The organism is Lentzea sp. NPDC042327 (assembly GCF_040647275.1).
Lineage (GTDB): Bacteria > Actinomycetota > Actinomycetes > Mycobacteriales > Pseudonocardiaceae > Lentzea.
Window position 1 is genome coordinate 187263 of the sequence record NZ_JBEZBX010000012.1, and the last position, 50614, is coordinate 237876.

Annotated in this window: 52 protein-coding genes and 3 tRNA genes (1 of these 55 running past the window's edge); 29 read left to right on the forward strand and 26 right to left on the reverse strand. The window is 71.3% G+C overall.

Annotation, left to right across the window (positions count from 1 at the left end; all coding sequences use genetic code 11):
- Positions 1–157 carry the 3' portion of a serine hydrolase domain-containing protein gene (locus tag AB0A63_RS28505; RefSeq protein WP_360396831.1) on the forward strand. The gene continues 869 nt to the left of window position 1, outside the view, so 157 of the gene's 1026 nt are visible here — the last part of the coding sequence; its start codon lies off the left edge, out of view; its stop codon occupies positions 155–157.
- On the opposite strand, the gene AB0A63_RS28510 is transcribed toward AB0A63_RS28505, so the two are convergent.
- The gene (locus AB0A63_RS28510) at positions 158–1066 is read right to left on the reverse strand and encodes a GTP-binding protein (RefSeq protein WP_360396833.1); all 909 of its coding nucleotides are present in this window, start codon (positions 1064–1066) and stop codon (positions 158–160) included.
- A gap of 15 nt (positions 1067–1081) precedes the next feature.
- Entirely contained in the window at positions 1082–1897 is an 816-nt protein-coding gene (locus AB0A63_RS28515; RefSeq protein WP_360396835.1) for an LLM class F420-dependent oxidoreductase, read from the reverse strand.
- 93 nt (positions 1898–1990) lie between these two features.
- Here AB0A63_RS28515 and AB0A63_RS28520 point away from each other — a divergent pair, with 93 nt between their 5' ends.
- From AB0A63_RS28520 to AB0A63_RS28530, 3 genes are read left to right on the forward strand one after another with little or no spacing between them, the layout of a single operon-like run.
- The gene (locus AB0A63_RS28520) at positions 1991–2521 is read left to right on the forward strand and encodes a hypothetical protein (protein ID WP_360396837.1); all 531 of its coding nucleotides are present in this window, start codon (positions 1991–1993) and stop codon (positions 2519–2521) included.
- A gap of 1 nt (position 2522) precedes the next feature.
- Positions 2523–4448, forward strand: coding sequence for a flotillin family protein (locus tag AB0A63_RS28525; RefSeq protein ID WP_360396839.1), 1926 nt, complete (start codon positions 2523–2525; stop codon positions 4446–4448).
- Positions 4445–8863, forward strand: a complete 4419-nt coding sequence (locus tag AB0A63_RS28530) for a DNA repair ATPase (protein WP_360396840.1) — start codon at positions 4445–4447, stop codon at positions 8861–8863. The genes AB0A63_RS28525 and AB0A63_RS28530 overlap by 4 nt, the downstream gene beginning before the upstream one ends.
- Here the strand turns inward: AB0A63_RS28530 and AB0A63_RS28535 are convergent.
- A complete protein-coding gene (locus AB0A63_RS28535; protein ID WP_360396841.1) occupies positions 8860–9372 on the reverse strand; it encodes a hypothetical protein in 513 nt (170 codons plus the stop codon). The genes AB0A63_RS28530 and AB0A63_RS28535 overlap by 4 nt on opposite strands.
- A 72-nt stretch (positions 9373–9444) precedes the next feature.
- The gene (locus tag AB0A63_RS28540) at positions 9445–9855 is read right to left on the reverse strand and encodes a PPOX class F420-dependent oxidoreductase (RefSeq protein ID WP_360396842.1); all 411 of its coding nucleotides are present in this window, start codon (positions 9853–9855) and stop codon (positions 9445–9447) included.
- A gap of 34 nt (positions 9856–9889) precedes the next feature.
- On the opposite strand from AB0A63_RS28540, the gene AB0A63_RS28545 reads away from it, so the two are divergent.
- Both AB0A63_RS28545 and AB0A63_RS28550 read left to right on the forward strand, forming a co-directional pair.
- Positions 9890–10705, forward strand: a complete 816-nt coding sequence (locus tag AB0A63_RS28545; protein WP_360396843.1) for an oxygenase MpaB family protein — start codon at positions 9890–9892, stop codon at positions 10703–10705.
- Positions 10706–10787: 82 nt separating this feature from the next.
- Entirely contained in the window at positions 10788–11603 is an 816-nt protein-coding gene (locus AB0A63_RS28550) for a glutamate ABC transporter substrate-binding protein (RefSeq protein ID WP_360396890.1), read from the forward strand.
- Here the strand turns inward: AB0A63_RS28550 and AB0A63_RS28555 are convergent.
- On the reverse strand, positions 11600–12748 hold the full coding sequence (locus AB0A63_RS28555; protein WP_360396844.1) for an Ig-like domain-containing protein: 1149 nt from the start codon (positions 12746–12748) through the stop codon (positions 11600–11602). The two genes, AB0A63_RS28550 and AB0A63_RS28555, sit on opposite strands and share 4 nt — an antisense overlap.
- Positions 12749–13073: 325 nt before the next feature.
- Here AB0A63_RS28555 and AB0A63_RS28560 point away from each other — a divergent pair, with 325 nt between their 5' ends.
- Positions 13074–13277, forward strand: a complete 204-nt coding sequence (locus tag AB0A63_RS28560; protein WP_030473173.1) for a cold-shock protein — start codon at positions 13074–13076, stop codon at positions 13275–13277.
- A 92-nt stretch (positions 13278–13369) separates the two neighbouring features.
- On the opposite strand, the gene AB0A63_RS28565 is transcribed toward AB0A63_RS28560, so the two are convergent.
- The 4 genes from AB0A63_RS28565 to AB0A63_RS28580 all read right to left on the reverse strand — a co-directional run bounded on the left by AB0A63_RS28565 (position 13370) and on the right by AB0A63_RS28580 (position 16908).
- Positions 13370–13669, reverse strand: coding sequence for a hypothetical protein (locus AB0A63_RS28565; RefSeq protein ID WP_360396845.1), 300 nt, complete (start codon positions 13667–13669; stop codon positions 13370–13372).
- 439 nt (positions 13670–14108) lie between these two features.
- Positions 14109–16349 carry a heavy metal translocating P-type ATPase gene (locus AB0A63_RS28570; RefSeq protein WP_360396846.1) on the reverse strand — a complete coding sequence of 747 codons (2241 nt, stop codon included), beginning with the start codon at positions 16347–16349 and terminating at the stop codon, positions 14109–14111.
- Positions 16349–16555 (reverse strand): heavy metal-associated domain-containing protein, encoded by a 207-nt coding sequence (locus AB0A63_RS28575; protein ID WP_360396847.1) that lies wholly within the window; start codon positions 16553–16555, stop codon positions 16349–16351. Before AB0A63_RS28575 ends, AB0A63_RS28570 begins: the two co-directional genes overlap by 1 nt.
- Before the next feature lie 56 nt (positions 16556–16611).
- Positions 16612–16908 (reverse strand): hypothetical protein, encoded by a 297-nt coding sequence (locus AB0A63_RS28580; protein ID WP_360396848.1) that lies wholly within the window; start codon positions 16906–16908, stop codon positions 16612–16614.
- A 154-nt stretch (positions 16909–17062) separates the two neighbouring features.
- Here AB0A63_RS28580 and AB0A63_RS28585 point away from each other — a divergent pair, with 154 nt between their 5' ends.
- The 5 genes from AB0A63_RS28585 (at position 17063) to AB0A63_RS28605 (ending at position 18583) form a co-directional block, all read left to right on the forward strand.
- Positions 17063–17308 carry a hypothetical protein gene (locus AB0A63_RS28585; protein WP_360396849.1) on the forward strand — a complete coding sequence of 82 codons (246 nt, stop codon included), beginning with the start codon at positions 17063–17065 and terminating at the stop codon, positions 17306–17308.
- Between the two features lie 123 nt (positions 17309–17431).
- Positions 17432–18049, forward strand: a complete 618-nt coding sequence (locus tag AB0A63_RS28590; protein WP_360396850.1) for a ScbR family autoregulator-binding transcription factor — start codon at positions 17432–17434, stop codon at positions 18047–18049.
- Between the two features lie 246 nt (positions 18050–18295).
- A tRNA-Glu gene (locus AB0A63_RS28595) sits at positions 18296–18368 on the forward strand.
- Between the two features lie 54 nt (positions 18369–18422).
- Positions 18423–18496, forward strand: a tRNA-Asp gene (locus AB0A63_RS28600).
- 13 nt (positions 18497–18509) lie between these two features.
- Positions 18510–18583 (forward strand) — tRNA-Phe (locus tag AB0A63_RS28605).
- A 46-nt stretch (positions 18584–18629) separates the two neighbouring features.
- On the opposite strand, the gene AB0A63_RS28610 is transcribed toward AB0A63_RS28605, so the two are convergent.
- Positions 18630–19331 carry a protein phosphatase 2C domain-containing protein gene (locus tag AB0A63_RS28610; protein WP_360396891.1) on the reverse strand — a complete coding sequence of 234 codons (702 nt, stop codon included), beginning with the start codon at positions 19329–19331 and terminating at the stop codon, positions 18630–18632.
- 64 nt (positions 19332–19395) lie between these two features.
- On the opposite strand from AB0A63_RS28610, the gene AB0A63_RS28615 reads away from it, so the two are divergent.
- Positions 19396–19605, forward strand: coding sequence for a helix-turn-helix domain-containing protein (locus tag AB0A63_RS28615; RefSeq protein WP_065915808.1), 210 nt, complete (start codon positions 19396–19398; stop codon positions 19603–19605).
- A complete protein-coding gene (locus AB0A63_RS28620; protein WP_360396851.1) occupies positions 19602–20129 on the forward strand; it encodes a Clp protease N-terminal domain-containing protein in 528 nt (175 codons plus the stop codon). Before AB0A63_RS28615 ends, AB0A63_RS28620 begins: the two co-directional genes overlap by 4 nt.
- On the opposite strand, the gene AB0A63_RS28625 is transcribed toward AB0A63_RS28620, so the two are convergent.
- Positions 20095–20733: a hypothetical protein gene (locus tag AB0A63_RS28625; protein WP_360396852.1), complete on the reverse strand. Its 639-nt coding sequence runs from the start codon at positions 20731–20733 to the stop codon at positions 20095–20097. The genes AB0A63_RS28620 and AB0A63_RS28625 overlap by 35 nt on opposite strands.
- 61 nt (positions 20734–20794) lie before the next feature.
- On the opposite strand from AB0A63_RS28625, the gene AB0A63_RS28630 reads away from it, so the two are divergent.
- Entirely contained in the window at positions 20795–22231 is a 1437-nt protein-coding gene (locus AB0A63_RS28630; RefSeq protein WP_360396853.1) for a PLP-dependent aminotransferase family protein, read from the forward strand.
- Between the two features lie 299 nt (positions 22232–22530).
- Here the strand turns inward: AB0A63_RS28630 and AB0A63_RS28635 are convergent, their stop codons facing one another.
- The 5 genes from AB0A63_RS28635 to AB0A63_RS28655 form a co-directional block, all read right to left on the reverse strand.
- Complete coding sequence (locus AB0A63_RS28635) at positions 22531–23559, reverse strand: hypothetical protein (RefSeq protein ID WP_360396854.1); 1029 nt, start codon at positions 23557–23559, stop codon at positions 22531–22533.
- Positions 23560–24519: 960 nt separating this feature from the next.
- Positions 24520–26637, reverse strand: a complete 2118-nt coding sequence (locus AB0A63_RS28640) for a CHAT domain-containing protein (RefSeq protein ID WP_360396855.1) — start codon at positions 26635–26637, stop codon at positions 24520–24522.
- Positions 26634–26993, reverse strand: a complete 360-nt coding sequence (locus AB0A63_RS28645) for a hypothetical protein (protein WP_360396856.1) — start codon at positions 26991–26993, stop codon at positions 26634–26636. Before AB0A63_RS28645 ends, AB0A63_RS28640 begins: the two co-directional genes overlap by 4 nt.
- Complete coding sequence (locus AB0A63_RS28650; protein WP_360396857.1) at positions 26990–27520, reverse strand: sigma-70 family RNA polymerase sigma factor; 531 nt, start codon at positions 27518–27520, stop codon at positions 26990–26992. Before AB0A63_RS28650 ends, AB0A63_RS28645 begins: the two co-directional genes overlap by 4 nt.
- A 96-nt stretch (positions 27521–27616) precedes the next feature.
- The gene (locus AB0A63_RS28655) at positions 27617–28780 is read right to left on the reverse strand and encodes a pyridoxal phosphate-dependent aminotransferase (RefSeq protein WP_360396858.1); all 1164 of its coding nucleotides are present in this window, start codon (positions 28778–28780) and stop codon (positions 27617–27619) included.
- 80 nt (positions 28781–28860) lie between these two features.
- On the opposite strand from AB0A63_RS28655, the gene AB0A63_RS28660 reads away from it, so the two are divergent.
- Positions 28861–30057 carry a DUF445 family protein gene (locus tag AB0A63_RS28660; RefSeq protein ID WP_360396892.1) on the forward strand — a complete coding sequence of 399 codons (1197 nt, stop codon included), beginning with the start codon at positions 28861–28863 and terminating at the stop codon, positions 30055–30057.
- Here the strand turns inward: AB0A63_RS28660 and AB0A63_RS28665 are convergent.
- A complete protein-coding gene (locus tag AB0A63_RS28665; protein WP_360396859.1) occupies positions 30030–30518 on the reverse strand; it encodes a CGNR zinc finger domain-containing protein in 489 nt (162 codons plus the stop codon). The genes AB0A63_RS28660 and AB0A63_RS28665 overlap by 28 nt on opposite strands.
- An 86-nt stretch (positions 30519–30604) precedes the next feature.
- On the opposite strand from AB0A63_RS28665, the gene AB0A63_RS28670 reads away from it, so the two are divergent.
- From AB0A63_RS28670 to AB0A63_RS28685, 4 genes are read left to right on the forward strand one after another with little or no spacing between them, the layout of a single operon-like run.
- On the forward strand, positions 30605–31129 hold the full coding sequence (locus AB0A63_RS28670; protein WP_360396860.1) for a PadR family transcriptional regulator: 525 nt from the start codon (positions 30605–30607) through the stop codon (positions 31127–31129).
- Complete coding sequence (locus tag AB0A63_RS28675; RefSeq protein ID WP_360396861.1) at positions 31126–31800, forward strand: ABC transporter ATP-binding protein; 675 nt, start codon at positions 31126–31128, stop codon at positions 31798–31800. Before AB0A63_RS28670 ends, AB0A63_RS28675 begins: the two co-directional genes overlap by 4 nt.
- Positions 31797–34043: an ABC transporter permease gene (locus tag AB0A63_RS28680; protein ID WP_360396862.1), complete on the forward strand. Its 2247-nt coding sequence runs from the start codon at positions 31797–31799 to the stop codon at positions 34041–34043. Before AB0A63_RS28675 ends, AB0A63_RS28680 begins: the two co-directional genes overlap by 4 nt.
- 33 nt (positions 34044–34076) lie before the next feature.
- Positions 34077–34793, forward strand: a complete 717-nt coding sequence (locus AB0A63_RS28685; protein ID WP_360396863.1) for a Long-chain-fatty-acid--CoA ligase — start codon at positions 34077–34079, stop codon at positions 34791–34793.
- Between the two features lie 169 nt (positions 34794–34962).
- Here AB0A63_RS28685 and AB0A63_RS28690 read toward each other — a convergent pair whose 3' ends face one another.
- Positions 34963–36969 carry an NACHT domain-containing protein gene (locus AB0A63_RS28690; protein ID WP_360396864.1) on the reverse strand — a complete coding sequence of 669 codons (2007 nt, stop codon included), beginning with the start codon at positions 36967–36969 and terminating at the stop codon, positions 34963–34965.
- Between the two features lie 70 nt (positions 36970–37039).
- On the reverse strand, positions 37040–38107 hold the full coding sequence (gene tgmC, locus AB0A63_RS28695; protein WP_360396865.1) for an ATP-grasp peptide maturase system methyltransferase: 1068 nt from the start codon (positions 38105–38107) through the stop codon (positions 37040–37042).
- Positions 38108–38224: 117 nt separating this feature from the next.
- Between tgmC and AB0A63_RS28700 the strand changes: the two genes are divergently transcribed.
- The 5 genes from AB0A63_RS28700 (at position 38225) to AB0A63_RS28720 (ending at position 40966) form a co-directional block, all read left to right on the forward strand.
- On the forward strand, positions 38225–38602 hold the full coding sequence (locus AB0A63_RS28700; protein WP_360396866.1) for a helix-turn-helix transcriptional regulator: 378 nt from the start codon (positions 38225–38227) through the stop codon (positions 38600–38602).
- 5 nt (positions 38603–38607) lie between these two features.
- Entirely contained in the window at positions 38608–39282 is a 675-nt protein-coding gene (locus tag AB0A63_RS28705; RefSeq protein ID WP_360396867.1) for a hypothetical protein, read from the forward strand.
- A 179-nt stretch (positions 39283–39461) separates the two neighbouring features.
- Positions 39462–39755 carry a DUF2516 family protein gene (locus AB0A63_RS28710; RefSeq protein ID WP_360396893.1) on the forward strand — a complete coding sequence of 98 codons (294 nt, stop codon included), beginning with the start codon at positions 39462–39464 and terminating at the stop codon, positions 39753–39755.
- The gene (locus AB0A63_RS28715; RefSeq protein WP_360396868.1) at positions 39752–40408 is read left to right on the forward strand and encodes an alpha/beta hydrolase; all 657 of its coding nucleotides are present in this window, start codon (positions 39752–39754) and stop codon (positions 40406–40408) included. The genes AB0A63_RS28710 and AB0A63_RS28715 overlap by 4 nt, the downstream gene beginning before the upstream one ends.
- 9 nt (positions 40409–40417) lie before the next feature.
- Positions 40418–40966, forward strand: coding sequence for a type 1 glutamine amidotransferase domain-containing protein (locus AB0A63_RS28720; protein ID WP_360396869.1), 549 nt, complete (start codon positions 40418–40420; stop codon positions 40964–40966).
- A gap of 27 nt (positions 40967–40993) precedes the next feature.
- On the opposite strand, the gene AB0A63_RS28725 is transcribed toward AB0A63_RS28720, so the two are convergent.
- Entirely contained in the window at positions 40994–41755 is a 762-nt protein-coding gene (locus AB0A63_RS28725; protein WP_360396870.1) for a MerR family transcriptional regulator, read from the reverse strand.
- Between the two features lie 241 nt (positions 41756–41996).
- On the opposite strand from AB0A63_RS28725, the gene AB0A63_RS28730 reads away from it, so the two are divergent.
- Entirely contained in the window at positions 41997–42557 is a 561-nt protein-coding gene (locus tag AB0A63_RS28730; protein WP_360396871.1) for a YbaK/EbsC family protein, read from the forward strand.
- On the opposite strand, the gene AB0A63_RS28735 is transcribed toward AB0A63_RS28730, so the two are convergent.
- The 5 genes from AB0A63_RS28735 to AB0A63_RS28755 are packed head-to-tail and all read right to left on the reverse strand — an operon-like array spanning position 42525 to position 46527.
- Positions 42525–43601, reverse strand: a complete 1077-nt coding sequence (locus AB0A63_RS28735; protein WP_360396872.1) for a hypothetical protein — start codon at positions 43599–43601, stop codon at positions 42525–42527. The genes AB0A63_RS28730 and AB0A63_RS28735 overlap by 33 nt on opposite strands.
- Before the next feature lie 28 nt (positions 43602–43629).
- Positions 43630–44505 (reverse strand): formyltetrahydrofolate deformylase, encoded by an 876-nt coding sequence (gene purU / locus AB0A63_RS28740; RefSeq protein WP_360396873.1) that lies wholly within the window; start codon positions 44503–44505, stop codon positions 43630–43632.
- Between the two features lie 13 nt (positions 44506–44518).
- The gene (locus AB0A63_RS28745) at positions 44519–45244 is read right to left on the reverse strand and encodes a maleylpyruvate isomerase N-terminal domain-containing protein (RefSeq protein ID WP_360396874.1); all 726 of its coding nucleotides are present in this window, start codon (positions 45242–45244) and stop codon (positions 44519–44521) included.
- A 9-nt stretch (positions 45245–45253) separates the two neighbouring features.
- Positions 45254–46060: a class I SAM-dependent methyltransferase gene (locus AB0A63_RS28750; protein ID WP_360396875.1), complete on the reverse strand. Its 807-nt coding sequence runs from the start codon at positions 46058–46060 to the stop codon at positions 45254–45256.
- Positions 46039–46527 (reverse strand): DUF2505 domain-containing protein, encoded by a 489-nt coding sequence (locus AB0A63_RS28755; RefSeq protein ID WP_360396876.1) that lies wholly within the window; start codon positions 46525–46527, stop codon positions 46039–46041. Before AB0A63_RS28755 ends, AB0A63_RS28750 begins: the two co-directional genes overlap by 22 nt.
- Between AB0A63_RS28755 and AB0A63_RS28760 the strand changes: the two genes are divergently transcribed.
- On the forward strand, positions 46526–47626 hold the full coding sequence (locus AB0A63_RS28760; protein ID WP_360396877.1) for a UDP-N-acetylmuramate dehydrogenase: 1101 nt from the start codon (positions 46526–46528) through the stop codon (positions 47624–47626). The genes AB0A63_RS28755 and AB0A63_RS28760 overlap by 2 nt on opposite strands.
- Before the next feature lie 91 nt (positions 47627–47717).
- Positions 47718–48734: a hypothetical protein gene (locus tag AB0A63_RS28765; protein ID WP_360396878.1), complete on the forward strand. Its 1017-nt coding sequence runs from the start codon at positions 47718–47720 to the stop codon at positions 48732–48734.
- Here AB0A63_RS28765 and AB0A63_RS28770 read toward each other — a convergent pair.
- The gene (locus tag AB0A63_RS28770) at positions 48688–49419 is read right to left on the reverse strand and encodes an SDR family NAD(P)-dependent oxidoreductase (protein ID WP_360396879.1); all 732 of its coding nucleotides are present in this window, start codon (positions 49417–49419) and stop codon (positions 48688–48690) included. The two genes, AB0A63_RS28765 and AB0A63_RS28770, sit on opposite strands and share 47 nt — an antisense overlap.
- Positions 49420–49510: 91 nt before the next feature.
- Here AB0A63_RS28770 and AB0A63_RS28775 point away from each other — a divergent pair.
- Positions 49511–50614 (forward strand): Ig-like domain-containing protein (locus AB0A63_RS28775; protein WP_360396880.1); only part of this gene is annotated, 1104 nt, incomplete at its 3' end.

Genomic DNA, 50614 nt, shown 5'->3' on the forward strand with positions numbered 1-50614 from the left:
CGGCGGCACGATTCACGGGTTCTCGTCGTTCGGTGCCGCGACGGACGGCGGGCGCCACACCGCGATCACCGCGACCGCGCTGTTCGGCACCTACGGCGACGCGGAGAAGTCGCTCCAGCAGATGCTCGACGTCGTCGACACCGCGCTCTGCACGTGATCAGCGGGCGTACCGCAGCACCCACAGCATCTCCTCGGAGCTGACCGGCTCCAGCGCGACGCACGCGAGCAGCCAGTCGGTCACCGAGTCCGCGTCGATGCCCGTCCCGATCAGCACCAGCTGGGTCGGGGCGGGCTCGACCGGTGTGAACGACACGTACGCGCCGACGGTGTGCAGCATGAAGGTGCCGTGCTCGAACTGCACGAAACCCTTGGCGCGGAACAACCCCGGTGGCCGCGCGGACAGGAAGTCCATGAACAGCCTGGGGTGCAGGGGGTCCTCGGACGTGAACGTCACGGTGTCGTACGCGGCGTGCGCGTGCGTCGAGTGGTCTTCCAGGTCGTCGAACGCCAGCTGGCGCGGGCCCGGGTCCGGTGGCCGCACCTCGAAGAGCAGCGCCGGGTCGATCCGGCCGTACGACACCGCGAGCACCGGCGCCTCGCACGGCAACGACGGCAGCGCGTCCACCCGGTCGACCTTGTTCAGCACCACCAGGTCCGCCAGCGCGAGGTCGCGGTCGAGGTGGTCGACGGCGTCGAGCTCCACGGCGTCGACCACGTAGATCAGCCCGCCGTACGCCACGTCCGGTGCCTGGACCACCATCCTGACCAGCGCGGACGGTTCGGCGAGCCCGGACGCCTCGATGACGATGACGTCCAGGTCCGCCGTGGCGAGCGTGCCCAGCATGTCGGCCAGCTCGGAGCCGTCGACGGCGCAGCACAGGCAGCCGTTCGACAGCGCCACCATCGAGTCGACCTGCGCGGACACCGCGAACGCGTCGATGTTGATCGAGCCGAAGTCGTTGACGACCACGCCGATCCGCGTGCCGCCGGACGTGCGCAGCAGGTGGTTGAGCAGGGTGGTCTTGCCGGCGCCGAGGAAACCGGCCAGGACGACTACGGGGATCACGGCCGTTCAGGCTACCTACCGCAGTGCGATCAGGCTCGCCAGCGCCTCGTCCACCGGCAGGTCGACCGACGAGGGGACCACGATCAGCTGGTCGACGCCGAGGTCCTCGTACTGCCGCACCACCGACGCGTCCAGCGGGGCCGTCGCGAGGACGTCGATCTCCAGCGCGCCGAGCGAGTCGGGTCGTTCGGTCATCGCGGACAGCCTGCGGATCCGCTTGAGGTTGGCCGCCGTCTCCTCCGGCGTGCCGATGCCGATCCACGCGTTGCCGCGGGTCAGCGCCCGCCGCAGGGCACCGTCGCTGGCACCGCCGACCGCGATCCGGGCGTTGGCCGGGCGCGGGTGGGCGTCGATGCCGCTGAACGAGACGTGCCTGCCCGAGAACGACGGCGCCGGCGAGTGCCACAGCTCCCGCATCGCGTCGATGTACTCGTCCGTGCGCCGGCCACGGCCCGCGAACGGCACGCCGACCGCGGCGAACTCCTGGTGCAGGTAGCCGGCACCGACACCGAGCGTGAACCGGCCGCCGCTCAGCACGTCCAGCGACGCCACCTGCTTCGCGAGCACCACCGGGTTGCGCTGCGGCAGGATCACGATGCCGGTGCCCAGCTCCAGCCTGGTCGTGGCCGCGGCCACGAAGCTCAGGCTGACCAGCGGGTCGAGCAGCGGCGTGTCCGGTTCCGCCGGCGACGGGTCGGCCTTCGGCGAGGGCAGCACCACGTGCTCCGCCACCCACCACGACCGGTACCCCAGCGCCTCCACCAGCTCGGCCAGCCGACGAGTCTCGGCGGGGGCGATCGCGTCGCCCGTGTTCAGCCCCTGAACCCCCATGTCCATGTTCCCGGCAACGACCGGGTGACAACGATCATTCCCCGAAGTGCAACGAAAACGCCGTTTCGCGCATCAGAGTGGCGAGAGGGGGCGATGATGACCGAGTTCCTGTCCGCCGCGGTGGCCTTCCCGACAGTGCTGTTCAGCGTCCTGGTGCTCCTGGTGCTGGCGTACTGGTTGACGGTCGCGTTGGTGGGCGTGGACTTCGACGCCCCGGTGCTGCCGGTCTCCATCTCGCTGTTCGTCGTGATCACGTGGTTCGCCGCGCTGGTCGGCACGGTGCTGACGCCGGAGAACAAGCTCCGCTACGCCGTCCTGGCCGCAGCGCTGCTCGTCGGCGCGCTCGTCACGAAGGTCGTGCTGATCCCGGTGAAGCGGTGGACGCGACCGGAGAAACCCGCCTCCCGCAACGACTTCGTGGGCCGCACGGCGATCGTGCGGACCGCTCGGGTCACCGGGCACTACGGCCAGGCCGAGGTCACCGCCGACGACGGCGGCACCGCTGTCGTCCAGGTGCGGGCGGCCGAGAGCACGCAGCTGGTCTTCGGGCAGACCGCGCTGATCTTCGACTACGACGCCGAAGGCGAGTTCTTCTGGGTCGTCGACATCTCCACAGGGGGCTGACATGGGTGCAATTTCGACGGGGTTGCTGGTGCTGATCGGGGTGATCGCGGTCGTCCTGCTGATGGCGGTGGTCGTCATCAGCAGGTTGTTCAAGAAGTGCGAGCAGGGCAAGGCGCTCATCGTCTCCAAGATGCGCAAGGTCGACGTGACCTTCACCGGCACCGTGGTCCTCCCGGTGCTGCACAAGTGCGAGACGATGGACATCTCGGTGAAGACCATCGAGATCAAGCGGGCCGGCAACGAGGGCCTGATCTGCAAGGACAACATCCGCGCCGACATCCGCATCACGTTCTTCGTGCGGGTCAACAAGACCGTCGAGGACGTCATCAAGGTCGCGCAGGCGATCGGCACCGAGCGCGCGAGCCACGAGGCCACGCTGCAGGAGCTGTTCAACGCCAAGTTCTCCGAGGCGCTCAAGACCGTCGGCAAGCAGCTCGACTTCGTCGACCTCTACACCCACCGCGACGAGTTCCGCGACCGGATCATCCAGGTCATCGGCACCGACCTGAACGGCTACAGCCTCGAAGACGCCGCGATCGACTACCTGGAGCAGACGCCGCTCAAGCAGCTCGACCCGGCGAACATCCTGGACGCGCAGGGCATCCGCAAGATCACCGAGCTGACCGCGATCGAGCACGTCAAGACCAACGAGTTCACCCGCAACGAGGAGAAGGAGATCACGCGCCAGAACGTCAGCGCGCGTGAGGCGATCCTGGAGCTCGAACGCCGGCAGGCCGACGCGGAGATCAAGCAGAAGCGCGAGATCGAGACCGCCCGCGCCCAGCAGGAGGCGGAGACCCAGAAGGTGCAGGCAGAGGAACGCCTCAAGGCCAACACCGCGTTCATCCGCACCGAGGAGCAGCTCGGCATCCAGACCGAGAACAAGGCCCGCGAGATCGCCGTGGCGGAGAAGAACCGCGAGCGCGTGATCGCCGTCGAGACCGAGCGGATCGAGAAGGACCGCCTGCTGGAGGTCATCGCGCGCGAACGGGAGACCTCGCTGCGCATGATCGAGAAGGACAAGGAGCTCGAGCACGAGCGGCGCGCCATCGCCGACCTGGTGCGCGAGCGGGTCGCGGTCGAGAAGACCGTGGCCGAGCAGGAGGAGAACATCAAGCGGCTGCGCGCGGTCGAGGAGGCCGAGCGCGAGCGGCAGCAGATCATCATCCGGGCCGAGGCCGAGGCGCAGGAGTCGCTGGTCAAGGACATCAAGGCCGCGGAGGCCGCCGAGCAGGCCGCGCAGCACCAGGCCCGCCAGGAGGTGCTGCTCGCAGAGGCCCGCAAGCAGTCCGCCGAGCTCGACGCCACCGCCAAGATCCGGCTCGCCGAGGGCGTGCAGGCGGAGGCCGCCGCGAAGGGCCTGGCCGATGTGCAGGTCAAGGAACGCGACGCCGTCGCGGTGGAGGCGCTGGGCCGCGCGGAGGCCGTCGTCGACCGCGAGAAGGCGCTCGCCGACGCCGAGGGCATCAAGGAACGCCTCAAGGGCGAGGCCGAAGGCCTGTCGCACAAGGCGGAGGCCATGGCCGCCCTCGACACCGCGACCCGCGAGCACGAGGAGTACCGCCTGCGGCTGGAGGCCGAGAAGGAGATCCGGCTCAAGGGCATCGACGTGCAGCGCCAGATCGCCGAGGCGCAGGCCATGGTCCTCGCGGCCGGGCTGGAGAAGGCCGACATCGACATCATCGGCGGCGACACCGTGTTCTTCGACAAGATCGCGAACGCCATCACCGCGGGCAAGCAGGTCGACGGGTTCGTCGGCAACTCCGACGTGGTGCAGGCGCTGGGCGCCAAGTGGATGGACGGGACGAACAACTTCCCGGAGGACCTGACCAAGGTGCTCAGCTCGTTCACCACCGGTGACGCGCAGAACATCGCCGCCGCGATCGCGCTGACCCAGATGGCCAAGAACAACGGCCAGCCCGCATGACAGCTCTCGACGCGGGCACCTACGAGGTGCTCAGAGCCCGGCTGGCCGAACAGGCCGCCGGGCTCGCCCGGAGCACCGAGGCGCTGAACGACCGGCGCGTCGAGACGTTCGGCAGCCAGGCGCTGGAGCTCGTCGCCACCGAACGCATCCGCACCGAGAACAACTGCGTGCCCCGCGACATCGTGCCGCTGGGCGACCAGATGTTGTTCGGCTACAACGTGTTCCTCGGCCTCAAGCCGGAGACCGCGGTCGCGGACGTGTTCGCGGTGCACGGCAAGGACCTCGGCCCGGCCGACGCGGGGTTCCTCGACGATCCGAGGTTCCGCAACGACTTCGCCGAGCTCTACCGGTACTACCGCGAGACCAGGCTGCTGCAGCTGCGGATCGTCGAGTCGCGGTTGCTCGCGGTGTTCCAGACCGGCGCGCGGATCGAGGACATCCGCGTGCTGCGCTGGGACGTCGCGGTCGACGGCACGGTCACCTACCTCGACAACCGCGGTGAACGCGACCACGTCTTCCCGCCCGCGCACGACTTCACGTGGGTCGAGACGACCCGTGAGCAGCACGTGCTCGGCCGGCACCCGCACATCGCCATCGACGGCGAGGTGTTCGTCGAGACCGTCGGCGGCACGCTGACCATCAAGGTCGAGAACAACACCGAGACCGGCGAGGGCATCTACTCCGAACCGGTCGACGAACCGCTGCAGAGCCTCGCCGACGCCGACGTGCACTACGCGCGCGTCGGGCCGTTGCTGCTGCTCAGGGTCCTCCCGTACAAGGAGACCGAGTGGCGGCACCTGGTGTTCAACACGCGCACCAAGACCGTGGCCCGGCTCGACGGCATCGGCCAGGCCTGCCAGCGGCTGCCCGAGGACCAGGGGATCATCTTCCCCGGCGGCTACTACCTGGTCACCGGTGACGACAAGACGTTCGACGTCGACACCGAGGACCTGGAGTTCGAACGGGTCATCCGCTCCGCCAACGGCGAGGACGTGCTGTACGTCTACCACGCCCGCCGCGAGGGCCGCAGCCTCCTGCTGCCCTACAACGTGATCCGCAAGGAGGTCGCCACCCCGCTGGTGTGCCACGGCTACTCGCTCTTCGCCGACGGCACGCTCGTGGTGTTCCGCGAGACGAGCACCGAACCCGTGCGCGTGCACCCGATGCAGGTGTGGCGCACGCCGTTCGTGGCCGACGAGGTGCTGCCGGAGGAGTCCGGCCCGCTCGCCCGCATCGGCAACGCCGAGCTGGTCCGCGGCATCTCCGACTGCCTGAGCGTGACCCGCATGGCCGCCGGGATGACGCCGACCGCACCGGTGTTCGAGGGCCTGATCGCCCTGTGCACCAGGGTGGTCGACAACGTCCACTGGCTCGCCGAGCTGGGGCTGCGCGACGACGTCGTGGCCGTGCGCGCGACCGCGGAGCAGGTGCTCGACGAGTTCGAGTCGGTCCGCGTGCTCACCGAGAACGCCGCCCAGCAGCTGCACGAGGCCGGTGAGCAGCTCGCGTCGCTGGTCCGGCTGTCCCGCTCGGCCGCGCCGCGGTCGGCCGACGAGTGGGTGCGGCTGCTGGCCGACCTGCGGTCCGCGCAGGGCCGCCTGATCACGTTGCGGGACGTCCGGTACGTCGACCTCGACGACCTGGGCCGCAGGGAGGCCGCGCTCGTCGAGGCGCTGGCCGACTCGGCCCGCCGCGCCGTCGCGTTCCTCAGCGGTGAGAACGCGTTCGCCCAGTACCACGAGGAGATCGACCGGATCGCGGCCACCGGGCTCGCGACCGCGGCCGAGGCGGGACCGCTGCACGACCGGCTCGCACAGCAGCAGGCCGGTCTGGAGGTGCTGACCGAGGTCGTCAGCACGCTCGACGCCGCCGACACCACGACCCGCACGCAGATCCTGGCCGGCATCGGCGAGGTCCTGGCCGCCGTGAACCGCGCGCGGGCCACTGTGGACGGTCGCAGGCGCGCGCTCGCCGAGGCGGAGGGCCGCGCCGAGTTCGCCGCGGAGTTCGCGCTGCTCGGCCAGGCCGTCACCGGTGCGCTCGCCGTCGCCGCCACACCGCAGAGCTGCGACGACCACCTCGGCCGGCTGCTGCTGCAGCTGGAGAACCTGGAGTCGCGGTTCGCCGAGTTCGACGACTTCCTCGCCCAGGTCGGTGCCAAGCGCACGGACGTCTACGAGGCGTTCTCCGCGCGCAAGCAGACCCTGCTCGACGAACGGGCGCGCAAGGCCGACCGGCTCGTCCAGTCGGCGCAGCGCGTGCTCGGCACCATCCGGCGCCGCGTCGAGAAGCTGACGTCGGTCGACGAGATCAACACCTACTTCGCGGGCGACCCCATGGTCGCCAAGGTCCGCACCGTCGCCACCCAGCTGCGCGAGCTCGGTGACGTGCGGGCCGACGAGCTCGAAGCGGAGCTGCGCGACGCCCGGCAAGAGGGAGGCCGGGCGCTGCGGGACCGCGCCGACCTGTACGACGGCGCGTCGATCGTGCTCGGCAGGCACCGCTTCCCGGTGACGACCGAGCCGATGAACCTGACCCTCGTGCCGCGCGACGGCCGGATGTACTTCGCCGTCACCGGGACCGACTACCGCGGCGAGGTCACCGACCCCGCGTTCGCGGCCACCCGGCCGTTCTGGGACCAGCTGCTGGTCTCCGAGACGCCGGAGGTCTACCGCTCAGAGCACCTGGCCGCGTGCCTGCTCGCCGAGGGCCGCACGGACGTGTCGGTGGCCGCCGCGGAACGCTACGACGAGGGCTACGAGAAGGGCGTCCACGACCACGACGCCGAACGCATCCTCGCTGTCCTGCACCGGTTGCACGCCGGCGCCGGGCTGCTGCGGTACCCGCCGGACGCACGCGCGGAGGCCCAGCTCTTCTGGGCCGCGCAACCGGAGGAGGACCGTGCCGTGTGGACGCGCAAGGCCGAGTCGCTGGCCCGCGCGCGCACGGTGTTCGGTGGCACGCACGGCATCCCGGAGCTGACGGCCCAGTTCGGCATCAGCCCGCTCGCCGCCGAGTACCTGTTCGAAGAACTCGCCTGCGCACCAACGGGTTTCGTCACCAGCAAGGCCGCCCGCACGGTGATCGACCGGTTCCGCGCGGTCGTGGACGAGGACCTGCACGACCGCGACCTGATCGAGGCGTGGCTGCGCGGGTTCCTCGGCGACGAGGACTGCCCCGAGTTCCCCGAGGTGGTCGCGGTGCTGCTCACCGACCTGCCCCGGTACGACTCCAGCGCCGCGCTGAGCGAGACCGTCACCGGCCTGCTCGGCTCCCACCCGCGGGTGCGGGACCAGTCGCTGGACCTGCGCTTGGACGAGGCGCTGACCAGGCTGCGGCGGTTCGGCGGCGAGCACGTGCCGGCGTTCCGGGCCTACCAGCGGCAGCGCGACGAGCTGCTCGCAGGGGAACGCCGGCGGCTGCGGCTCGACGAGTACCGGCCCGCGGTGCTGAACACGTTCGTGCGCAACAGGTTGCTGAACGAGGTGTACCTGCCGCTGATCGGCGACAACCTCGCCAAGCAGCTGAACGACGGCACCGGCCTGCTGATGCTGATCTCCCCGCCGGGCTACGGCAAGACGACGCTGGTCGAGTACGTCGCGAACCGCCTCGGCATGGTGTTCGTCAAGGTCAACGGCCCGGCGCTGGGCAGCGGCGTCACGTCCCTCGACCCGAGCGAGGCACCGAACGCCACGGCCCGCCAGGAGGTCGAGCGGATCAACTTCGCGTTCGCGCTGGGCTCCAACGTCCTCCTGCACCTCGACGACATCCAGCACACCTCACCGGAGCTGCTGCAGAAGTTCATCTCGCTGTGCGACGCCCAGCGCAGGATCGACGGCGTGCAGGACGGCGAGGCACGCACGTTCGACCTGCGCGGCAAGCGGTTCGCCGTCTCCATGGCCGGCAACCCGTACACCGAGACGGGCCGCGCGTTCCGGGTCCCGGACATGCTCGCCAACCGGGCGGACGTGTGGAACCTCGGTGACGTGCTGCACGGCCGCGAGTCCCTCTTCGCGTTGAGCTACCTGGAGAACGCGTCCTCGGCCAACCCGACGCTCGCGGGCGTGGACGTGGAACCGCTGGTGCGCCTCGCCTCCGGCCAGGACGTCAAGACCGGCCACGACACCGTGCAGCTCGACCGGATGCTGTCCGTGCTGCGGAAGCTGCAGCGCGTCCAGGAGGTCGTGCTCAGGGTGAACCAGGCGTACATCGCCTCGGCGGCCGGCGCGGACGGCGAACCGTTCCTGCTGCAGGGCAGCTACCGCAACATGAACCGGATGGCCGCGCGGGTCGTGCCGGCGATGAACGACGCCGAGGTGGAGGCGTTGATCGACGACCACTACCTGGGCGAGGCGCAGCTGCTCGGCTCACGCGCCGAGTCGAACCTGCGCAGGTTGCGGGAGCTGAAGGGCTAGCACTTCGGCGCGTTGAGCCTGCGCCCGTCGGGGCCGCGGACCTCGACCGGGCGCAGGCGGTGGTCGTCGAGGAACTTGCACAGCTCCTTGGGCGACATCGGCCACGGCAGGCAGCGCTCGAAGTCCTTCTCGACCAGCTTGTCGAAGTACTCGGCGTCGCAGCGCAGCAGGTCCAGCAGCGGCGGACCCGGCTGCGGTGGCGGTGGCGGGGGCCGGTGACCGCGGTCGGGCGGTCCAGGGCGGTGCGGTGCGTCCCCCGTCGGCGGGGGCGGCGGCGGCGGCGGAGGTGGTGGCGGAGGCGGCACGTGGGTGTCGAGCACCACGGGGCCGATGGCGACCAGGGTCGTGGTGGCCGACGCGATCACGGTCGCGGGCGGCGGAGGTGGCGGTGCGACGAGGCGGATGTCCACGGGACGGTCCGGCGGCGCGGTGATCAGTGCCGTGACCAGGGCGGCACCGAGCATCGCCACCGCGGCTGTGAAGTAGCCGCGGCGTCTGGCACCACTCATCGCGCTCCCCAGGTCCGGATGACGTGTCCGCTGCCGTCCCCGTGGAATCGTTGTGCCCGCTAACGGTGTTACTCAGCCCGTCCGGTCCGGTCCGGCGGTGGTCAGCGCGATGCGCAGCACGACCCGCTGTTCGCGTTCCATCGAAGCGCGGTACTCGTCCCAGTCGGGGTGCTCGCCGGAGATCGTGCGGTAGTACTCGACCAGCAGGTCCATCGCCTCGGGCAGCGGCACGACCGTCGCCGTTCCCGCGATCTGGATCCACCGCCCGAAGAAGCTGTCCGGCAGCACGCACAGCCACACGCGCGGATCCCGTTGCACCTGCTTGGTCTTGTACGCGGTCGCGCGCGTCGAGACGAGCACGTCGCCGTTGTCGTCCAGTGCCACGAGCACCGGTGACATCGACGGCGTCCCGTCGGACTTCATCGCGCTGAACACCGCGCGGTGCTGGCTGCGGAGCACGTCCCGTGCCTGGTCGAGGTCCATGGCTTTCATCTTGGCCAGGCGCGACGATGCTCGCATGCTCGATGCGAACACGGTCAGCTGGCAGCTGCACGCGGACCCGACGATGTGGATCGCCGGGATCGCGAGCCTCTACCTCCAGGCGCTGCACCCGAAGGCGGTCGCGGGTGTCGTCCAGAACTCGAACTTCCAGGCCGACCCGCTCGGCCGGCTCAAGCGCACGGCGGACTTCGTCGGGCTCGGCGTCTACGGCACCGGCGAGGAGATCGCCGCCGCCGCGGCACGGGTCCGCGCCACGCACCGCAGCCTGCGCGCGACCGACCACGAGGGCAGGACGTTCCGGGTGGACGAACCGGAACTGCTGCTGTGGGTGCACTGTTCGGAAGTGCACTGCTTCGAGACGGTGCTCGACCGCGCGGGCTACGGCCTCACGGACCGGCAGAAGGACCGGTACTACGCCGAACAGCGGTTCGCGGCCACGCTGGTGGGCCTGCACGAGGAGGACGTGCCCGGCTCACGCGGGGAGATGGCCGAGTACCTCGACTCGATGCGGTCGTCGTTGCGCCGCACCGCGGACTCCGAGGTGATCTACGAGTTCCTCCACGGCCCGCCCGTCAAGGGGTGGCTTCGTCACGGCCTGCCCCTCTACCGCGTGCTGGTCGGTCATCTGGCGTACTCCGTGCTCCCCGAATGGGCGGTGGAGCTGCACGGGCACGAGCCGTACGCCAACCCGGACCGGTGGTTGCGGGTGTTGCGCCGAACAGCACTCCTGGTGCCGGGCAAGATCCGCAGGATGGCACCGCCCGGACACCTGCGCCGTGCCGTGGAACGTGAGGGGCGTCATGTGACACCCAGCAGGGCGCGACTGCCGTAGTTGTCACACATCACAGTTGATAATCGCCGCTGGTACGTAGCATTGCGCACGACTCCACACCACCCCGGAAGGTCCTGTCGTGATCCGTCGTGCTGCGCTTCTCGCTGCTGTCGCGGTGTTCGCCACTGCTTGTGGGAGCGGTGACACGGCCACCGTCGTCGGTCGTGCCGGTTCCGGGAAGCTGACCATCGGCATCCGGTACGACCAGCCGGGCCTGAGCGAGCGGCGGCTCGACGGCCGCTACGTCGGGTTCGACGTCGACGTGGCCAAGTACGTGGCGAACGAGCTGGGCGTGAAGGAAACAGGCATCACCTTCAAGGAGGCCCGCGGCGCCGTCCGGGAGTCGATGCTGGAGAGCGGCGAGGTCGACCTGGTCGTCGCGACCTACTCGATCACCGACGCCCGCAAGGAGAAGGTCGCGTTCGCCGGCCCGTACTTCGAGACCGGCCAGGGCATGCTCGTCCGCTTCACCGAGACCTCGATCACCGGTCCGGAGACCCTCGACGGCCGCAAGCTGTGCTCGGTCAAGGGGTCCACGTCCGCGCAGAAGGTGAAGAACGACTACGCCAAGGGCGTCACGCTGATCGAGTACGGCCAGTACTCGGACTGCGTGATCGCTCTCATGGCGGGCAACGTCGACGCCGTCTCCACCGACGAGGTCATCCTCGCGGGCTTCGCGGCGGAGAACCCGGAGCTGCTCAAGCTGGTCGGCAAGCCGTTCTCCGAGGAGCGCTACGGGATCGGCCTGCCGAAGGGCGACGACGAGAGCCGCGCCGAGGTCAACGAGGCCATCGAGAAGATGATCTCGACCGGTGAGTGGAAGCGGGCGCTGGAACGCAACGTAGGCCCGTCGGGTTACTCGATCCCGGCGCCGCCCCAGATCACCGAGAAGTCCTAGCCGGTCACGGCGGACTTCGACCGCCAGGTCTCCCAGTCGAGCGCCCAGTCGTAGTAGTCGCGGTCGGCGGGCCCGAGCTTGACCGACGAGTTCAGCACCTCGACCGGGTCACCGATCATCGTGAGGTCGAAGAACGTCTTCGCGTCGGCCGGTGAGAGGTTCGCGCAGCCGTGCGACACGTTCTCCTTGCCCTGCGCGTACATCGAGCCGGCGTACTCGTGGACGAACTCGCCGTTGTTCGACAGCAGCACGGCCCAGGTGACCGGGACGTCCTTGTAGTTGAACACCGTGCTGGACATGGTGCGGCTGGCTTCCTTCTGCATCACCACGTGCGTGCCGGAGCGGGTGACCCGGCGCGGGTCGGTGTCGAGCCCGTACGAGGCCGGGAAGTCGTGCAGCTGCACGCCGTCGCGGTAGACGACGAACCGGTGCGACTGCGTGTCCGCCTTGACCACCAGCGCGCGGTCCGCGATAGCGAACTGCACGTGCAGGTCCTCCGCGCCGTACGCGCCGCCGCCGAACGGGACGCCGTGGACGTTGACGTCCACGGACACCTGCGTGCCCGGCTTGTAGTACTCCTTCGGCCGCCAATGCGCTTCGCGGTCCGACAGCCACGCCCACGCGCCCTCGGTCGGCACCGACGTCGTGACCGTCATGGCCTTCTGCACGGACGCCTTGTCCTGCACCGGCGCGCTGAACGTGATCTTGACCGGCATCGCGACGCCGTAGGTCTGGTGGTCGCCCACGTTCGCCGACGCGCTCGTGAGGCGGCCCGGCTTCACCGTGCGGAACGAACCGGAGACCGGCACCTCCGCGCCGTCCTCGCCCTTCGCCGACCCGGACCACGTGTAAGCCTTGTCGTAGCCCAGGTCCTCGGTGGCCACCCACCGGTCGCCGGTCAGCTCACCCTTGACCACGCGGTTGCCGGGGCCGGTGAGCGCGACCGAGGTCAACTTGCCCCCGGTGACACCGACCTGGAACGGACCCGCCGGGCTGATCCCCTCACCCGACGCCGGCGTGACGGTCACCGCCGCCTTCGCCTTCTCCTGCACGACCGGTGCCGCATCGGGCGCCGACGGTGCGTCGGGCGCGCCGCCGCACGCGGTCAAACCCAGCAGTACAGCCAACATGAACGGCCGGAACACGCGTTCTCCCCGAGATCCCCCTGGAACTGATGCTCAGAGGACGCGCGAGCCACCAACGAGTTGCTCAAGGGTTCGTTATCACCCTCATGGACCAGCGCCTTTGGTCCTGTTGAGGCACTCGGCTGGCTGGATTTCACCTGTAGTGCTATGACGCGGCACACGTTAGGCTTCTCCGCGCAGGCCGTGGTTTCTGTGTTCGTGCTTCACACGCTCGCGGAACGACACGCGGGCGTGCTGTGCGCTCGATTCGAGCGGGCCGAACGCCCCCGGGACGGCCGGGGTTGCACGGTGCAGCCCCAAGCTTTCCTGCGATGGAGGCAGGTACATGGCACAGGGCACTGTCAAGTGGTTCAACTCCGAGAAGGGCTTCGGCTTCATCGCCCAGGACAACGGCGGCGCTGACGTCTTCGTCCACTACTCGGAGATCCAGGGTCAGGGCTTCCGCACCCTGGAGGAGAACCAGCGCGTGGAGTTCGAGGTCGGTCAGGGCACGAAGGGCCCGCAGGCCCAGAACGTCCGCGCGATCTGATGTGATTCGCCGCAGCAAGACGTAACTGAGAAGGACCCTCGGCCGGGCTCGGCCGAGGATCCTTCTTCGTGCTGGGGGTGACTGCGCAGGGGTCAGTTGCCGCGCTGGCGGGCTTCCCACTCCAGTCGCTGCATGACCCACTCCGTGGCGAGCGCGCCGGGGGAGGTCTGGCGTTCGGCGGCGAGCTCCTTGAGCTGCTCGTTGGCCATCAGCTGGAGGCGCAGCTGGTACACCTGCGCGTTGCCGAAGCCCGAGGCGGTGGTCTCGTTGTCCGAGTCCGGGGCCAGTGCGGCCAGGTAAGAGGTCAGCTCCTCGTCGGGCGTCGTCTCCTGCGGTTCGTCCGCAGGGCGGTGACGGCCGGACTTGGAGCGTCCGAGGGATCCGATAGGCACCGGAACACGATAACGGCTCGGTCACGGAACCCAAACCCCTGTGTCCTGAGTCACCCACCCATGTGCCTCCCCCGCTGCTGCCGAAGTGCACGCGGGGAGCTTTCGTACTCCAGGAGGGCACGCGGGGTCCCCGCGTGCCCTCCTGGAGGTGGCGGCGGGGGCAGCGGTGGCGGAGGGAGCAGCGGGAGGTGGCGGAGGGAGCAGCGGGAGGTGGGCGGCGGGAGCAGCGGTGGCGAGCCGGCTCGGCGTCGAGCCGGCTGGGGGTCCGGGGGCTGCCCCCGGCTGGGGTCTGGGGGCTCGGCCCCCAGAAGGCACCTCCGACCGACCGCGGCGAGGCGTCAGCCGAGCAAGGTCGGCCGGAGAAGAGGAGAGGCCCCCGCGCCAGGGGGAGGAACGCGGGGGCCGGAGGGGATCTCCACAGGCGCTGACCGGGGGTATGTCAGCAATCGGATTGTTGCACGCGCACGCGGCGCTGCGGGAGAGGTTGCACGGAAGATTCTTGAGTTGCCGATGGGCGGAATTGCCGCAGTCGCAAGCTGTTGGTAACAACGAACACGCTGCTGAAGGCCATCGCGGCCCCCGCGAGCATGGGGTTGAGCAGCCCGAGCGCCGCGAGTGGAAGTCCAGCGACGTTGTAGGCGAACGCCCAGAACAGATTCCCCTTGATCGTGCCCAACGTCTTGCGTGACAACCGAATTGCGTCCGCAGCCACGCGCAGGTCGCCGCGCACCAGGGTCAGGTCGCTCGCCTCGATGGCGGCGTCGGTGCCGGTTCCCACGGCCAGCCCCAGGTCAGCGGCCGCGAGCGCGGGCGCGTCGTTCACGCCGTCGCCCACCATGGCCACGACTCGGCCCTGTGCCTGCAGATTCCGGATGGCCTCGACTTTTCCGGCGGGCAGCACGTCGGCGATCACCTCGTCGATGCCGACTTCCCGTGCCACCGCCGCAGCGACGACAGCGTTGTCCCCCGTCAGCAGGACAGGTCGCAGGCCGAGTTCCCGCAGATCGCGAATTGCTTGTGCGGACGTGGGTTTCACGGTGTCCGCCACCGCGATCAACCCGACGACCGCGCCGTCAAAAGAAACCGCGACCACCGTGCGATCGGCGTGCACGACTGCCGCCGCGGACAGCGATTCGGGGACTTCGGCATTCCGCAGCCGGCCGACGGCAACGCGGCGGCCGTCCACCACGCCGCTGACGCCGACGCCGTCCGTGGACGCGAAGTCGGAAACGGGCCTCGGTTCCGGTGCGGCGCGGACGATGGCCGCGGCGATGGGGTGCTCGGAGGCGTTCTCGACCGCCGCCGCGCACGACAGCACCTCGGCGCGGGACACGCCGTCGGCCGGGACCACGTCGACGAGCGCCAACCGGCCCGTGGTGACGGTGCCGGTCTTGTCGAGCACCACCGTGTCCACGCGCCGGGTCGACTCCAGCACCTCCGGGCCCTTCACCAGGATGCCGAGCTGGGCGCCGCGGCCGGTGCCCACGAGCAACGCCGTCGGCGTCGCGAGCCCCAGCGCGCACGGGCAGGCGATGACGAGCACCGCCACGGCCGTCGTCACCGCGAACTCCAGCGGCCGCCCGGCGAGCAGCCAGGCCCCGAACGCCACGGCGGCGATGGCGACGACGACCGGCACGAACACCGCCGACACCCGGTCGGCGAGCCGCTGCACGTCCGCCTTGCCCGCCTGCGCCTGCTCGACGAGCCGGGCCATCCGCGCGAGCTGCGTGTCCGCGCCGACCGAGCGAGCCTCGACGACCAGCCGGCCGCCCGCGTTGACCGTCCCGCCGACGACCGGTGCGCCCTCGCGCACCTCGACCGGCACCGACTCGCCGGTGACCATCGAGGCGTCCACGGCCGAGCTGCCCTCGACGACTACCCCGTCCGTGGCGATGCGCTCACCCGGACGGACCACGAAGCGTTCGCCGACCCGGAGCTGCTCGACCGGCACGCGGGTCTCCACGCCGTCGCGCAGCACCGCCACGTCCTTGGCGCCGAGCGTCAGCAACGCCCGCAGCGCGGCACCCGCACTGCGCTTGGACCGGGCCTCCAGCCACCGCCCGAGCAGCAGGAACACGGTCACGCCGACCGCGACCTCGAGGTAGATGTCGCCGGAGGACGCCGGCCGCGGCAGCAGGCTGAACTCGTGCCGCATGCCGATGGTCCCGGCGGCGCCGAACACCAACGCGTAGAGCGACCACAGGTACGAGACCGTGACGCCCATCGACACGAGGGTGTCCATCGTGCTGGCGCCGTGTCTCAGGTTGACCGCGGCCGCACGGTGGAACGGCCAGCCGCACACCCACACGACCACGCTCGCGAGCGCCAGCGACACCCACTGCCAGGTGGGGAACTGCCAGGCCGGAACCATCGAGAACGCGATCACCGGCACGCCCAGCGACGCGGCGAGGACGAACCTCAGCCGCAGGTCACCGGCGTCGCTCTCCTCGGGCTCGGCGACCGGCTCCCGCGCGTCGTACCCCGCCGCCCGCACGGTCGACACCAGGTCGTCCACGCGCATGCCGACCGGGAACTGGACGCTGGCCTTCTCGGTCGCGTAGTTCACGGTGGCGGAGACACCGTCGAGCCGGTTCAGCTTGCGTTCCACGCGACGCGCGCAGGAGGCGCAGGTCATGCCGCTGATGCTGAGCTCGACGTGGCGGGGTTCGGTCGTGGTCATCAGGCGACCTGGTACCCGGCCTCGGTCACGGCGGCCTCGACCTCGGACCGGTCCAGCTCGCGGTCGCTCGTGACGGTCACCGCTCCGGTCTCGAGCACCACGTCGACACCGGTCACGCCGGCGACCTCGGACAGCTCCTCGGTGACCGAGCTGACGCAGTGGCCGCAGGTCATGCCGGTGACGGTGTAGGTGGCAGTGACGGACATGGAGTCCCTTCCTCTCGATCGGGACTCCGATGATACCCACCCAGGGTATGGCGACTCTACTGAGGACCGTCGGGTTTCGGCTGGTCCAGGTTCTGGATGTCCTTCTCGATCTTGTCCACCAGCGAGTCGAGGCCCGCGAGCATCTCGTCCAGCTGGGCCATCCGCGAACCGAACGCGGACTCGATGTCGGCGTCGATCGTGGCGAGGTCGATCCCGCTGATCGCCTTCAGGATCTCCTGCGGATCGGGTGCCGGCGGGATGGTGCCCGGCTGGGGGTCACCCCCGGGCTCCGGCGCAGGTCGGGGGTTTTGGCCTGCGGCTTCGGGGGAAGGCTCCGGCGTGGGGTCGGTCATCGGTCCATCTTCCACTGGCCACCTCCCCATCGGACAGACGGCACACCTGTACGGAAAGTAACGCTGGGTGTTGGTGGAATCACTCTGCGGGGGGCTGCGGCCGTTGTCCCAGGTCGCTTAGCCTCGCGCCAACCTCAAGTCGGGGAGGGCACTCATGAGCGGCTCACTGGAAGTGCGCAAGTTCCTGTGGACGCAGGACGACGGCATGCAGAGGCAGGGCGGCCCCAACGTGCCGGCCCAGCGCAGCGGAGAGCCCTCGCGGATCTCCGACGAACAGGTCCACCGGGCCAGGCTCGCGGTCGCGCGGAGCGCACTGGGCACCGAGGACTGCAGGACGCTGCTGGACATGCTGGGGCTGTCACCCGGCGAGGACGGCGGGACACCGCCGGTCCAGCGGTGAGGCGGTAGCGAAGCAGAGGCGGCCCTGGCCGAGGCGCGCACCCCCCGGAGCGCGTCTCGAAACAGGGCCGCACCTGGAAACATACCCACGGGTCTCTTTAGCGGCAACGACTAACCTGGAGCCATGCCCCAGCAAGACCGGGCGTATGCGACACGGGAGGCGATTCTCCGCGCCGCGGCGCAGGAGTTCGACCGGCTCGGCTACGACCGCACGTCGCTGACCGCCGTGCTCGCGCGCGCCGGTCTCACCAAGGGCGCGTTCTACTTCCACTTCGCGTCCAAGGACGCCGTCGCCGGTGCTCTCACCGAGTACCAGCACGACTTCTGGGTGGAGATGCGGCAGCGGTGGCACGCGCGCGGCCTCGACCCGTTGCACACCCTCGTCGGCATGGTCGTCGAGTCCGCCGACCGGATGGCGGCCGACGTCGTGCTGCGGGCGGGCGTGCGGCTGACCGCCGACCGCGAGGTCGGCTATCCGGGCGTCCCGAACTCCCACCTCATGTGGGAGAAGATGATCGCCGCCTACGTGGCGGAGGCGGGCGAGTGCGGTCACCTGCGCGAGGGCGTCGACCCGGCGGCGGTGGCGCGGACGATCTGCGGCGCGACCCTCGGCGCCCGGTTGATCTCCTCGGCGACCACGATGTGCGCCGACTTCCCCGACCGGCTGCGCGAGGTGCTCCGGCTGGTGCTGCCCTCCGTCGCGAACGACGCGTGGCTGAGCGCCTGGGACGGGCTCTCCTGACCGCTCCTGCGAAGTTACCCAGGTCACACAAGATCGTCGGAAAACCTCCGTTCGACCCGTGTTCACCACCGATTGGGCCCTTGAGCTGGCATTTGCCGTTTCCGGACGCTTCCGCGAGATCGTCCCGCGCGCTTCGTCCGGCCTGCTTTTTCGACGGTTTTGGCAGGTCAAGGCATAAGTGGGACCCCCGTTTTGGAGGTGCGCGGACCTATGTCATATGCTTACGATGCTTCCAGAGACCAGCTAGTCCCCATCATCTAGCGGCCTAGGATCCCGCCCTTTCAAGGCGGTCGCGCGGGTTCGAATCCCGTTGGGGGCACGCAGTAAAGCAAGATGATGCAGTAAGGTACGATCTGCACGACAGCAAGAGCAAGGCCCAGTGGCGCAGTTGGTTAGCGCGTCGCCCTGTCACGGCGAAGGTCGCGGGTTCGAGTCCCGTCTGGGTCGCTTTTTCTCTCATGGCCAGGTAGCTCAGTTGGTACGAGCGACCGCCTGAAAAGCGGTAGGTCGGCGGTTCGACCCCGCCCCTGGCCATCCCTCTTCGAAAGAAGCCCCGCGAGTCTCGCGGGGCTTCTTTCGTTCATGCGGTGATCCGGACGACGGCTTGATCGTCGTGCGTTTTGCAGCGCGGCCACCGGATGTGTTCCGGATCACTGCGCTCGGCTTCCCTGATCCGGTCGAGCGCCGCACCGAGCGGGAGCTCCGCGAGCTCGTCCCACGAGAACAGCCCGTACTCGGACACTCCACACGAGACACCGTCCGTGGCGACGACCACTTTCTTGATCATCTCTCGCGGCCAGCTCGCGGTCAGCGCCTGGCGGCCCGCCTCGGGATCGGCCTCCGCGACCCAGTAGCCGCCGGGCCTGTTCGTCCACCGCAGGATGTCCGGGTCCGGCCGGAGGTCGGCCAGCCGGGTGTCCTCGACCACGTCCGTGGTCCGTCCGAACGCGACGACCGGGGTGTCGCACAAGACGAGGGCGTCGATCGTCTCGTCGTCCCACCGCACGATCGCCGCGGTGGCGGCCGGGGAGTCGCCGGGAACGAGGTCGTGCTCCGCCACGAGGGACGTGATCGCCTGCGCGAGGAGCTCGGTCAACGGCGTGCCGGCGTCCACCGTCCTGGCCAGCTCGTCGGCGAGCCGGGTGGCGTACCAGCCGCCGTCGCGGTCGGGCGGCCGGGTGCGCGAGGTGACCCCGTCGAGGACCACGACGGCGTTGGGCAGCACGCGGATCCGGTCCTCGGTGACGCGTCCGGGAGCGCCCTGTTCGGCAGTCTCGATCATCACCGCTCCACCGTACGTGTCAACCCCGGTTGACGAAACCCCGTTGTCAACGTACGTTGACGGCATGACGGAAGCGACGGATCTCGCCACAGCGGCCGGTGATCGCGACCCGAAGATCGGGTTGCGGGCCGTCAGCGCGTTGCGGCGACTGCTCGAACACCTGGAAGCGGCCCAGGTCCGCAGTGCGCGGGCGCAGGGCTGGTCGTGGCAGGACATCGCGGCGGAGCTCGGGGTGTCCCGCCAGGCGGTGCACAAGAAGCACGGGGGACGATGATGATCGCGGAGCGGTTCACGAAGGAAGCGCGCGAGGCCGTGCAGAAGGCGGTCGCGGACGCGGAACGGGTGCACGCGGGCGAGGTCGGCGTGGAGCACCTGCTGCTGGCGTTGCTGGACACGCCGGTGCTGGCCGGGTTCGACCTGCCGCGCGAGGAGCTGGAGGCGGAGTTCCGCGACTACCGGCGCAAGGGCGGGCTGACCAAGGCGGACGCGGATGCGTTGCGCGGCTTGGGGATCGACGTCGACCAGGTGATCGACTCGGTCGAGCAGTCGCTCGGCACGGGCGTGCTGCGGCCGGGGCCGCGGCGGCGCTGGTTCGGGATGCCGCTGGAGCCGGAGTTCAAGAAGGCGCTGGAGAAGAGCCTGCGCGAGGCCCGCGACCTCGGCCACAACCACCTCGGCAACGAGCACCTCGTGCTGGCTCTGTTGCAAGGCAAGGGGATCGTGGCCGAGGTGCTGGCCGAACGCGGGGTCGGGTACGCCGAGATCAGGAAGCGGGCTGCGAGCGCTCGCGCCAGGTGAGGTGCGGCAGGAACAGCTGCGAGAGCGGGCCGATCCCCAGCGCGTACAGGACCGTGCCGATGCCGACGGTGCCGCCGAGCAGCCAGCCCGTGCCGAGCACCAGCAGTTCGAGGACGCTGCGCGTGAGGCGCAGCGAGAGGCCCGTGCGGCGGCAGAACCCGGTGACGAGGCCGTCGCGCGGGCCCGGTCCGAGCCGGGAACCGACGTAGGCGGCGAACGCGACCGCGTTCAGCACGATGCCCAGCGCCAGGAACACGATCCTGGGCACGAGCCCCTGCGGTGCGGGCAGGATCGCGAGGGTCGCGTCGACCGCCAGTGCGATGACGACGACGTTCGCGATCGTGCCGACGCCGGGCTTCTGCCGCAGCGGGATCCACGCCAGCAGGACCAGCACGCCGGTGATCGCGGTGATCAGGCCGAAGCTCAGGCCGGTGCGTTCGGTGAGGCCCTCGTGCAGCACGTCCCACGGGTTCAGGCCGAGCGTCGCGCGGATCTGCAGCGCCATGCTCGCGCCGTAGAGCCACAGCCCGGCGAGGAGCTGCGGAAGGCGACGGGCGGGGGAGATCCGGACGGAGACCTGGTGGAGTGCGGTCGTGGAGGCCATGTGGTCATACTGAGGCGCGATTGGCCTGGTAATCCATAGCCAATTCTGGGAAATTGGCCTCATGCTCCCACCAGGTGGACGTATATCGGGTGCTCGGCTGGCCCGGCTGCTCGGGTCGTGGCGCAAGCAGGGTGCCCGGCAGGGGTCGGCCGACCTCGCCACCGCGATCCGGCTGCTCGTGGCGGACGGCCGGCTGCCGGTCGGCACCCGGCTGCCGTCGGAGCGCGAGCTCACCGACGCACTCCCGGTGAGCCGCACGACGATCACGGCCGCGCTCGACCAGCTGCGCGGTGAGGGGCTGGTCGCATCCCGGCGCGGCGCCGGATCGTGGATCGACGGCCCGGTCGGAGGCGGCGGTGGCATCGTCGGCGGCGACGACGCGTTGATCGACCTGACCCGGTGCGCGCCGCCCGCCCACCCCGGCCTGCGCCAGGCGATGGCGGCGGCGCTGGCGCGGATGCCCGAGCACCTGGTGTCGCACGGGTACCACGAGCGCGGCCTGCCCGTGCTGCGGCAGGCGATCGCCGACCGGTACGCGGCACGGGGGCTGCCGACGTCACCGGACCAGATCGTGGTCACCTCGGGCGCGCAGCACGCGTGGGCGCTGGCGCTGCGGCTGTTCGCCGGGCCGGGTGACCGGGTGCTCGTGGAGCAGCCGACCTACCCCAACGCGCTGGAGGCGGTGCGGGCCGCGTCGGCGATCCCGGTGCCCGTGCCGATGACCGGCGACGGCTGGGAGGTCGACGCCTACGAGGCGGCGCTGCGGCAGGCAGGTCCCCGGCTGGCCTACCTCATCCCGGACTTCCAGAACCCGACCGGCGCCCTGCTGCCCGCGGCCGGCCGTGAAGCGCTCGCCGCCGCGTTGAGGAAGGCGCACACGCCGGTGGTGGTGGACGAGACGCTGGTCGAGCTGTCGCTGACCGATGACCGGATGCCACCGCCGATGGCGGCGTTCGGCGGCGATCTGGTGGTGACGCTCGGATCGGCGAGCAAGTCGCACTGGGGTGGACTGCGCGTCGGGTGGATCCGGGCGTCGGCGGAGATCGTGCACCGGCTGATGTCCACGCGCGCGGCGATCGACCTCGGCACCCCGGTGTTCGAGCAGCTGGTGCTCACCGAACTGCTGACGGACGCGGACCCCGTGTTGCGGCAACGGCGCCTGGAGTTCGCCGCTCAGCGGGACGTCGCGGCGGAGGCGCTGCGGCTGCACTGTCCACAGTGGAGCTTTCGGGTCCCGGCCGGTGGGCTCGGGTTGTGGTGCACGCTCGACGCGCCGGTGAGCACCCGGATCGCCGTGGTGGCGCAGAACCACGGCCTGCGGCTCGTGCCCGGCCCGCGTTGGGCGGTCCACGGCGGCTGCGAGCAGATGCTCCGAGTGCCGTACACGCAGTCGCCCGAAGTGCTGCGCGAGGCGATCGGCCGTTTGGGTGTGGTAGCTGCATCCGTTGCGGGCACTGGATTTCCGTCGGATGCCGACGTCTCGGTGCCGGTCGCGTGAGACACGTCGGCCCGGTCTCCCACAGCGGTGGAGACCGGGCCGACGAACTTGCCAACGGAGTGGCCTGCGGCGGGGGACGTCCCAGGGATTGGCGTCCCCCGTCCGCAGGTTTCCCCGTGCGGTCCGAGGCTGCGGGGGCAGCGCGGCACTCGGACCAGACCCGACCTGCCAGGGCGCGGTTGGCAGGTCAGGAAGACTGGGGGTTCCTTGCGTACAACGGGAAATACGAGGAGGAGTTACTGGCGCGACGGCACGAGACGGTCACAAATCGCGCAGAGGGCAGACCTGTCCTGTCGGACTCAGTCGGGTGACGTGCTCGGCAGGCCGGGAAGGCTGCCGGGGGACCGACCGTCGCGGCGTTCCTCGACCGACCACGTGGTCGGCGGGAACAGCTCGTTGCGCGACGTGAGCACGGCCAGCACGCCGCGCGTGCCGCCGGAGTTGTCGGTGTGGCTCGACGACGCGGACGCCGTCGTGGTGACCGGGGCGGGCTGGGGCGCCGGAGCGGGCGCGTCCCTGCCGGGCTCGGTCCAGGTGAGGTCGGCCTGCTGCGGCGCGGGCTCGGCCTGTGGCGTGGGCTGGCTGAACGTCCGCAGCGGCTGCGGCACGTACTTCGCGACCGCGACCGCGACGGGCGCGGCCGCCGGCGGCGGAGGAGCGGGCAGCTCGGCGGCGGCCCTGGCGGCCAGCCGCGCGGCGCGGACCTGGGCCTTCGCCCTGATCACCTCGGGCGGCGCCTTGTTCGAGACGGTGCCGGACCGGGAGTTGGAGTGCGTGCCGCCGGTGAAGTCGAGCACCGGGCCGTCGTCGTGGTCGTCGTCCCCGGCGGGGTCCTCCGGCCGGTTCGGCGGGACGAACCCCGGTACCGGGACGTCGTCGACCGGCTGGTGCTGCTCGATGAAGGACGTGGTGAACGCGGTGACCCAGCCCGCGGGGTCGTCGCTCAGGCTCGGGGCGGTGAACAGCTGCGAGGCGTCGAGCGCCTGCGGTTCGTCCGCGGCCTGCGGTTCGTCGAGGGCCTGCGGTCGGTCGACCGGCTGCGGTTCGCCGGCCGGGGTCGCTACCGGGGTCTCGGTCGCCTGCTCGGCCAGCGGTGCGGTGGGCGCGGCGGTCTCGGGGCTCTGCTCCTGGACCGGCTGCGGTGCCGTGACCGGTGCGGCCGGGTCGAGCGGTGCGGGAGCTTCGGTCGTGATCTCGACGGCGGGCGGTGCCTCCACGGGGTTCGCGTCGGCCGAGGCGGGCGAGCCGCCCATCAGCCAGGCCGCGGCCGTGAACCCACCGAGGGCAGCGGCCCGCAGCAGCAGTGCGACAGCTCCACCACCGGCCACAGGATCACCACCGTCCACCGTTCGGGCCACCGCCAACGCCGCAGCGCCGTCGGAGGTCGACGTTGAGCTATGTCTAGCACCGGTGGGTGGTTTTGCGAACCAACTCGCCGCAAACCACACGGAAGGGCGGTCACGTGCGGCTGTCCGTGTTCGCCCCGATCGGGCGCGAACACCGTCTGTGTGGTCATCGGATCGAGTGACATCGCGCTCCGGTCCCCTGTGGACCTCGCCGCAGCGCGGGATGGTGTCCGCTGTGGACGCACCGAAACAGGTCAAGAGCCTCTCTGAGCTGGCCGGTCACGCGTCGGAGGCCCTCGGTCCGGTGCACGTGCACGATCCAGGCGGTCCGAACGAGTGCTTGGTCCGTTCGGGGGAAGTCATCGTGCTCCCGGAGGACGCACCCACTGTGCGCAAGCGTTTGCGGGGTGTCTGCTCGCACGAGGAGGCCGTTCCGGGGGCCGTCCGGATGCACCTGAAGGCGGCGCACGCACTGCGCGTCGTCCCCATCGCTCGCGACGTCGGTGCCGCACCGCACCACGTCCACCTCGCCTGCCCGATCATGATCGGCACCTCCCGCCCGGTCATCGGCGGCCACCTGCCGTCGTTGCGAGGGGAGGGGTCCGTCGCGTTGCTGGACACCCCTCTCGATGCCCCGCACGGCGCGTTGGTCGCCGGTGTGCTGCGACACCACGGTGCGACCGTCCGCCCGTTCCCCGTCCTCACGCCGTCCGGCTTCGGCTCCGACCTCGCCCTCGCCGCCGCACTGCGCGCCACCCGCTCGGTGCCGGTGGTCCTGGTGTCGTCCGGCACCTACACGTTCGACGACGCCTGCCCGCCGGTCCTGGCCGCGTGCGGCGGCAACGTCGTCGCGGCCGCGGGCAACGGCGGGTCCGCCCGCCCGTGGTGGCCCGCCGCCCTGCCCGCCGTGACCGCCGTGGGCACCTCCGACCCGTTCTCCGGTCACGGCCCGTGGGTCGACGTGGTGACCAACGGGACCGACGTGCCCGCCAGCGTCGGCTCCGCGCAGTCGCTGTGCACCGGCACCTCGTTCGCCGCCGCGCTGCACGCCGCGACGCTCGTGCCGGTGCCGTAGCAGCTGAAGCCCAGGTGGGCGACGGCGCGCGCGGCCGCCGCGGGGTGGTCGAGCCGCCGGTGGACCGCCGCCATGGCCGCGCCGACCTGCCGGTCCGGGACGGGCAGGACGCTCGCCAGCACCGCCCTCGTGCCGGCGTCGAGGAACGCCCGCGCGAGGCCCGACTCGCAGGCCGAGAGCACGACGACCTGCGGCGGGTGCTCGACGCGGGCCAGGTCGTAGCCGTAGAGCGGGCCGTCGTCGAGCTCCAGGTACGAGAACAGCGGGTTGTCCGCGTTGACGACGCCGTGCGCCGCGATGTGGGCGATGCCGGCGCCTTCGAGGCCCCGCAGCGTCTCCTCCACAGTGGATCCGAGGACCGTGCCGCCGTGTTCCCGGTGCAGCGCGGTCACCTCCTCGTGGCCGAGGTCCGGTCCGGCGACCCACACCCTGCGGCCACCGGGTTGCGGTGGGCACCAGCGGTCCAACGCCGGCAGCACGTGCACCTTCGGCCGGAGCGCGGCCCACGGCATGTCGCGCAACACGCCGTCCGGGACCACCACGACCTCCTCCACCTGCGGCAACAGGTCGTTGTCGATCGTGCGGCCCGCGCGCAACGCCAGCTTGGCCGCCTGGACGAGCGCGGCCGGCTCGGCCACGACGCGGACGCTCTCCGGCGTCACGGCCAGCACCTGTCCCCTGTGGACGACGAAGCTGACCACCGGCAGGTGGCCGGGCACCTCGTCGCCGGAGGGGGAGCGCCGGGCCGTGGCGACGGTCAGCCGGCGGATGTCCCGTTCCAGCGCCTCGACCGGACCGCCGAGCGCCCGTGCCCGCCGCAGCCCGGCGAGTGCGCTCGCGAGCGCCGGATCGCCCGGCGGCAACGGCGACGGGTAGCTGCGGCGGTGCCGTTCGCCCCACCGCAGCACCTCGCGCGGCGTCCGGGCGAGGTCGAGCGCGCGTCCGGTCAGCTCCCGCCGCACCCACTCGTTGGCGAGCCCGGCGCCGTCCTCGTCGAGGACGCGCAGCCCGGCCCGGCACGCCGCCAGCGCACCCCGCCGGTCCGACCGCCTGGCCTGCGCGAGCCACCCCAGCGCCCTGGTCCTGGCCGGTCCGCGGAACCGCTGGGCCGCGACCGCGTCGACCTCGCCCGCGGCCAGCATCAGCTCGCCGTCCGGTCGTCCGGCCGTCCGGTAGAGCCGCAGCGCCGTGGCGGTGTCCCCGCGTCGCAACGCGCACCGCGCGCCGAGCAGCACCGCCTCCGGTGACCGCCGTCCGCACCGCTCCAGCAAGGCGAGCGCGGGCTCCACCACCCGGTGCGCCTCCTCGTCCAGCCCGGCCGCGAGCAACGCCTCCGCCCGATCGACCAGCGCCTCCGGCCGGCTCGTGGAGTCGAGACCGGCCCGTGCCGCCTCCTCGTACCGCCGCAGCGCCGACGGCAGGTCACCGGCCAGCATCGCGACGAAACCCCTGTTGTGCAGGCACATCGCGATCCGGCCGCTCTCGCCGATCCTCCGCAGCGCCGCCGCGGCCGCCGTGAAGTCCGCGTCCGCGCCGGCCAGCCGCAGGGCGTAGCACCGCGCGATGCCCCTGCCGATCAACGCGTTCGCGAGCCACCGCTGGTCGTCGTACCGGCGCAGCTCCCTGATCACGGCGGTCAGCTCGGCCATTGCCGGACGAGGGTCGGCCGACCGGCACAGGTGCAGCCCGCGCAGGCAGCGCGCCCGCGCGAGCTCGTTGCCGCGCAGCTGCGGCGTGGCGAGGTCGAGGTGCCGCAGGCTGCGGGTGCGACGGCCCCGGTCCAGGTCGATCCACGCGAGCGTCAGCCGGAACCGCGGTTCGCCGGTGAGCCGCAGGCCGCGCTGTGCCAAAGCGGCCGCCTCGTCGAGGTGCCCGAGCTCGACGTGGGCGACGCTCAGGTCGTGCAGGGCCTGGGCGCGTTCGGCCTTGGAGCCGCGGACCACCGTGCCGGCGATGGTGGCCCGCGGGTCGGCGCTGGCGCTCACGCGACGAACCAGTCCGTGGTCAGGCCCAGCTCAGGCACGCAGACGCACACCGGCCCCGGCACGACCTCGGCGCGGAACCAGCCCTCGGCGTCCGGCGCGACCGCCCGCACGGCCTCCGGTGAACGCACCTCGACGGTGCCGGTCACGCCGTCCAGGACGCCGGTCAGGCGCGGGCCGTCGAGCTGCAGGTACATCCGGCCGGTGCCGACGTGGAACACGAGCTGCCGCGACGGGCCGCGGACCGGCTCGTCGACGACCGCCATGGGGGCCAGGCCGGTCGGGACCGGCGCACCGACGGCCGGGGGCACGTCGGCACCGAACAGCGCGGCGATCTCGTCGAGCAACGGGTCCCTCACCGCGCCACCGCCAGCTTCCGGCGCAGCGCGGTGAGGCACCGGGTCCGCGTCGGGCCGACGCTCCCCAGCTTCATCCCCAGGGCGTCGGCAACCTGTGCATAACTCAGCTCGGGGCTATGGGCGGCGATCCTCAGCAGCCGCTGGCAGCGTTCGTTCAACGTGACCAGCGCCGTCCACAGCCGGTGGGCGCGGTCGTCGCCCAGCACGACGTCCTCGGGTGTCGGCAGGGCCGACTCCGGCTCCCAGCGGTCGACCGGGACCTCACGGCCGCGGCTGCGCAGCACGGCGATGCTCTGCCTGGTGGCGGTACGGAGCAGCCACCCGGCCAAGGCCTCGGGATCTCGCAGCCGGGTGAGGTGTTCTGCCAGGCAGAGCCACGTGCACTGGTAGACGTCGGCCGCGTCGGCGTGGCTCAGGCGGAACGATCTGGGCACCGACCAGACCAGTCGCGAGTAGCGCTCGACGAGCGCGTCCCAGCCCGTGGTCCCGGCTCGTGCGGACTGGACGACCTCGGTGTTGGAGTTCATGCCATTTGGAGTGGAACGCCGTCGGCACGGCTCCGCTGCTCACCCGAAAGTGGTTTGTCCACAGGTGTGGAGAAACTCATCCACACCTGTGGACAACTACAGCTTGTGGAGTCGCTCCACGGCCTCGTCGATCACCGCGTCCTGCTTGCAGAACGCGAACCGGATCAGGTGCTGCCACTCGGCCGGCCGGTCCGTGAAGACCTGCACGGGCACCGCGGCGACCCCGATCCGCGCGGGCAGCTCGCGGCACAGCGCCAGGCCGTCGGTGTAGCCGAGCGGGCGGACGTCGGCGCAGATGAAGTACGTGCCCTCCGACGACCGCACCTCGAAGCCCGCCGCGCGCAGCCCCTCCGCCAGCCGGGCCCGCTTCGCCGCCAGCGAGTCGCGCAGCGCCGTGACCCAGTCCAGCTCGGTGGTCAGCGCCTGGGCGACGGCGGGCTGGAACGGCGCCCCGCCCACGAACGTCATGAACTGCTTCGCCGCGCGCACCGCCGCGACCAGTTCGGCCGGACCGCACACCCAGCCGATCTTCCAGCCGGTGCAGTTGAACGTCTTGCCCGCGCCCGAGATCGACAGGGTCCGCTGGGCCATCCCCGGCAGCGAGGCCAGCGGGACGTGCTGCCGGCCGTCGAAGACCAGGTGCTCGTACACCTCGTCGGTGATCGCCAGCAGGTCGTGCTCGACGCACAACGCGGCGATGGCGCGCATCTCGTCGACGGTGAACACGGTGCCGGTCGGGTTGTGCGGCGAGTTCACCAGGATCGCGCGCGTGCGCGGCGTGACCGCGGCCCGCAGCGCGTCGACGTCCAGCGCCAACCGGCCGGACGAGTCCTCGCGCAGCCCCACGGTCACCCTGGTCGCTCCCGCGAGCGCCACCGACGCCGCGTACGAGTCGTAGTAGGGCTCGACCAGCACCACCTCGTCACCCGGCTCGACCAGCGCCAGCAGCGAGGCCGCGATCGCCTCTGTGGCGCCGACCGTGACCAGGACCTCGGTGTCCGGGTCGTAGGAGGTGCCGTAGCGCGACCGGTGCGCGGCGATGGCGGCGCGCAGCACCGGCATGCCGGGACCCGGCGGGTACTGGTTGACGCCCGACGCGATGGCCGACTGGGCCGCCGCGAGCATCGACGCCGGACCGTCGGTGTCGGGGAAGCCCTGACCGAGGTTCACGGCGTCGTGCTGCACGGCCAGCCCGGTCATCTCCGCGAAGATCGTCGAGGTGAACGGCTGCAACCTGGGGACTAGCGCTGGTACCCGCACAACGCAGGATCTTCACGGACAATGGTGCCGTGGAGCAACTGACCGCCGCTGACCAGCAGAAGCGCACAGACCTGCGCAAGATGAAGGTCGTCGCCACCAGCTTCCTCGTGGGTGCGACGGTCGTCTTCTTCGGGACCCACGCCTTCGAGGGCGCCTGGGTCGGGTACGTCCGGGCCGCCGCGGAGGCCGGCATGGTGGGCGCGCTCGCCGACTGGTTCGCCGTCACGGCCCTGTTCCGGCGCCCGCTCGGCCTGCCGATCCCGCACACCGCGATCATCCCGACCCGCAAGAACATGTTCGGCAAGACGCTCGGCGACTTCGTCGGCGTCAACTTCCTGAGCAAGGAGATCGTCCAGGACAAGCTGCGCCGCGCGGGCATCGCCGAGCGCGCCGGTGCGTGGCTCAAGCAGCCGGAGAACGCCGAACGCGTCACCAACGAGCTCGCGAACGTCCTCAAGGGCGCGATCACCGTGCTCAAGGACGAGGACGTGCAGGCCGTCGTCGAGCAGGCGATCGTCAAGCGCGTCACCGCCAAGCCGTGGGGCCCGCCGCTGGGCAAGCTCCTGGAGCAGGTGCTCACCGACGGCGCCCACCACAAGCTCGTCGACCTGATGTGCGACCGGGCCTACGAGTGGGTGCGCGACAACTACGACAAGGTCAGCCTCATCGTCACCGACCGCGCGCCGGCGTGGTCGCCCAGGTTCGTCGACTCGATGCTCGGCGACAAGGTCCACACCGAGCTGGTCAACTTCGCGTGGGCGGTGAAGACCGACGTCAACCACCCGATGCGGCTCGCAGTGGACCAGTTCCTGATCGAGTTCTCCGCGGACATGCAGAACGACCCGGCCACCCTGCAGCGCGCCGAGCAGGTCAAGCAGCAGGTCATCAACCACCCCGACGTGCAGAAGCTGATCAGCAGCGCGTGGGGCACGGCGAAGAAGATGCTGCTCGACGCCGCCGAGGACCCGTCCAGCGAGCTGCGCAGGAGGGTGATGCAGGGGCTGATCACGCTCGGCACCAACCTGACCGACGACCTCGAGCTGCGCGCCAAGGTCGACGGCTGGCTGGAGCAGGCCGCCGGGTACGTCGTGAGCAACTACCGGGCCGAGATCACCACGCTCATCACCGACACCGTCGAGCGGTGGGACGCGGAGGAGACCTCGCGCAAGATCGAGCTGCAGGTCGGCAGGGACCTGCAGTTCATCCGGATCAACGGCACCGTGGTCGGCGCGCTGGCCGGCCTGGTGATCTACACCGTGGCCAACGTGCTGTTCTGAGAGGCGCGCGAGCGTTTTCGGAACGTCCTGGCCTTCTCGCGATTGCCGCACACCCGCATGGAGCACCAGGTGCGGGAGCGGTTGCGGGATCTGTCGAAGAACGCGCGCAGGCAGTCGTCTGCGGGGCAGATCTTGAACCGCTCCCACGACCCGAGCACCGCGAGGCGGGCCGACGCCGCGAGCACCGCGCCCACCGCGTCGCTGCTCGCGAGCATCGGGACGCCGCCGGTCAGCTCGACGTGCACCACGCCGGCCGCCGTGCGCGGCCCTGACGACCCCTCGATGGACGAGCGCAGTGCCGCCCGCGCGGCGCGCGCCTGTGCGATCTCCCCGCTCCGCCCGAGGCCGCGTTCGGTCACCCACGCGCGCCAGGAGGCTTCACTGTCCAGTACGTGTCGAGTGTTCAGGAAGTCGAGCAGCAGCTCGACGTCGTGATCCCAGCCGACAGTCAGACCAGTCACCCCACCACTGTAGGCGCCACGGCGGTTGCCCGTCAGGACATCCGGGGAATGCACCCGGTGTATACACGGGGTGTACAGTCGTCCGCATGTCGATCGGTCACGCACTGTTGGGCCTGCTAGAGGGTGGTCCAAGGCACGGGTATGACCTCAAGCGCACCTACGACGAGCGCTTCGGGCAGGACCGGCCGTTGCACTACGGGCAGGTCTACTCGACGCTGTCGCGGCTGCTGAAGAACGGCCTGGTGACCGAGGCCGGAGTGGAGGCGGGCGACGGTCCGGAGCGCAAGCGGTACGCCATCACCGACGCCGGGGTCACCGACGTGGAGCGCTGGCTGGGCACGCCGGAGAAGCCGGAGCCCTACCTGCAGAACACCCTCTACGCGAAGGTCGTGCTGGCGCTGCTGTCCGGCCGCAGCGCGGTGGAGGTGCTGGACGTCCAGCGCTCCGCGCACCTGCGGACCATGCGCGAGCTGACCCGGCGCAAGACCGGCGGCGACCTGGCCGACCAGCTGATCTGCGACTTCGCGCTGTTCCACCTGGAGGCGGACCTGCGCTGGCTGGAGCTGACGGCCGCCCGCGTCGACCAGCTCGCGGAGCAGGTGGCGCGATGACGCTGCTGAGGGCCGAGGAGCTGCACAGGTCGTTCGGGAAGACGCACGCGCTGGCCGGCGCCGGGCTCACGGTCCGCGAGGGCGAGGTCGTGGCGGTCATGGGGCCGTCCGGGTCCGGCAAGTCGACCCTGCTGCACTGCGTCGCGGGCATCCTGCCGCCGGACAGCGGCACGATCACCTACCGCGACCGCGACCTGACCCGGATGTCCGACCACGAGCGCAGCGAGCTGCGGCGCACCGAGTTCGGGTTCGTGTTCCAGTTCGGCCAGCTGGTGCCGGAGCTGACTTGCCTGGAGAACGTGGCGCTGCCGTTGCGGCTGAGCGGGATGCGGCGCAAACCAGCCGAGCGCGCCGCGCACGAGTGGCTGACCAGGCTGGAGGTCGACGGCGTGGCCGACCAGCGGCCCGGTGAGACCTCCGGTGGCCAGGGCCAGCGCGTCGCCGTGGCCCGCGCGCTGGTCACCGGCCCGAAGGTGATCTTCGCCGACGAGCCGACCGGGGCGCTCGACTCGCTCAACGGCGAGCGGGTGATGCACCTGCTCACCACCGCGGCGCGGGAGACGGGCGCGGCCGTCGTGCTGGTCACGCACGAGCCGCGGGTCGCCGCCTACTCCGACCGCGAGGTCGTGGTGCGCGACGGGCGGTCCCGGGACGTGGAGCCGGCCGGGTGAAGCGGGTGATCGGCGACCTCGCCCTCGGGGTCCGGCTGGCGGTCGGGGGCAGCCGGAAGTCGTGGGCGCGGCTCGTCCTGCAGGGACTCGGCATCGGCCTGGGCGTGGCCGTGCTGGTCCTCGCGGCCTCGCTGCCGGGGGCCATCGACGTGCGCGACAAGCGCGGGGACGCGAGCGAACCGGTGTCGGAGGGCACCGGGCCGGCGCCGTTGCTGGTGAGCGTCGTGCACCTGGAGTACCGGGCGGAGCTGGTGCGCGGCCGGTACGTGAAGGTGCTCTCGCCGGACGCCCCCGTGCCGCCCGGTGTCGACCGGCTGCCCGGTGACGGGGAGGTCGTCGTGTCACCCGCGCTCGCCGAGCTGCTGGCGAGCGAGGAGGGCGCGCTGCTGCGGCCGCGGTTGCCGCAGCGGGTGGTCGGGACCATCGGCAGGGAGGGGCTCACCGGTCCGCTCGACCTGGTGTTCCTGGCCGGGGACGCCTCGATCGTGTCGACCGGGAGCAACGAGACGTACCGCTGGGGCGCGCACTACGGCGGCGGAGGGCTCGCGCCGATCCTGTGGCTGCTCAGCATGGTGGGCGTGATCGTCCTGCTGTTCCCGGTGCTGGTGTTCGTCAGCGTGGCCGCGCGGCTGGCCGCGGCCCAGCGCGACCGCAGGCTGGCGGCGTTGCGGCTGGTCGGCGCCGGTGCGAGACGGGTGCGGCTGATCGCGTCCGGTGAGGCGCTGGCCAGCGCGGTGGTCGGGCTCGCCGCGGGGTTCGGGCTGTTCTACGCGCTGCGGCCGTTCTCGGACGACGTCGTCCTGGAGCAGCTGGTGGTGTTCCCGGAGGACCTGACCCCGGCGCCGGCGCTGACGGTCGCGGTGCTCGTCGGGGTGCCGGTGCTGGCGGTGGCCACGTCGTTGTTCTCGATGCGGCGGACCATCATCGAGCCGCTGGGCGTGGTGCGCGAGCAGCGCCCGGTGCGGCGCAGGCTGTGGTGGCGGCTGCTGCCCACGGTCGCCGGTGCGGCGCTGCTGGCCAGCCAGGCCGGCCGGGTCACCGGCGACCAGCAGCCGGAGGAGCTGCCCGTCGTGCTCGGCGTGGTGCTGCTGATGTTCGGCATCCCGGTGCTGCTGCCGTGGCTGGTCGAGCGGGTCGTCTTCCGCCTGCGCGGCGGCACCCCGGCATTGCAGCTGGCCGTGCGCAGGCTCCAGCTCGACAGCGGCACGGCCGCGCGGGTCGTGGGCGGCGTCGCGGTGGTGCTCGCGGGCACCGTGACGTTGCAGATGGTCCTCGCCGCCGTCGAGAACGAGGTGGTGGACAGGGAGCTGACGCGGTCCCCACAGGACGTGCTGGCCATGCGGGTCACCGACACCACCGCCACACCGGGCCTGCGCGACGCGCTGGCGCGCAGCGCCGGGGTGCGTGCCGTGCACGAGCTGCGCTGGACGTCCGGCAGCACCGGCGAGCGGTCGTCCGTGTCGATCGTCGTGGGCACCTGCGCCGCGCTGCGGACGCAGCTCCCGGTGACCGGGTGCGCCGACGGCAAGGCGTACCTGGCGCGGGAGGCCACCGGCGGTTTCACCGTCACGCCGGGCGTGCCGCTCGCCGTCGGCAGGGACCGCGAGCAGCGGTGGCTGCCTCCGGCCGTGGTCGAGGAGGTCTCCGGCGCCACCACCGGCGGCTTCTACCTCACCCCGGCCGCCGCCCGGGGCCTCACCCTCGGCACCCGCGGCGTCGAGTACATCGCCCAGCTCGACCTGGCGACGCCGGACGCCGCCGAACACGCCCGCAACGCCGTGGCCCCGTACTCGTGGCGCGTGCGGTCGTTCTCCGGCGGCCAGTCCAGGATGTCGGAGGTGGAGCGGGTGTTCGGGCTGGTGCGCCAGGGCCTGTACGGCGGCATGGCCGTCACCCTGCTGCTGGCCGGTGCATCGATGCTGGTGGTGGGCCTCGAACAGGTCAGGGAACGCCGCCGTCCGCTGGCCGTGCTGGCCGCGTCCGGCGTCCCGCGCGCCACCCTGGCCCGTTCCCTGCTGTGGCAGAACGGGCTGCCCCTGGTGCTGTCGACGGTGGTGTCGGTGGCCACCGGCATCGGCCTCGGCGTGCTGTCGGTGAGGGTGTCGAGAGCCGAGGTCGCCTTCGACTGGCAGGGCATCGCCCTGGTCACCGCCGCCGCGATGGCCCTGGTCCTGCTGGTCACCGCCCTGACGCTGCCGTCCCTGCGCAAGGCGACCGGCGCCCTCGGCCTGCGCACGGAGTGAGGTGCCGATCTGCACGTGCCTACGATCAGGCCCGTGCAGATCGCCACCACCTCCGACCACCCGCACCTCTCCACGGCGGCGCTGGTCGGCGAGTGGCCCCTGTTCATCCTGAAGGACCCGATCTCCAACCGGTACCGCAAGACCGTCCAGCAGTACTTCCCGCAGTACGACGTGCTCGCACTCGACGGCTCGGAGGTCCTGGCCCACGCCGTGGCCGTCGCCCTGTGCTGGGACGGCACCCCGTCCACCCTCCCCGACGGCGGCTACGACGGCGCCATCGTCCAATCGGTGCGCGACCACGAGTCCGGCACCACCCCGGACACCCTGTGCGTCCTCGCCGCCACCGTCCGAGCCACCCACGCCGGCCGGGGCCTGGCCGCCGCGGTCCTGACCGCCCTCCGCACCCGCGCCCTCGCGAACGGCCTGTCCCGCGTCGTCGTACCGGTCCGCCCCACCCTGAAGGCGAACTACCCGCTCACCCCGATGGCCGACTTCGCGACCTGGACCCGCCCCGACGGCCTGCACCTGGACCCGTGGATCCGCACCCACCAACGCCTCGGCGCCACCGTCCTCGGCCCAGCCGAACGCTCCATGGTCGTGACGGGCACCGCCGCGGAGTGGCAGAGGTGGACCGGCCTGCACTTCCCCCGGTCCGGCCGGTACGTCGTACCCGGCGGCCACGACGTCGTGGTGTTCGAGGGGGATCGCGGCGTCTACGAGGAGACGAACCTCTGGATGCGCCACCTCTGACGGCCCAGGCTCCCGCCCGCGTACCGCACAAGACGCCCGCGCCTTCCGGTGCCTCCGCTCATCCCGCGCCGTTCAGCCCGCGTGGCGTGGCGTGGCTTGCGCCGCTCCGCCTGCGCTGCCCACGCGGTTCGGCTCGCGCACCGCCTCGCGCCGTCCGCGCTCGACAGCCCTACACCCGGTCCTTCCGCCGCAACCGCGCCTTCCCGACCCCACCCCCGGCCGCCGCACCGTGCTCCGCCAGCCGGTCCTGCACCAGCCCGTGCCGGAACTGGTAGCAGGCCCCGGCCCGACACAGCACCCCGAGCTTGCGCGCGTCCTCGAAGAACACCATCAGCTCCCACGGCAGCTTGCCCCGCAGCGCCAACCAGATCCGCGCCACGGTGAACCACCACCACCGCAGGTGCAGCACGGCCAGCGCGAACCCCAGCATCAGCCCGGAAGCCAGCCCCAGCCCGACCATGCCGGTCTGGTTCGGCCCGAACACCAGTGCCGCCGCCGAACCGAACACCACGGCCAGCACCAGCGACCCGGTCCACACGGCGATCCGGTCGCGCGCCATGGTCCACTGTGGACTGGAGGCCTGGGACAGCTCGGCTGTGCTGGACAACGCGAACCGCAGTGCCACGGCCACCGCGAGGCCCAGGCCGACCACCAGACCGGCGGACAACCCGTACAGCGCGCCGAAGACGAGGCCCGCCGCGAGGCCGAGTACACCGGGGACGAGGAGCAGGGAGCGCGAGATTCCCAGGCGTGGCTTGGGTTTGCGTTCCTGCGAGGCGGTCAGTGCGGCGCCGCCGACCAGGACGCCGGCGACCAGGCCGCTGAGCGGGGCGAGTTTCGGGGTGATCGAGTAGGCCATCAGCCAGGCGACACCGAAGCCGCCGATCGCGCCCAGTGCCAGTGCGCCGAGCAGGGCGAGCCAGGTGCGGCCGACCGAGCGGCGCAGCTCCCACCAGGCCAGTTCGCGGATGCCGCGGTCGCGCATCTCGTGCGCGAGGAACTCCAGCCACCTGCGCGCCCTGTCGCGGGGCCAGACCTGGCTGGCCCTGGCGTGGTGGGCGGCGGCGCGGTTGCCGAAGGCGCGGGAGACCAGCTCGTCGCAGAGGTGGTCGCAGACGGCGCGGGCGTCCGGGAAGCGGCCGCGGTCGAGGAGCTCGGTCGGTTCCGCCTCGAAGTCGGCGTAGACCATGCTGGCCAGCCACATCGTCAGCGGTGTGGACAGGGCGTCGGCGAGGCGGCCGTCCGGTTCCTCGCGCAGGTGGATGAACACCGGTTCCCAGCGGGCCGCTCCCACGCTGTCGGCGCTCGCCCGCAGGTAGGAGGCGACCTCGTCGAGGTCGAGCGGGGCCAGTTCGACGACGTCGGCGCCGTGCAGCGGGCCCGCGAGGTGCACGGCCTGGGCGTACTCGGCGGTGCGGCACGTGAGGACGAGCGGGCGCGTGGCGGGGAACGCCTTCGCGATCCGCGCCAGTGCGTCGGCGCGCTGGTGTGCGGGGACGTCGTCGAGGCCGTCCAGCACCGGCAGGACGCGGTGCTGCTCGATCAGCAGGTCACCGGCGTAGCTGCCGTAGAGCTCGGTGTTGCTCAGGGCCGGGTGGTCCTCGTAGAGGCGGCGGGTCAGCCACGTGCGGATGTCCTCGACCGCCGGGTTCCACGTCGACAACGGCAGCAGCACCGGCACCATGCCGCCGTCGTAGCGGTCGAGCAGGCCGCACGTCAGCAGCATCGCAACCGTCGTCTTCCCGGTGCCCGCCTCGCCGAGGACGACCATCCGGCGGTGGGGCTGCCGTTCGAACGCGCCGACCACCGCGTCGCTGTGGCCGGGGGGTGCGTTCCGTCCGTCACCCAGGTCCAGTTCGGGTGCGGTCCAGTGCAGGTCGAGGACGTCCGGGTCGGTGAGGCCGCGGGAACGCACCTCCTCGTTCCACTGCGCCTGCAGAGCGGTGGCCAGGGCGCGGCAGGCGGCGTCCAGGTGCTCTTCGGTGCTCAGTTCGGCGTTGTGCCTGCGCCGCACCCACGGGTCGAGCAGCGCGAGGAAGCCGAGGAACACCACGGCGAGCGCGCCCAGCCACACGTGCGGGTTGATGCCGTGGTCGGTGACGAACAGACCGGCAGCCGTGAGCAGTGCGGTCAGCACGCAGCCGGCCAGCAGCGCCTGCTGGCGGAATCTGGACATGCGCGCATCATGACGCACCGCATCCGCCCGGGGTCGGTTCAGTGAGCCGTGTCGTGCCGTTCGCTGTTGATCACAGTCGCCACCTCCGCCCGTCGAAGGTGAGGAACTGGCCGTCATGACCGATGGTGACACCGAAGTGCTGCCGCCGGGGTTTGCCCAGGTCCTCCCACAGCGCCAGCGCCTGTTCCGCCAGGTCCCACAGCCGTCGCGGACCGCCCTGGTCGACGTGCGAGCCGTGGTGGTGCACCCAGGAGCCGTCCGGGTGGCCCAGCCAGTCCTGTCCCGCGACGACGTCGGGCAGCGCGACGCCGGCGAAGAACTCGAACGGGCCGGCCGGGTCGACCACCGTGGCCATCGGCAGCGTGGTGGTCCTGCGGTCGAACGCGCCCGTGCCGGCGAGCGCGGGCTTGCGGGCGTGCGCGCGCAACGGCATGAAGCGGCCGTCCTCCACCAGGACCCGGCCCTCGCCGGTGCCGTCGCCGCGGGAGACGATCCGGACGAGCCCGGCGCCGATGGGGCGGTGCAGGGTGGTGATGACGAGGCCGCCGGGCCGGGTCTGCTCCAGCCACGCGGGCGGGATCGTCGTCACGGAACACGTCGCGAGCACCCGGTCGTACGGCGCTCCCGCCGGATGACCCCGCGCGCCGTCACCGATGACGCAGGTGGGGGTGAAACCGTTGCGGTGCAGGCGTTCGCGGGCCCGTGCGGAAAGCTGCGGGTCGACGTCGACGGTCGTCACGCGGTCGGCGCCCAGGGCGTGGCACAGGAGTGCGGCGTTGTACCCGGTGCCGGTGCCCACCTCCAGCACCGACTGTCCGGTGTGGACCTCCAGCGCCTCCAGCATGATCGCCATGATGGCCGGCATGCTCGACGAGCACGTCGGTGTGCCACCGGTCATCGTGTCGTCACCGTCGAACTGGGTAACCCAGACCCGGTCGGTGTAGACGAGCTGCAGCCAGCCGGGGTGCTCCGCGGTGACCGGTTCCCAGTCGCCGTCGTGCCGCTGGCGGTAGAAGCGCGGCAGGAACTCGTGGCGCGGCACCTCGCGGAAAGCCTTGAGCCACCGGGGATCGCGCAGCACACCGGTGCCGAGCAGGTGGTCGGCCAGCTCGGCGCGCAGGGCTCCGGCGTCGTCCATGACCTCTCCACGGTAGCCCTGTGGCGCAGCACACGCAGCGATTGCTAGCAGAGTGCTTGCAACTGCTAGCACCCCTCGCTAACGTGGTCGGTGCACGAGGAACGGGAGCGGGAACCAATGGACAAGTCCATCGACAAAGCCGTCGCGGACCTCGGCCGCAACATCGGGGACTTCATCCGCGAGCAGCGCAACACCGCGAAGATCTCGTTGCGGGAGTTGGCAAAGCAGGCCGGCGTCTCCAACCCGTACCTGAGCCAGATCGAGCGGGGACTGCGCAAGCCCAGTGCGGAGATCCTGCAGCAGATCGCCAAGGGGCTGCGCATCTCGGCCGAGGTGCTCTACGTCGAGGCCGGGATCCTCCAGCAGCGCGAAGGCGGTGCGTTGGCGGACGCCGTCGTCGCCGCGACCGATCTGACCGAGCGGCAGAAGCAGGTGCTGCTCGACGTCTACGAATCTTTCCGGCGGGAGAACGCCGCCAAGACCAAGGAGGAGTGATCTCCATGCCGAAGCTCACCCAGGACGACATCCGCACCGCCGCCGAGCAGGGCGCGCACGCCGCCCGCCAGGCCCTCCTCGCCGCCCTCGGCGCCGGTGACCTCGCCGCCAAGGCCGTGGTCGAGGCGCTGGGCAAGGCCAGGGAGCGCGCGGAGGAGGCCTCCGCGAAGGCCACCGACCTGCCCACCGAGCTCAAGGACCTGCGCGAGAAGCTGCAGCCCGCCGAGCTGAAGAAGCTGGTCGACGCCTACACCGCCTCCGCGGTGAACCTCTACAGCTACCTCGCGGAGCAGGGCGAGCAGACCCTCGAGCAGATCAAGGCCCAGCCGCAGGTCAAGCAGGCCGTCGAGCAGGTCGAGCAGGCCGTCGGGGCCGCCCAGAAGCGCGCGGGGACCGCCGCCGCCGACGCCCGCGTGCTCGCCGACGACGTCCTCGGCAAGGTGACCCGCCGCACCCGCTCGGTCGGCGAGAAGGTCGCCGTCCAGGTCGAGGACACCGCCGAGAAGCTGGCCGAGGAGATCGTCGAGGTCGGTGGCGAGGCCGCGTCCGAGGTCCGCAGCACCACCCGCAAGGCCGCGAACCGCACCGCGCCGCGCAAGCCGGCGACCACGACCCGCAGCACCGGCACCACCGCCGCGGTCAAGAAGCCGACCACGACGACGGACGACACCGCCAAGTGAGTCGTTGAAGACTCGTTGAGGTTCCTCCGGAGGGGGAGTGCGCCACGGCGTGCTCCCCCTCCGGTGCGTCCGGCGCAAGTGCGTCCCGCGGGCCGGATCGGGCCCTGCCCGACGCTCCGTTCCCGCTGACGCGCACGGGCACGTAGGCTGGTCCTGTGTTCCCCGTGCCGATCTTCAGCATCTGGAACCTCGACGGCATCGTGTACTTCCTCGCCGACCTGGGGTTCACCATCCTCGGGCTGTTCGCGTTCTTCCACGCGCTGAGCCAGCGCGTCGACGCCTACACCGCGGCCGAGCGCATGACGAAGCCGGCGTGGTTGGGCATCACCGGTGGTGGAGCCGCGGCGATGCTGCTGTTCTCGCCGGGCACCTTCGGGTCGATCTTCTGGCTCGCCGGTCTCGTCGCGGTGCTCGTGTACATGGTGGACGTGCGCCCCAGACTCATCGAGGTGCAGCGCGGCCCGCGCTGGTGATCACGAACTCCTACGGCTCCGGCTCGCCCGTCACCCTGGTGGCGCACGGGCTGGGGGCCACGCCCGGTGAGGCGCGCATCCCCGCCTCCGGGCTGCCCGGCACCCGCGTGGTCGTGACGCTGCCCTCCCACGGGTCGGCTCCCGACGCGCCGCCCGGCTACTGGGACTACGGGCGCATCGCCGACGACCTCGCCACAGTCGAGGCCGACCACGCGGTCGGCGTCTCGCTGGGGGCCGCGGCCCTGGTCAGGCTGCTGTCGCGGCAGCCGCGGCGGTTCCGGCGGGTGGCGTTGCTGCTGCCCGCGGTGCTCGACCAGCCGCGCCCTGCGGTCACGCTCCAGCAGCTCTCCGACCTCACCGCCGGCCCGTCCGCCTACGTCGAGGACCGCCGGCGGGCGCTCACCAGGCTCGAAGCCGCGGCCGAACAGCTGCCCGGCCAGGTCGCCGTCGCCGACGCCGGACTGCTCGCCCACGTCGAGGTCCCGGTGCTGGTCATCGCCGCCACGAACGACCCGCTGCACCCCGAGGACGTCGCCAAGGCGACCGCCGGTGCGTTCCCGAACGGCGAGCTGTGGCTGGTCGACTCGCCCGCGCCGATGATCACCCACCGCGCCGAGGTACGCCACAGGTTGGTCGAGTTCTTCGGCGGGTAACCGAACGACATGGCTGAGAAGAAGATCGCATTCCTGGTCGCCTCGGAGGGCATCGAGCAGGTCGAGCTCACCGACCCGTGGACGCACGTCGAGAAGGCCGGTGGCACGCCGCGGCTGCTCGCGCCTGAGCTCGGCGAGGTGCGCGGGTTCAACCACCTCACGCCGGCGGACGCGTTCCCGGTCGACACCAAGCTCGCCGACGCCAAGGCCGACGACTACGACGGCGCGGTCATCCCCGGCGGGGTGGCCAACTCGGACTTCCTGCGGATGGACGGCGACGCCGTGCGGCTGGTCAAGGAGCTGGTCGCGCAGGGCAAGCCGGTCGCGGCGATCTGCCACGGGCCGTGGCTGCTGGTCGAGGCGGACGTCGTCCGCGGCAAGATGCTGACCTCGTTCCCGAGCCTGCAGACCGACATCCGCAACGCGGGCGGTGACTGGGCCGACCAGGAGGTCCGCGTCTGCGACATGAACGGGTGGACGCTCGTGACGTCGCGCAACCCGGACGACCTGCCCGCTTTCAACCGCGAGGCGCTCAAGGCGTTCGGGCTGGCCGAGTAGCCGGGATCTGCAGCTCCCGGCCCTGCGTCAGCTCAGACGCGTCTCGGCGTAGTGCGCCATGGCGTCACGCGTCCACTCGGCCATGTTGCCGGCACCCTCGACGTCGAAGTTGGCCCGGAACTCGTCCGAGTCGACGTAGAGGTCGCCGAGGCCCTTGTAGGACTCCCGGTTGGGCGTCCAGCTCAGGCAGATCCAGCGGTAGTGGCGGTCGACCAGCTCCTGCGTCTGCGGAGTGTCGACCGCCGCGCCGGCGACGTACAGGGCACCGAGCTGTGTCGCGATGTCCTGCCACTCGGCCATGAACCGGTCCGCGTCGGCCCGGTTCCAGCCCTTCATCTTCCGCTTGCTCTCGGCGATGTGCTCCTTCGCACCCTCGCCGTAGCGCTCGACGAGCTCTGCCTCGTGCCGTTCCTGCTTCTTCGCGTCGAAGCCGTCGAACAGCTCTTCCATCTTCACCTCGTCCCCTCCTTCCAGTTCGGCGATCGTGCGCGCGACGGTGCCCGCCAGCCGGTCCAGCCGCCGCTGCTCGTCACGCAGCCACCGGTGGTGGTTGCGCAGGACGGTCAGCTGGTCAGTGCCGTTCAGCACCTCCGCAACCACGTCGAGGCCCAGGCCCAGGTCGCGCAGCAGCAGGATCTGCTGCAGGCGGTGCACCTGCTCCTTCTCGTAGTAGCGGTAACCGTTGTCGCCGATCCAGGCTGGCGGCAGCAGCCCGATCGAGTCGTAGTGCCGCAGCGTCCTGGACGTCACCTTCGACATCCGGGCCACCTGGGCGATCGACCAGGCCATCTCTTCTCTCCTTCGCGCTCTCCAATGACGCTAAAGGTTGACGCAACGTCAATGTCAACGCGACTTTTCAAGTGCACGCGGGGCGCTTTCGTACTCCAGGAGGGCACGCGGGGTCCCCGCGTGCCCTTGGAGGGAACGTAGGGTCCCCGCGTGCCCTTGGAGGGAACGTGGGGTCCCCGCGTGCCCCCGAGGGGAACGTGGGGCCCCCGCGTGCCGGAAAGTGGAGGGGGAGTGGGGGAGGATGAGAGGTGTGTGGACCATCGGTGGTTCGTTGGAACCCGTACCTGTGCTGTCGCGCCTCGACCTGGTCGCGGAACCGGTCGCGAAGGCGCTGAAGGAGCTGGACGGCGCCGACCGCGTCGCCGTCGCGGAGATCGACCCCTCGCTCGCCGACACCGCCGAGTTCTGCGCCCATTACGGCTCACCGCTGGAGGCCAGCGCGAACTGCGTGGTCGTCGCGGGCAAGCGCGGCGGTGAGGTCCGTTATGCGGCCTGCATGGTGCTGGCGACCATGCGTGCGGACGTCAACGGCGTCATCCGCAGGCGGCTCGACGCGCGCAAGGCGTCGTTCGCGCCGATGGACGAGGCAGTGGCGTTGACGGGCATGGAGTACGGCGGGATCACGCCCATCGGGGTGCCCGCGGACTGGCCGGTCCTGGTGTCGCCCGAGGTCGCCGCCGCCCCCGAGCTGGTGGTGGGCAGCGGCATCCGCGGTTCCAAGATCCTCATCCCCGGCGACGTGCTGCTGACGCTGGCGGGTGCCGAGGTGCTACCCGAGCTCGCCCGCGTACTTGAGCAGTAGCGCGACGGCCTCGTCGACGTCGTCGGTCACGAGGATCCACCGCTCGGCGTCCCGGCCGGCCGCGAGCTTCTGCACGAGCGGTGCGGCCGGGACCTCGTCGGTCCAGAAGGCCGTGCCCAGGAAGATCATGGGCGCGGCCGGGCCGACGCTGCCGTAGTAGTTCTGCGTGAAGTCCTGGAAGACCTCCTGGACCGTGCCCGCCTTGCCCGGCGTGTAGACGATGCCGCCGGTCGCGACGGTCAGCAGGCCCTCCTCGCGCACCGAGTTCGCGAAGTACTTGGCGTGCAGCTCGCAGGCCGGGTTGGGCGGCTCGTGGCCGTAGAACCAGGTCGGGATGCCGATCGTGCGCGGCACCTCGAACGACGGCACCTCCGGGAACGCCGCCAGCCACCGGCCGATCGACTCGTCGTCACCGCCGAACGACGGCGCCTCCGCCAGCTGCGCGAGCACGTCGGCGTCCGCCGAGCCGCAGCGCACGCCCAGCGGCACGGCCTCCATGGCGCCCGGACCACCACCGGTCAGCACGGTCAGGCCCGCGCGCCCCAGTGCGGCGCCGAGCTCGACGGCGTTGCGGTAGCCGTCCGAGCCGCGGGCCAGCGCGTGACCGCCCATCACGGCGACCGGCCGGCCGGTCAGCACCTCGTCGAGCGCCTCGGTGATCGAGTGGTCGTGCAGGCGCTCGGCCAGCGCGTGCAGCGGGTCAGGGTGGTGGCCCTGCTGCTTGCTGTGCCGGTAGATCACCGCGTCCGGGGTGTCGGCGTAGGTCCTCGGGTCAGCCGGGTCGAAGCCCGCGAACAGCTCACCGGGCGTGTAGAGGTGCGAGCGGTACACGTCGTAGGGCACGTCCGGGATCACCGGGAAGATCAACGCGCCCGCCGCCTCCGCCCGGCGCTGCATCGTCTCGCTGAGCGTGCAGCCGAGCAGCAGCGCGCCGTCCATCGGCACGCGCACGTCCTCACGCGTCAGGTCCAGCCCGACGATGACGGCTTTGCGCAGGTCGGGCGCTGCCCGCAGGTGGTCGAGGTCGGTGATTTCGGTCCGCACGGGAAAAGCCTATGCCCCGTGTTGCCGGCTAGAAGATCACCGTCTGGTTGCCGTGCACCAGCACCCGGTCCTCCAGGTGCCACCGCAGCCCGCGGGCCAGCACGACCTTCTCGATGTCACGGCCCTTGCGGACCATGTCCGCGACGCTGTCGCCGTGGTGCACCCGCAGCACGTCCTGCTCGATGATCGGCCCCGCGTCGAGGTCCGCCGTCACGTAGTGGCAGGTCGCCCCGACCAGCTTCACACCGCGCCGGTGCGCCTGGTGGTACGGCCGGGCGCCGATGAACGACGGCAGGAAGCTGTGGTGGATGTTGATCGTGCGGCCGGACCAGTGCGCGCACAGCTCCGGCGGCAGGATCTGCATGAACCTCGCCAGCACCACGGCGTGCGGGTCGTGCTTGTCGACCAGCTGGCGCAGCTGGGCGAAGGCGGCCTGCCTGCCCTCGGGGTCGTTCACGGGGAACGGGACGTGGTGGAACGGGATGCCGTGCGCGCGCGTGATGTCGCCGAACTCGGGGTGGTTGCCGATGACGGCGGCCACCTCCACGTCGAGCTCGCCGGTCGCGACGCGGGCCAGCAGGTCGTACAGGCAGTGGCCCTCCTTCGACACGAGGATGACCACGCGCTTGCGCTCGCCGGTGTCGGTGACCGTCCACGTCGACCGCGCGCCCAGCGACGCCGCCACGTCGGCGAAGCGGGTGCGCAGCTCGGTGGAGTCGAAGGGCAGGGAGTCCGCGCGGACCTCCTGACGCGTGAAGAACCAGCCCGTCTCCGGGTCGGTGTGGTACGCGGCCTCGACGATCCAGCCGCCGTTCTCCGCGAGGAACGTGGAGATCCGCGCGATGATGCCGGTGCGGTCGGGGCAGCCGAAGGTGATCACATAGCGGCGTTCAGGCGATGACACGACGGACGAGTATTCACGCCCTGGGCAGCGCCGCCAACAGCGACTCGTCACCGGACACGATCGCGTGGCTCGGACGGGCCCACAGCGCGCGGTAGACCGCGTCGGCGGTGCCAGCGAGGGTGGCGTCGGTGTCGACGGCCGAGTCGAGCACGTCCGTCACGACCGGCTCCTCGCCGGGCGCGAGCCAGACCTCCCAGGCCCGTCCCGCGTCGGCGGCGTGCACGAGGACCCGGCCGGTCACCTCGACGGTGCGGCCGAGCACCAGCTGGCGCGGCATCATGACCGTGAGGAACTCGTCGACGCCGTCCGCCGCGAACTCGGTGCCGAAGACCAGCGACGGCAGGTCGTGGCCGGTGGCGAGCTGCGCGTCCAGGCGGTGGACCGAGGTCTCGTGCGCCTGCCTGCGCGCCCAGAAGCCGGCGACCTGAGGGCCGTGGAACGTCCAGGCCGGACGGTCGGCGGGCACCTCGCGGAGCCGTTGCACGAGCGTCGCGAGCCCGTTGTCCCACCAGGCGAGCGCCTCGTCCCAGTCCCGGGGCGCCTTCGGCCACTCCGGGCGACCCGCGGCGGGTTCGGTGACGACGCAGGTGCCCGCCCACGTGTGCACCTCGGCGATGTGCCGCACCAGCTCCAGCACCGTCCACTCAGGACAGGTGGGGACCGCGGCACCCGGACCCGCCTGCTCGGCGGCCGACCGCAACGACGAAGCCTGCTTCTCGATCTGCGCGACGAAGTCCACCGGCCCACCCTAGGGTGCGACGGCGGCCCATTCGAGCGAGATCTCGCCCAGCCGCCAGCGCTTGCGGTCGTCCACCACCGGCCAGCCGCGCTCGACCAGCAGCCGCGCCGACTCCACCCAGCGCGCACGGGGTCCGAAGGGAGCGAACGGGGCCGCGGTGGCCCAGCACGCGTCCAGTTCGGCCAGCAGCGCGTGCACCCGTTCGCCGGGCACGTTCCTGTGGATCAGCGCCTTGGGCAGCCGCTCGGCGAGGTCGGACGGCACGTCGATGCCGGACGGCTTGCACGCCAGCGTGAACGTCCGCGGCCCTTCCGCCGACAACGTCACCCACGTGCAGCGCCGGCCGATCTCGTCGCAGGTGCCCTCGACGACCAGGCCGCCGGGCGCCATCCGGGACAGCATCGTGTCCCACGCCTCGAACGACTGCTCCTCGGTGTACTGGCGCAGCACGTTGAACGCGCGCAGCAGCACCGGCCGCGCGCCCGCGAGCTCGAACCCGCCGCGCCGGAAGTCGAGCAGCGGCGGGTCGGCGACGGCCTTGCCCGCGTCCACCCGCTCCTGGTCGATCTCCAGCCCGAGCACGCGCACGTCCGGCCGCACCGCCCGCAGGCGTGCGGCCATCTCGACGGTCGTGATCGGCGTCGCGCCGTACCCGAGGTCGACCACCAGCGGGTCCGCGGCGTCGCGCAGGAACCCCGCGAGCGTGCCGGTCATCCACCGGTCGACCCGGCGCAGGCGGTTCGGGTTGGTCGTGCCGCGCGTGGGCAGGCCGAGCGCGCGGGCCCGGCCGGCCGCTAGCCGCGGTTTTCGAGCCATCGCGAGGTGAACTCGCTCTCCTTGTCGATCAGCACGGCGACCTGCTCGGCGATCATCTTCTCGAGCTTGCCGCCCATCAGCGGGATGCCGACCTTGACCTCCCCCGTGAGGGTGAGCTTCGAGCCGGCGCCGTCGTCGGTGATCGTGAACGCGCCGTCGAGCCGGCCGGGCACACCGCTGATCGTCACCTCGACCGTGCCCGCGCCCGCCGCCCAGTTCTCCGTGCGCTGGATCACCAGGTCGCCGCCCAGTGCGGCCTTGGCGACCGACGGCAGGTGCTCAGCGGGCACGCCCTGCTTGAGCTGGTACGACGTCTTCCCCTCCACCGAGGTGAACGAGATCAGCTCGGCGTTCGGGCCCCCGATGGCGGCCAGCCGGTCGCGCAGGTGGGTCTCGTCGACCATCGCGCCGAAGACCTCCTCCGCCGAACGGGGTGAGGTGGTGTGGTGCTCGATGCGGCGTGCCATGTCGCGGAGGCTACCGTTGACGTCCGTGACCACCACGCAGTCCGTGCCTCTGGCCGAGCGCACCACGCTCCGACTCGGTGGACCGGCCGCGCGGTTCGTCCACGCCACGACCGCAGCCGAGCTGGTCGACGCCGTGCGGACGGCCGACGCCGCCGCCGACGAGAAGGTCCTCGTGCTCGGCGGCGGGTCCAACCTCGTGATCTCCGACTCCGGCTTCGACGGCACCGTCGTGGAGGTCGCCACCAAGGGCTTCCGGCTCGACCCGCTGGGCGGCGGCATCGTCCAGTTCACCGTCGAGGCCGGCGAGGAGTGGGACGCGGTCGTCGCCGAGGCGGTCGCGCAGGGCCTCGGCGGACTGGAGTGCCTGTCCGGCATCCCCGGCTCGAACGGCGCCACGCCCGTGCAGAACGTCGGCGCGTACGGCGTCGAGATCTCCCAGGTGCTGCAGTCGGTCGACCTGCTGGACCGGCGCAGCGGCAAGGTGCACCAGGTGCCCGCGGCCAAGCTCGGCCTCGCCTACCGCACCAGCGTGTTGAAGAACACGGACAACGCCGTCGTGCTGCGGACCCGGTTCTCGCTGACCGCGGGCGGCATGTCCGCACCGATCCGCTACGCCGAGCTGGCGCGGGTCCTCGGCGTGGCGCAGGGCGACCGCGTGCCGGCCGACGCCGCCCGCAAGGCCGTGCTGGAGCTGCGCCGCGGCAAGGGCATGGTGCTCGACCCCGCCGACCACGACACGTGGAGCGCCGGCTCGTTCTTCACCAACCCGATCCTCGACGACTCGACGTTCTCCGGCGTGCTGATCCGCATCGCCGAACGCCTCGGCACCGACGTCGACGTGCCGACCTACCCGGCGGGCCACGGCTTCCGGAAGCTGTCCGCCGCGTGGCTGATCGAACGCGCCGGCTTCCGCAGGGGCCACCAGGGTCCCGGCGGCCGGGTCGCGTTGTCGGGCAAGCACACGCTGGCGCTGACCAACCGCGGCACCGCCTCCACCGAGGACCTGCTGGACCTGGCGCGCGAGGTGCGCGACGGGGTGCGGTCGGCGTTCGGCGTCGAGCTGCACCCCGAGCCGGTCTTCGTGGGCGTCTCGCTGTAGCTCCCCGGCTCCCACCGCCGTCCGGGTGACTCCGTGTGACGAACGGCTACTTCGCGTGTTTCATTGAGGTAGGGGTGGAACGGAGGTTGCCATGAGCCACCTCGACGACAGCGCGCGAGAGGTCATCCGGCCGGTCAAGCGGATGGTCGAGGACGAGTTCCTCGCCCGGCCCGGCGTCATCGGCGTCGACATCGGCGAGAAGTACACCGGCGGCCGGCCCACCGGCCGGACCGCGATCGTGGTCTACGTGTGCACCAAGGGACCCGAGCACCCGCAGCAGATCCCGCCGGAGGTCGCCGGCGTGCCGACCGACGTGGTCGCGGAGACGGTCGTGCTGCACCGGGCGCGGCTCTCGCGCTCGGCCGAGGTGCTCGGCGAACCCGGTGCGGCGGAACGGCATCCGGTGCTGCGCGGCGGTCTGAGCATCGGCCCGGCGCGCGCGGTGCGGATGGTGCCGCCGGACGTGCCGGTCGCGGGCGACTACGTGGTCGTGGGCACGCTGGGCGCGTTCGCGGTGACCCGCGAAGACCGGAAGGTGGTGGGGCTCACCACGTTCCACGTCGGCTGCGTGGACGACGCGTGGGCGGTCGGCGACGAGTTCCTGCACCCGTCCAGAGTGGACGGTGGGCTGGTAGGTGCCGACCAGGTGGCCGTGCTCGACCGGGCCGCGCTGGCCGGGTCGGTCTCGGCGGCGGGGCTGCGGATGGGCGGCCGGCCGTTCCGCGCGGAGGTGCTCGACGTCGGCGCGCTGACCGGGACGGCACCGGCCGTGGTCGGCTCGTCGGTGCGGAAACGGGGCCGCACAACGGGTCTGACCTACGGCGTGGTCACGTCGGTGGACGCGACGCTGCGACTCGACTTCGGTGCCGAACTGGGTGTGCGGACGTTGCGCGACCAGGTCCGCGTGCACTCGGCCGAGCGCTTCGGCGACCACGGCGACTCGGGCGCGGTGCTCGTCGACGCGGACAACCGGGTCGTCGGGCTCTACGTCGGCGGAACGGGCACGACCGGGTTCGCGAACCCGATCGAGCCCGTCCTGCGCCTGCTGGACGTGGAGTTGCTCACACCCGGTGTACCCGAGTCGCGGAAGCCTGGGCCCGCGGCTTGAGCACGATCTCGTCGAGGTTCACGTGCGAGGGCCGGGTGACGGCGAACGCGATGACGTCCGCCACGTCGTCGGCCGTCAGCGGCGTGAGGCCCTGGTAGACCTTGGCCGCGCGCTCGGTGTCGCCGCCGAACCGGTTGGCGGAGAAGTCGGTCTCGACCATGCCCGGCAGGACCTCGGTGACCCGCACCGGTTCGCCGAGCAGCTCGCCGCGCAACGTCCGGTGCAGCGCCGACTGCGCGTGCTTCGCGCTCGTGTAGCCGGAGCCGTTGTCGTAGGCGTCACGTGCCGCGACGGACGTCACGGACACGATGTGGCCATCACCGGACGCGATCAGCTTCGGGATGAAGGCCTTGGTGACGAGCAACGTGCCGAGCACGTTCGACTCCCACATCCACCGCCATTCGTCCGGGTCGCCCTCGGCGACGGTCGAGAGACCGCGCGCACCACCCGCGTTGTTCACGAGGACGTTCGCGTGGGGTACCCCCTCCGCGAACGCCGCGACCGAGCCGGCGTCCGTGACGTCCAGCTCGATCGCGGTCCCCTCGATCTCTTTCGCGATAACGTGGAGACGGTCCAGACGACGTGCGCCGAGCACGACGTGGAACCCCTCGGCGGCAAGCCGCCGCGCGGTCGCCTCGCCGATGCCCGCGCTCGCTCCGGTCACTACTGCGACAGGTCGATTCACGACCTCGATCGTAGGCGTCGACCCGGGTGTGACTGACATCACTCGCACCAGGCGGTCGGGCTGGACGTCTTGGTTTGTGGAGGTCAGAACCGTGAAGAGAACCGTTGGTGCGTTGCTCGCCGGCCTGATGCTGCTGTCCGCGTGCTCGAGCGTCGAAGCAGGGTCCGCGAAGCCGGACAGTTCGCTCCCGTCCGCGAAGGTGACCGTGTCCCCCGTGGACGGCACCAAGGACGTCCAGGTCACGTCCCCCGTGCAGGTGGCGGTGGTGGACGGCAAGCTGGAGGCGGTGGCGCTGAAGTCACCGGAGGGCAAAGAGGTCAAGGGCACGCTGACCGAGGACAGGACCGGGTGGACCAACGCCGAGCCCCTCGGCTACGGCAAGACCTACAGCTACTCGGGCAAGGCCGTCGGCACCGACGGCAAGCCGGTCGAGCTCACGGGGTCGTTCACCACGGTGGCGCCGGGCTCGCAGACCCGCGCGACGCTGTGGCCGGGCGACAACCAGACCGTCGGCGTCGCGGCGCCGATCATGGTGAAGTTCGAGGCGCCGGTGCAGGACAAGGCGACCGTCGAGAAAGCGCTGAAGGTCACCAGTTCGGCGAACGTGCAGGGCTCGTGGGCGTGGCTGACCGCCCAGGAGGTGCACTACCGGCCTGAGCAGTACTGGCCGGCGAACACGCAGGTCAAGGTCGAGGCCAAGCTCTACGGCGTGAACTACGGCGGCGGCGCGTTCGGCAAGGCCGACGTGACCAGCGAGTTCACCATCGGCCGCAACCAGGTCGTGAAGATCAACAACCCGACGCACCAGCTCGTGGTGCTGCGCGACGGCCAGCAGGTCGCGTCCTACGCCGCCTCGTTCGGCCGGGACGCCGACCCGGAGCTGACCACGCCGAACGGCACGTTCGTGGTCATGTCGAAGCACGAGACGTTCTCGTTCGACAACCCGCGCTACGGCTACACCAACGTCGTGAAGAAGTGGGCCGTGCGGTTCTCCAACCACGGCGAGTTCATCCACGAGAACAACGACAACGCCGCGAACATCGGCAAGAACAACACCTCGCACGGCTGCGCGAACCTGCTGGAGGCTGACGCCAAGGCGTACTACGACTCGGCGCTGGTCGGTGACCCGGTCGAGGTGACCGGCTCCATCACCACACTGCCGGCGCAGTTCGACTGGTACGACTGGCAGATCCCG

Bases quoted from the DNA above. Each gene is read 5' to 3' on its own strand.
- AB0A63_RS28670 (WP_360396860.1), top strand. From the start codon at position 30,605: ATGTCGATCGGTCACGCACTGTTGGGCCTGCTAGAGGGTGGTCCAAGG.
- AB0A63_RS28630 (WP_360396853.1), top strand. From the start codon at position 20,795: ATGCTCCCACCAGGTGGACGTATATCGGGTGCTCGGCTGGCCCGGCTG.
- AB0A63_RS28520 (WP_360396837.1), top strand. From the start codon at position 1,991: ATGATGACCGAGTTCCTGTCCGCCGCGGTGGCCTTCCCGACAGTGCTG.
- AB0A63_RS28620 (WP_360396851.1), top strand. From the start codon at position 19,602: ATGATGATCGCGGAGCGGTTCACGAAGGAAGCGCGCGAGGCCGTGCAG.
- AB0A63_RS28760 (WP_360396877.1), top strand. From the start codon at position 46,526: ATGTCGCGGAGGCTACCGTTGACGTCCGTGACCACCACGCAGTCCGTG.
- AB0A63_RS28585 (WP_360396849.1), top strand. From the start codon at position 17,063: ATGAGCGGCTCACTGGAAGTGCGCAAGTTCCTGTGGACGCAGGACGAC.
- AB0A63_RS28535 (WP_360396841.1), bottom strand. From the start codon at position 9,372: ATGAGTGGTGCCAGACGCCGCGGCTACTTCACAGCCGCGGTGGCGATG.
- AB0A63_RS28660 (WP_360396892.1), top strand. From the start codon at position 28,861: ATGAAGGTCGTCGCCACCAGCTTCCTCGTGGGTGCGACGGTCGTCTTC.
- AB0A63_RS28580 (WP_360396848.1), bottom strand. From the start codon at position 16,908: ATGACCGACCCCACGCCGGAGCCTTCCCCCGAAGCCGCAGGCCAAAAC.
- AB0A63_RS28575 (WP_360396847.1), bottom strand. From the start codon at position 16,555: ATGTCCGTCACTGCCACCTACACCGTCACCGGCATGACCTGCGGCCAC.
- AB0A63_RS28615 (WP_065915808.1), top strand. From the start codon at position 19,396: ATGACGGAAGCGACGGATCTCGCCACAGCGGCCGGTGATCGCGACCCG.
- AB0A63_RS28525 (WP_360396839.1), top strand. From the start codon at position 2,523: ATGGGTGCAATTTCGACGGGGTTGCTGGTGCTGATCGGGGTGATCGCG.
- AB0A63_RS28700 (WP_360396866.1), top strand. From the start codon at position 38,225: ATGGACAAGTCCATCGACAAAGCCGTCGCGGACCTCGGCCGCAACATC.
- tgmC (WP_360396865.1), bottom strand. From the start codon at position 38,107: ATGGACGACGCCGGAGCCCTGCGCGCCGAGCTGGCCGACCACCTGCTC.
- AB0A63_RS28540 (WP_360396842.1), bottom strand. From the start codon at position 9,855: ATGGACCTCGACCAGGCACGGGACGTGCTCCGCAGCCAGCACCGCGCG.
- AB0A63_RS28570 (WP_360396846.1), bottom strand. From the start codon at position 16,349: ATGACCACGACCGAACCCCGCCACGTCGAGCTCAGCATCAGCGGCATG.
- AB0A63_RS28610 (WP_360396891.1), bottom strand. From the start codon at position 19,331: ATGATCGAGACTGCCGAACAGGGCGCTCCCGGACGCGTCACCGAGGAC.
- AB0A63_RS28750 (WP_360396875.1), bottom strand. From the start codon at position 46,060: ATGGCTCGAAAACCGCGGCTAGCGGCCGGCCGGGCCCGCGCGCTCGGC.
- AB0A63_RS28720 (WP_360396869.1), top strand. From the start codon at position 40,418: ATGGCTGAGAAGAAGATCGCATTCCTGGTCGCCTCGGAGGGCATCGAG.
- AB0A63_RS28755 (WP_360396876.1), bottom strand. From the start codon at position 46,527: ATGGCACGCCGCATCGAGCACCACACCACCTCACCCCGTTCGGCGGAG.
- AB0A63_RS28545 (WP_360396843.1), top strand. From the start codon at position 9,890: ATGCTCGATGCGAACACGGTCAGCTGGCAGCTGCACGCGGACCCGACG.
- AB0A63_RS28675 (WP_360396861.1), top strand. From the start codon at position 31,126: ATGACGCTGCTGAGGGCCGAGGAGCTGCACAGGTCGTTCGGGAAGACG.
- AB0A63_RS28730 (WP_360396871.1), top strand. From the start codon at position 41,997: ATGAGAGGTGTGTGGACCATCGGTGGTTCGTTGGAACCCGTACCTGTG.
- AB0A63_RS28765 (WP_360396878.1), top strand. From the start codon at position 47,718: ATGAGCCACCTCGACGACAGCGCGCGAGAGGTCATCCGGCCGGTCAAG.
- AB0A63_RS28625 (WP_360396852.1), bottom strand. From the start codon at position 20,733: ATGGCCTCCACGACCGCACTCCACCAGGTCTCCGTCCGGATCTCCCCC.
- AB0A63_RS28725 (WP_360396870.1), bottom strand. From the start codon at position 41,755: ATGGCCTGGTCGATCGCCCAGGTGGCCCGGATGTCGAAGGTGACGTCC.
- AB0A63_RS28560 (WP_030473173.1), top strand. From the start codon at position 13,074: ATGGCACAGGGCACTGTCAAGTGGTTCAACTCCGAGAAGGGCTTCGGC.
- AB0A63_RS28690 (WP_360396864.1), bottom strand. From the start codon at position 36,969: ATGTCCAGATTCCGCCAGCAGGCGCTGCTGGCCGGCTGCGTGCTGACC.
- AB0A63_RS28705 (WP_360396867.1), top strand. From the start codon at position 38,608: ATGCCGAAGCTCACCCAGGACGACATCCGCACCGCCGCCGAGCAGGGC.
- AB0A63_RS28650 (WP_360396857.1), bottom strand. From the start codon at position 27,520: ATGAACTCCAACACCGAGGTCGTCCAGTCCGCACGAGCCGGGACCACG.
- AB0A63_RS28590 (WP_360396850.1), top strand. From the start codon at position 17,432: ATGCCCCAGCAAGACCGGGCGTATGCGACACGGGAGGCGATTCTCCGC.
- AB0A63_RS28530 (WP_360396840.1), top strand. From the start codon at position 4,445: ATGACAGCTCTCGACGCGGGCACCTACGAGGTGCTCAGAGCCCGGCTG.
- AB0A63_RS28515 (WP_360396835.1), bottom strand. From the start codon at position 1,897: ATGGGGGTTCAGGGGCTGAACACGGGCGACGCGATCGCCCCCGCCGAG.